50 protein-coding genes (1 of these 50 running past the window's edge) are annotated in these 56669 nt (G+C 73.3%); 26 read left to right on the forward strand and 24 right to left on the reverse strand.

Annotation, left to right across the window (positions count from 1 at the left end; all coding sequences use genetic code 11):
* The first annotated feature begins 87 nt into the window (after positions 1-87).
* Complete coding sequence (locus ACIQE0_RS25525; RefSeq protein WP_366331580.1) at positions 88-723, forward strand: transcriptional regulator; 636 nt, start codon at positions 88-90, stop codon at positions 721-723.
* 83 nt (positions 724-806) lie between these two features.
* Here the strand turns inward: ACIQE0_RS25525 and ACIQE0_RS25530 are convergent, their stop codons facing one another.
* Positions 807-2279, reverse strand: a complete 1473-nt coding sequence (locus tag ACIQE0_RS25530; RefSeq protein ID WP_366331490.1) for a nucleobase:cation symporter-2 family protein — start codon at positions 2277-2279, stop codon at positions 807-809.
* 342 nt (positions 2280-2621) lie between these two features.
* Here ACIQE0_RS25530 and ACIQE0_RS25535 point away from each other — a divergent pair, with 342 nt between their 5' ends.
* Positions 2622-3257 (forward strand): hypothetical protein, encoded by a 636-nt coding sequence (locus tag ACIQE0_RS25535; protein ID WP_402336325.1) that lies wholly within the window; start codon positions 2622-2624, stop codon positions 3255-3257.
* 129 nt (positions 3258-3386) lie between these two features.
* Positions 3387-3830 carry a cupin domain-containing protein gene (locus tag ACIQE0_RS25540; RefSeq protein WP_402336328.1) on the forward strand — a complete coding sequence of 148 codons (444 nt, stop codon included), beginning with the start codon at positions 3387-3389 and terminating at the stop codon, positions 3828-3830.
* A gap of 17 nt (positions 3831-3847) precedes the next feature.
* Here the strand turns inward: ACIQE0_RS25540 and ACIQE0_RS25545 are convergent, their stop codons facing one another.
* Positions 3848-5158, reverse strand: a complete 1311-nt coding sequence (locus ACIQE0_RS25545) for a streptophobe family protein (RefSeq protein WP_402336331.1) — start codon at positions 5156-5158, stop codon at positions 3848-3850.
* 264 nt (positions 5159-5422) lie between these two features.
* Between ACIQE0_RS25545 and ACIQE0_RS25550 the strand changes: the two genes are divergently transcribed.
* Complete coding sequence (locus tag ACIQE0_RS25550; protein ID WP_402336334.1) at positions 5423-6598, forward strand: Ig-like domain-containing protein; 1176 nt, start codon at positions 5423-5425, stop codon at positions 6596-6598.
* 34 nt (positions 6599-6632) lie between these two features.
* On the opposite strand, the gene ACIQE0_RS25555 is transcribed toward ACIQE0_RS25550, so the two are convergent.
* The 9 genes from ACIQE0_RS25555 to ACIQE0_RS25595 all read right to left on the reverse strand — a co-directional run bounded on the left by ACIQE0_RS25555 (position 6633) and on the right by ACIQE0_RS25595 (position 15449).
* Positions 6633-7064, reverse strand: coding sequence for a hypothetical protein (locus ACIQE0_RS25555; RefSeq protein ID WP_402336336.1), 432 nt, complete (start codon positions 7062-7064; stop codon positions 6633-6635).
* 73 nt (positions 7065-7137) lie between these two features.
* Entirely contained in the window at positions 7138-7512 is a 375-nt protein-coding gene (locus ACIQE0_RS25560; protein WP_402336339.1) for a cupredoxin domain-containing protein, read from the reverse strand.
* 11 nt (positions 7513-7523) lie between these two features.
* On the reverse strand, positions 7524-8066 hold the full coding sequence (locus tag ACIQE0_RS25565) for a hypothetical protein (protein ID WP_366331483.1): 543 nt from the start codon (positions 8064-8066) through the stop codon (positions 7524-7526).
* Between the two features lie 181 nt (positions 8067-8247).
* A complete protein-coding gene (locus ACIQE0_RS25570) occupies positions 8248-10305 on the reverse strand; it encodes a phosphocholine-specific phospholipase C (protein WP_402336343.1) in 2058 nt (685 codons plus the stop codon).
* Positions 10306-10572: 267 nt separating this feature from the next.
* Positions 10573-11127 (reverse strand): ATP-binding protein, encoded by a 555-nt coding sequence (locus ACIQE0_RS25575; protein WP_366331481.1) that lies wholly within the window; start codon positions 11125-11127, stop codon positions 10573-10575.
* 158 nt (positions 11128-11285) lie between these two features.
* Entirely contained in the window at positions 11286-13430 is a 2145-nt protein-coding gene (locus tag ACIQE0_RS25580) for a xanthine dehydrogenase family protein molybdopterin-binding subunit (RefSeq protein WP_402336346.1), read from the reverse strand.
* 32 nt (positions 13431-13462) lie between these two features.
* Positions 13463-14449 carry an FAD binding domain-containing protein gene (locus tag ACIQE0_RS25585; RefSeq protein ID WP_402336349.1) on the reverse strand — a complete coding sequence of 329 codons (987 nt, stop codon included), beginning with the start codon at positions 14447-14449 and terminating at the stop codon, positions 13463-13465.
* Positions 14446-15039, reverse strand: a complete 594-nt coding sequence (locus ACIQE0_RS25590) for a 2Fe-2S iron-sulfur cluster-binding protein (protein ID WP_402336352.1) — start codon at positions 15037-15039, stop codon at positions 14446-14448. Before ACIQE0_RS25590 ends, ACIQE0_RS25585 begins: the two co-directional genes overlap by 4 nt.
* Positions 15039-15449 carry a hypothetical protein gene (locus ACIQE0_RS25595; protein WP_402336355.1) on the reverse strand — a complete coding sequence of 137 codons (411 nt, stop codon included), beginning with the start codon at positions 15447-15449 and terminating at the stop codon, positions 15039-15041. The genes ACIQE0_RS25590 and ACIQE0_RS25595 overlap by 1 nt, the downstream gene beginning before the upstream one ends.
* 194 nt (positions 15450-15643) lie before the next feature.
* Here ACIQE0_RS25595 and ACIQE0_RS25600 point away from each other — a divergent pair, with 194 nt between their 5' ends.
* On the forward strand, positions 15644-16474 hold the full coding sequence (locus tag ACIQE0_RS25600; protein WP_402336358.1) for a lipase family protein: 831 nt from the start codon (positions 15644-15646) through the stop codon (positions 16472-16474).
* Between the two features lie 13 nt (positions 16475-16487).
* Here ACIQE0_RS25600 and ACIQE0_RS25605 read toward each other — a convergent pair whose 3' ends face one another.
* Positions 16488-17111 carry an isochorismatase family protein gene (locus tag ACIQE0_RS25605; RefSeq protein ID WP_402336361.1) on the reverse strand — a complete coding sequence of 208 codons (624 nt, stop codon included), beginning with the start codon at positions 17109-17111 and terminating at the stop codon, positions 16488-16490.
* A 199-nt stretch (positions 17112-17310) separates the two neighbouring features.
* On the opposite strand from ACIQE0_RS25605, the gene ACIQE0_RS25610 reads away from it, so the two are divergent.
* The 3 genes from ACIQE0_RS25610 (at position 17311) to ACIQE0_RS25620 (ending at position 20226) form a co-directional block, all read left to right on the forward strand.
* The gene (locus ACIQE0_RS25610) at positions 17311-18516 is read left to right on the forward strand and encodes a serine hydrolase domain-containing protein (RefSeq protein ID WP_402336364.1); all 1206 of its coding nucleotides are present in this window, start codon (positions 17311-17313) and stop codon (positions 18514-18516) included.
* 115 nt (positions 18517-18631) lie between these two features.
* A complete protein-coding gene (locus ACIQE0_RS25615) occupies positions 18632-18883 on the forward strand; it encodes a hypothetical protein (protein WP_366331579.1) in 252 nt (83 codons plus the stop codon).
* A 284-nt stretch (positions 18884-19167) separates the two neighbouring features.
* Complete coding sequence (locus ACIQE0_RS25620) at positions 19168-20226, forward strand: PP2C family protein-serine/threonine phosphatase (protein ID WP_366331578.1); 1059 nt, start codon at positions 19168-19170, stop codon at positions 20224-20226.
* Here the strand turns inward: ACIQE0_RS25620 and ACIQE0_RS25625 are convergent.
* The 5 genes from ACIQE0_RS25625 to ACIQE0_RS25645 form a co-directional block, all read right to left on the reverse strand.
* Positions 20202-21407 (reverse strand): 4-hydroxybenzoate 3-monooxygenase, encoded by a 1206-nt coding sequence (locus ACIQE0_RS25625; RefSeq protein ID WP_402336367.1) that lies wholly within the window; start codon positions 21405-21407, stop codon positions 20202-20204. The genes ACIQE0_RS25620 and ACIQE0_RS25625 overlap by 25 nt on opposite strands.
* Positions 21407-22225 (reverse strand): 3-oxoadipate enol-lactonase, encoded by an 819-nt coding sequence (pcaD, locus tag ACIQE0_RS25630; RefSeq protein WP_402336370.1) that lies wholly within the window; start codon positions 22223-22225, stop codon positions 21407-21409. The genes ACIQE0_RS25625 and pcaD overlap by 1 nt, the downstream gene beginning before the upstream one ends.
* A 586-nt stretch (positions 22226-22811) precedes the next feature.
* Positions 22812-23438 (reverse strand): protocatechuate 3,4-dioxygenase subunit alpha, encoded by a 627-nt coding sequence (gene pcaG, locus ACIQE0_RS25635; protein WP_402336373.1) that lies wholly within the window; start codon positions 23436-23438, stop codon positions 22812-22814.
* The gene (gene pcaH / locus ACIQE0_RS25640; RefSeq protein ID WP_402336376.1) at positions 23435-24139 is read right to left on the reverse strand and encodes a protocatechuate 3,4-dioxygenase subunit beta; all 705 of its coding nucleotides are present in this window, start codon (positions 24137-24139) and stop codon (positions 23435-23437) included. The genes pcaG and pcaH overlap by 4 nt, the downstream gene beginning before the upstream one ends.
* A 448-nt stretch (positions 24140-24587) precedes the next feature.
* Positions 24588-25631, reverse strand: coding sequence for a YihY/virulence factor BrkB family protein (locus tag ACIQE0_RS25645; protein ID WP_402336378.1), 1044 nt, complete (start codon positions 25629-25631; stop codon positions 24588-24590).
* Positions 25632-25649: 18 nt separating this feature from the next.
* Between ACIQE0_RS25645 and ACIQE0_RS25650 the strand changes: the two genes are divergently transcribed.
* On the forward strand, positions 25650-27293 hold the full coding sequence (locus ACIQE0_RS25650; RefSeq protein ID WP_402336381.1) for an acyl-CoA dehydrogenase family protein: 1644 nt from the start codon (positions 25650-25652) through the stop codon (positions 27291-27293).
* A gap of 210 nt (positions 27294-27503) precedes the next feature.
* Here ACIQE0_RS25650 and ACIQE0_RS25655 read toward each other — a convergent pair whose 3' ends face one another.
* Positions 27504-27968 (reverse strand): hypothetical protein, encoded by a 465-nt coding sequence (locus ACIQE0_RS25655; RefSeq protein ID WP_366331467.1) that lies wholly within the window; start codon positions 27966-27968, stop codon positions 27504-27506.
* 253 nt (positions 27969-28221) lie between these two features.
* Between ACIQE0_RS25655 and ACIQE0_RS25660 the strand changes: the two genes are divergently transcribed.
* The 13 genes from ACIQE0_RS25660 (at position 28222) to ACIQE0_RS25720 (ending at position 41353) form a co-directional block, all read left to right on the forward strand.
* On the forward strand, positions 28222-29577 hold the full coding sequence (locus tag ACIQE0_RS25660) for a GAF domain-containing protein (RefSeq protein ID WP_402336384.1): 1356 nt from the start codon (positions 28222-28224) through the stop codon (positions 29575-29577).
* Between the two features lie 206 nt (positions 29578-29783).
* Entirely contained in the window at positions 29784-30668 is an 885-nt protein-coding gene (locus tag ACIQE0_RS25665; protein WP_366331465.1) for an LLM class flavin-dependent oxidoreductase, read from the forward strand.
* Positions 30669-30752: 84 nt separating this feature from the next.
* Positions 30753-31343, forward strand: coding sequence for a GNAT family N-acetyltransferase (locus tag ACIQE0_RS25670; protein WP_402336387.1), 591 nt, complete (start codon positions 30753-30755; stop codon positions 31341-31343).
* A 472-nt stretch (positions 31344-31815) separates the two neighbouring features.
* Positions 31816-33510, forward strand: a complete 1695-nt coding sequence (locus ACIQE0_RS25675) for a nitrite/sulfite reductase (protein WP_402336390.1) — start codon at positions 31816-31818, stop codon at positions 33508-33510.
* 46 nt (positions 33511-33556) lie between these two features.
* Complete coding sequence (locus ACIQE0_RS25680) at positions 33557-33766, forward strand: hypothetical protein (protein ID WP_366331462.1); 210 nt, start codon at positions 33557-33559, stop codon at positions 33764-33766.
* Positions 33763-34449, forward strand: a complete 687-nt coding sequence (locus tag ACIQE0_RS25685) for a phosphoadenylyl-sulfate reductase (protein ID WP_402336394.1) — start codon at positions 33763-33765, stop codon at positions 34447-34449. Before ACIQE0_RS25680 ends, ACIQE0_RS25685 begins: the two co-directional genes overlap by 4 nt.
* Positions 34450-34472: 23 nt before the next feature.
* Positions 34473-35006 carry an adenylyl-sulfate kinase gene (gene cysC, locus ACIQE0_RS25690; protein ID WP_402336396.1) on the forward strand — a complete coding sequence of 178 codons (534 nt, stop codon included), beginning with the start codon at positions 34473-34475 and terminating at the stop codon, positions 35004-35006.
* Positions 35003-35938, forward strand: coding sequence for a sulfate adenylyltransferase subunit CysD (cysD, locus tag ACIQE0_RS25695; RefSeq protein ID WP_402336399.1), 936 nt, complete (start codon positions 35003-35005; stop codon positions 35936-35938). The genes cysC and cysD overlap by 4 nt, the downstream gene beginning before the upstream one ends.
* A gap of 2 nt (positions 35939-35940) precedes the next feature.
* Entirely contained in the window at positions 35941-37299 is a 1359-nt protein-coding gene (locus ACIQE0_RS25700) for a sulfate adenylyltransferase subunit 1 (RefSeq protein ID WP_402336402.1), read from the forward strand.
* A 214-nt stretch (positions 37300-37513) separates the two neighbouring features.
* Positions 37514-38623: an aliphatic sulfonate ABC transporter substrate-binding protein gene (locus ACIQE0_RS25705; RefSeq protein ID WP_402336405.1), complete on the forward strand. Its 1110-nt coding sequence runs from the start codon at positions 37514-37516 to the stop codon at positions 38621-38623.
* Positions 38624-38657: 34 nt separating this feature from the next.
* Positions 38658-39455, forward strand: a complete 798-nt coding sequence (locus ACIQE0_RS25710; RefSeq protein ID WP_402336407.1) for an ABC transporter ATP-binding protein — start codon at positions 38658-38660, stop codon at positions 39453-39455.
* Positions 39442-40578 (forward strand): ABC transporter permease, encoded by a 1137-nt coding sequence (locus ACIQE0_RS25715; RefSeq protein ID WP_402336409.1) that lies wholly within the window; start codon positions 39442-39444, stop codon positions 40576-40578. The genes ACIQE0_RS25710 and ACIQE0_RS25715 overlap by 14 nt, the downstream gene beginning before the upstream one ends.
* A 4-nt stretch (positions 40579-40582) precedes the next feature.
* Complete coding sequence (locus tag ACIQE0_RS25720; protein WP_402336412.1) at positions 40583-41353, forward strand: sirohydrochlorin chelatase; 771 nt, start codon at positions 40583-40585, stop codon at positions 41351-41353.
* 91 nt (positions 41354-41444) lie between these two features.
* Here the strand turns inward: ACIQE0_RS25720 and ACIQE0_RS25725 are convergent, their stop codons facing one another.
* From ACIQE0_RS25725 to ACIQE0_RS25735, 3 genes are all read right to left on the reverse strand, one after another.
* Positions 41445-42533, reverse strand: coding sequence for a glycosyltransferase family 2 protein (locus ACIQE0_RS25725; RefSeq protein WP_402336415.1), 1089 nt, complete (start codon positions 42531-42533; stop codon positions 41445-41447).
* A gap of 341 nt (positions 42534-42874) precedes the next feature.
* A complete protein-coding gene (locus ACIQE0_RS25730) occupies positions 42875-44086 on the reverse strand; it encodes a S8 family peptidase (protein ID WP_366331452.1) in 1212 nt (403 codons plus the stop codon).
* A 321-nt stretch (positions 44087-44407) separates the two neighbouring features.
* The gene (locus ACIQE0_RS25735) at positions 44408-45619 is read right to left on the reverse strand and encodes a macrolide family glycosyltransferase (RefSeq protein WP_402336418.1); all 1212 of its coding nucleotides are present in this window, start codon (positions 45617-45619) and stop codon (positions 44408-44410) included.
* Between the two features lie 180 nt (positions 45620-45799).
* Here ACIQE0_RS25735 and ACIQE0_RS25740 point away from each other — a divergent pair, with 180 nt between their 5' ends.
* Positions 45800-46687 (forward strand): aminoglycoside phosphotransferase family protein, encoded by an 888-nt coding sequence (locus tag ACIQE0_RS25740; RefSeq protein ID WP_402336421.1) that lies wholly within the window; start codon positions 45800-45802, stop codon positions 46685-46687.
* Positions 46688-46727: 40 nt separating this feature from the next.
* On the opposite strand, the gene ACIQE0_RS25745 is transcribed toward ACIQE0_RS25740, so the two are convergent.
* Both ACIQE0_RS25745 and ACIQE0_RS25750 read right to left on the reverse strand, forming a co-directional pair.
* Positions 46728-47441, reverse strand: coding sequence for an exonuclease domain-containing protein (locus ACIQE0_RS25745; protein ID WP_366331449.1), 714 nt, complete (start codon positions 47439-47441; stop codon positions 46728-46730).
* A gap of 91 nt (positions 47442-47532) precedes the next feature.
* The gene (locus ACIQE0_RS25750) at positions 47533-48783 is read right to left on the reverse strand and encodes an SAV2148 family HEPN domain-containing protein (protein ID WP_366331448.1); all 1251 of its coding nucleotides are present in this window, start codon (positions 48781-48783) and stop codon (positions 47533-47535) included.
* Between the two features lie 576 nt (positions 48784-49359).
* Here ACIQE0_RS25750 and glgX point away from each other — a divergent pair.
* Positions 49360-51570, forward strand: a complete 2211-nt coding sequence (gene glgX, locus ACIQE0_RS25755) for a glycogen debranching protein GlgX (RefSeq protein WP_366331447.1) — start codon at positions 49360-49362, stop codon at positions 51568-51570.
* A 355-nt stretch (positions 51571-51925) separates the two neighbouring features.
* Positions 51926-54427, forward strand: coding sequence for a malto-oligosyltrehalose synthase (gene treY, locus ACIQE0_RS25760; RefSeq protein ID WP_402336426.1), 2502 nt, complete (start codon positions 51926-51928; stop codon positions 54425-54427).
* A gap of 172 nt (positions 54428-54599) precedes the next feature.
* Here the strand turns inward: treY and ACIQE0_RS25765 are convergent, their stop codons facing one another.
* On the reverse strand, positions 54600-55154 hold the full coding sequence (locus ACIQE0_RS25765) for an FHA domain-containing protein (protein ID WP_384104722.1): 555 nt from the start codon (positions 55152-55154) through the stop codon (positions 54600-54602).
* A 177-nt stretch (positions 55155-55331) separates the two neighbouring features.
* Here ACIQE0_RS25765 and treZ point away from each other — a divergent pair, with 177 nt between their 5' ends.
* Positions 55332-56669: the 5' portion of a malto-oligosyltrehalose trehalohydrolase gene (gene treZ / locus ACIQE0_RS25770; protein ID WP_402336430.1), read on the forward strand. It continues 549 nt past the right edge of the window; the window shows 1338 of its 1887 coding nt (coding positions 1-1338); it begins with the start codon at positions 55332-55334; the stop codon falls past the right edge of the window.

A 56669-nucleotide genomic window follows, 5' to 3' on the forward strand; every position in this document is an offset into this window, starting at 1 on the left:
CACGTGAACAGCGTTCCGTTCTCCCCCGTTCAGGCCAGATCCGCGCGGGCCCGGGTGGGCCTGACGACAGGTCAGGTCGCCCAGTCCATGGCAGCGTGCGGCGCACCGGTGCCCCCGGAGGTGATCGAGGCCTGGGAATACGGCTCCATGGCGCCCACCGAGCCCCAACTGTTCGCCCTGGCCGATGTGTTGTGGTGCCCGCCGGCGGTGCTGATGGGGGTGCAGCCGCGGACGCTGGTCGAGCACCGGCTGGCCCGGCAGATGAGCGTGGAGCGGCTGGCGCAGTTGGTGGGGATGGCCCCGGAGGCGTACTGGGCGGCGGAGTCGGCCAACGAGTGGCACGGCGACTACCGGCAGACCAAAGCGCTGGTGGAGGCGCTGGGACTGTCGCTGCGCGGGCTGATCGGAGTGATGGGGCGCGTCGAGGAGTTGGCCGGACATCTGCGGTCGGCCATCGAGGGCCGCTGGAAGTCGCAGGTCGCGCCGATCAGCGAGATCACCACGCTGAACCGGAGCCGGGTGAGCGATGCTTTGCGCGCCATGCACGCGGAGTTCGCGGACTTCTCCGAGCGGTACATGGGGCATGTGGTGGCGCGCAGCGCCGATGCCCGGCTGAAGGAGATCGCGGCCGAGCGGTCGGCGTATCTGCGGCGGTTGGTGGACCACTTCTGGGAGCTGATCGGGGAGGCGGGCGAGGCGCCGGCGCTCAACTCGGTGCAGTGAGGCGGCCGTCCGACGGGAGGGGCCAGTGGCCCCGCCCCGCCGCACGGCCGCCGGCCCCTGCGGTTAGTACGTGCCCGGGTGGGTCAGTACCCGCCCGGGGTGTGCGGCGCCGGACCGGCCGGCGCGGAGCCGGCCGGTGCCACCGCGGCCCCGGTCTCCCCCTCGTCCTCGGCGTACTCGTCCCAGTCGATCTCCATCGACTTGCTGCGGGTGAAGACGTTGAAGACGAGGTTCAGGACGATCACGGTCAGACCGCCGAGGGTGATGCCGCTGTCGAGCACCGCCCGGACCTCCTGCGGCATCCGCTCGAAGAACGGCGCGACCGAGGTGGGCAGGAACGCGGCGCCCAAACTCACCGCCAGGATCAGGGCGTTGCGCTCCGCGCGCAGGTCCGCCTTGCCGAGGATCTGGATGCCGACGGCGGCGACCATGCCGAACAGGGCGAGCGAGGCGCCGCCGAGCACCGGATGCGGGATCGCGGCGACGACCGTGCCGGCCTTCGGCAGCAGCCCCAGCACGATCATGAAGCCGCCGGCCGCGACCACCACGAAGCGGCTCATCACCCGCGACATCCGCACCAGGCCGATGTTCTGGGCGAACGTCGTGTAGGGGAAGGAGTTGAAGACGCCGCCGAGGACGGTGGCGACGCCGTCGGCACGCAGCGCCCGGGCGACGGTGTCGTTGCTGACCGGCCGGCCGGTGATCTCGCCGATGGCGTAGACGTCGCCGGTGGTCTCCACCATCGTGATCAGCATGACGACGATCATCGCGATGATCGGGAACGCCTCGAACTTGGGCATTCCATAGTGGAACGGGGTGCTCACGCCGAACCAGTGGGCGCTCCCCACGGCGCTGAAGTCGACGTCACCGAGCAGCCAGGCGACGGCCGTCCCGACGACCAGACCGAGCAGCACCGAGACGCTGTTCAGCAGCGGCTTCCCGATCCGCACGATCGCGAGGATGAACAGCAGGGTGCCCAGCGCGTAGGCGAGGTTCTTCGGGTCGCCGAATTCCGGCTTGCCCGCCAACTGGGCGCCGCCGGCCGCGTCCTGGAGCGCCTGCGGGATGAGGGTCAGCCCGATGATGGTGAGGATCGTGCCGATGACGAGCGGTGGGAAGTACTTCACCAACTTGCTGAAGAACGGCGCGAAGAGGAAGGTGGCGATGCCTGCGGTGATCACCGCGCCGTAGACCACCAGCAGCCCGGCGGTGCCGCCGCCGGCGCCCAGTCCGATGGCGATCATCGGGGAGACCGCGGTGAAGGTGGCGCCCTGTACGAGCGGCATTCTTACGCCTATTTTCCAGATGCCGAACGCCTGGATGATGGAGGCGATTCCGCAGGTCAACAGGTCCGCGTTGATGAGGTAGACGAGTTCCTCGCGGGACAGCCCGACGGCGTTGCCGAGCATGATCGGCACGACGACCGCGGCGGCGTAGAAGGCGAGGACGTGCTGGAAGCCGTAGATGGCGAGTTTGCCGAACGGGAGGACCTCGTCGACCGGATGTACCGGCTTCCGGGGGAACTGCTGGGGGGTTTGTCGCGCGAGTCGTGCCATCTCTGCCTTGCCTTCATGAGGTAGGTGAATAAGAAGGAACCCGGGCCCAATGGTGCGTTGCCCTGCCTGGTGCGGTGCGTCCCGGTTCGCCGGGGCAACCGTCGCTCGCGGACCGAAGTCCGGGATTTCCGTGGAATGCGCAGGTGCGGGCTCGTGGGGAGCGCACACCTTAGTTGACCTTTACCCCTCCGCGCGACTGGCCGGGGACAGAGGCTGGAATCACGCCGTAAACTCGGAAATGTGGCGGAGCGGCCGGTTGCGTCCGCCGGGCCGAACTCCTCGGCGCATGCGGCGAGGTGGGGCGGCCGACCGCGGCACCGCACCCGTGCGAGGGAGCTGCCCATGACCGCACCGGACTTCCGTCCCCGCCCTGTCGTCCCGCCCGGCGGGATGGCGACGTGGGCGGACCAGGACGCCACCGACCCGCTGCCGCCGCTGGAACCGCTGCTGCCCGTCCAGATCGTCGAGCGGCACGGCGACCGGGCGCGGGCGCGGTGCGCCGACGGCTGGTCGGCATGGGTGGACGGACGGCGGCTGCTGCCGGTGCCGCCCGCCCCGCCGGCCACCGGGAGCGCGGACCCGCGACCGCTGCTGGCCGCCGCCGAAGACCAACTCGGGCGCTACCGACGGCTGGTGGCGGAGGTGTTGGCCGGGCGGCTGGACCGGGCGGCGTTCGCGGAGCGGGCGCGCGGGACGCGGATCGGGGTGGTGGTGGACGGCGATGCGGTGTGGCTGTACGACGCGCGGCACGGACGGTGGTGCTGCTGCGACGGGGCGTCGCTGGCGGCGTTCGCCGCGTCGGCGGACGTGCCCTCGGCCGACGCGCCGGAGGCGGCCGCCGGGCCGGTGGAGGCCGCTGGCGACGCGGGCATCGCCCACGGGAGCACGGGCGGCGCCGGACTCCCCGACGAGACGGAGTTCCCGCCGCCGTTCCCGCCACCGGGAGGGCCACCGGGAGGGCCACCCGGCCAACGGTGAGGGGCGCGCGGCCCGAGCCGGCGGAGATCCACCCGATTGCCAATACAGCAACGGACGTTGCCGCCAGGGGAAGGGCGGCCGCACCCTGATGCGCGACCGAGGCCGTCGAACGTTCACGGAGGCACCACGATGACCAACCACGAGCACGCCGGGACCGCACCGCGCACCGGCGACGCCGTACCGCCGAACAACCGCGTCCACCACGTCCGCTCCGGCGAACTGGACGGCTACACCGCCCTCAGCGGCACAACCGTCGGCTCGCAGCGGCTCTGGATGGGCCTGGTGGAGAACCCGCCGCTGAGCGCGACGGACAACCACCACCACGGCGCGTCGGAGGCGGGCATCTACGTCGTTGCCGGCCACCCCGTCTTCGTCTACCACGACGGCACCCAGGAGGTGCGGATCGCCGCCGGGCCCGGTGACTTCCTCCTCGTGCCGCCGTTCGTCCCGCACCGGGAGGAGAACCCCGACCCGGAGGAGCCGGTGGTCGTGGTGATCGCCCGCACCACGCAGGAGCCGATCAAGGTGTCCGTGCCCGAGCTGTACCAACTCACCGCGATCGAGAGGCAGTAGCCGTCCGGGGTGCGTCCTCAGCGGCTCCGCGGCGGGGTCCGGCGCGCGTCCCGGACCTCGCCGGGGTGCCGGACCCGACGCGCCGCCAGGCTGCCGGCGAACCCGGTGACCAGGCCCCAGGCCGCGCCCACCGCCACCAGCCGCCCCAGCTGCGGTGTGAGGGTGACCGCGCCGCCCAGGTCCCCGCCGAGGTCGCCGATGCCGATCAGGGACAGTCCGTAGCGCGCGTCGATCCGGGTCACCAGCCCGACGACGAGGAGGGTGAGCGCCAGCGCCGCCGCCATCTCCAGGGCGTGCCGCCAGGCGGGCGTGCGGGCGGGGGCGTGCACCGCCGCGGTGAAGGCGGCGCCGAGCAGCACCACCGCGGCCACCGCCACCAGCAGCCAGACCCGCCCGTCCTGGGCGCCCAGCGAGCCGAGGTCGAGGGGGTGCTCCCCGCGGCCCCGCAGCACCTGCTCCAGCGCGTGCGGCAGCGGCAGCCCGAGGGCGGTGTCGACATGCCCGGTCCAGGCGCCGCCGACGCCGACCCCCAACGCCATCCAGGCCAGGTTGGGCAGCCCGAGCAGGATCACCGCGAGAGTCCGCGCCGGATCACCGCGGACGATCAGTTCGACGACGCCGACGACCAGCCCGAGCGCGGTGTAGACCAGCAGCGTCAGCAGCATCGCGGCGGCCGGTGGGCGGACCGAGTCCTGGAAGCGGAGCAGCCGCGGGGTGAGCGGGGCCTTGCGGGAGACGAGGAAGGCCAGCGCCAGGACGGCCAGCAGCCACAGCAGCCCGTAGCCGAGGGTGGCGGGGATGTCGGCGCGGAAGCCGACGGTGGGGGTGCTGCCCAGGAGCGCGCCGAGCCGGTCGGCGAGCTCGTTGCCGACGGAGACGGTGAAGCTGTGGTGCGCGGCGAGTGCCAGCAGGAGCAGCAGGACCAGCCAGCACACCGCGGTCCGGGCGATTCGGCCGAGCAGTTCGCCGGCCGGGGCGACCGCGCGGTGCCGCAGCGGCCGCAGGAAGACGAGGGCGGTGACCAGGGCGCCGGCGAGGGTCACCGACAGCGGTACGGCGTCGACGGCGGCATGGGCCTCGGCGATGACGCCGGCGTTGCCGGTCGCGCTGAGCGAACCGCCGGCCGCGGCGACGACGGCGGCCGCGACCACCGAGGGGAAGGCGCCGTCGGGCAGCCCGGCCGCGCCCGCCGCCCACAGGCCGAGCGCGGCGGTCAGCGCCATGGTCAGCAGGCCCGCCACGGCCGTGCCGAGGGCGTCCGCCCAGCCGCCGAGGGCGGTCGGGGTGCCGTGGGGGCCGGCCGCTGCCGGGCCGCGGGTCTGGCGCACGCTGCCTCCTGCGGGGCGCGGGGCCGAAGTGCCGTCCAGGCCACGGTACGCACGGAGCGCGCGAGCGGGCACCCCGAAGGGCCGGCCGGGCCCGGGAGACACCCCCGGCACCCCGGGCACTCGACGCTTTCCCGGCTTCGATATCGAACTGTGTCCTAATAATCCGATGCGGCGCACAACCTCTGAAGCGGACAAAACATCTGTATATGCGGTGGGTGCCTCCGGCACCCCCGCTTTCCGTTGCTCAGCCTTGGAGGGACCCTCGTGCACGCCGGAACACGTCGCCACACCACCCGGTTGATACCTGCCGCGCTCGCGGCGGGACTGCTGCTGACCGCGTGCGGGACCGGTGCGGGCTCGTCCACGGCGGCGGAGCCGGCGGCCAAGGTGACCGTCACCCCGGCCGGCGGCAACTCCGCGGCGAAGCTCGGCTCGCCGATATCGGTCAAGGCCGACGGCGGCAAGCTGACCGCCGTCGAGGTCAAGGACGACAAGGGCGCCAAGGTGCCCGGCCGGCTGGCCGCGGACGGCGCGTCATGGACCTCCGAGAGCAACGTCCGGCCGAAGACCACCTACACCGTGCGCACCGAGGCGAAGTCGACCGGCGGCAAGGAGTCCAAGGCGACGGCGACCTTCACCACCGAGCAGCCGGAGAAGATCAACAAGCTCATCAACACCCCGGGCAACGGCCAGACGGTCGGCACCGGCATGCCGATCTCGATCCTCTTCGACCACCCGATAGCCACCGACCGGCGCGCCGAGATCGAGAAGGCGCTGAAGGTCACCAGCCAGCCGCACGTCGAGGGGGCCTGGGGCTGGGTGAAGGACTGGTCCGGCAAGGACCGCATCGACTGGCGGCCCAAGGACTACTGGCCGGCCGGCACCAAGGTGTCCGTGCGCGGCGGACTGGGCGGCATCAACTCCGGTGACAGCGGCTACTTCGCCCGCGACTACGACTTCGACTTCACGATAGGCGCCGACCACAAGGCCGTCATCGACGTGCCCTCGCACACCCTGACCATGTACGCCGACGGCAAGCCGGTCGGCACCATCAGGGGCTCGGCGGGCTCCCCGCAGGACCCGACCCGCGGCGGCGTGCACACCGTCCGCAGCAAGAACGCCGCCGAGACCATGGACTCCTCCACCATCGGCCACGGCAACGAGTGGATGCTGGACTCCAAGTGGGTCACCCACCTCACCGCCTCCGGCACCTTCCTGCACTCCGCCCCGTGGAACCAGTCGATCGGCGTGGTCAACAACAGCCACGGCTGCTTCGGCATGACCACCTCGGACGCCAAGCGGATCTACGACTTCCTGCCGATCGGCTCCACGGTCGAGGTGAAGAACACCACCAGCACCAAGAAGACCGACGTCGGCAACGGCCTGGAGGTCTGGCAGGAGAACTGGCAGCAGTGGCAGCAGCGGAGCGCCCTGAAGTAGCGCTCCCGCAGCGTCAGTAGCGCTCCCGCGGCGTTCACGCAGGCGGTCGCCGCAGCCTGGTCAGCAGCAGGAAGCCGGTGGCCAGGGCGGCGACGGCCTGGCCCGCGGCGGCGAGCTTCTTGTCGCCGGTCCAGACCGGGTAGTACATGTCCGGGACCGGCCCGAACTGCCCGAGGTCCACCGTGGTGTAGAGCGCCAGCAGCGCCAGTCCGCCCGCCGCCACCAGGAAGGCGAAGGCGTCGCCGAGCGGCCGGCGCCACACCAGGACGAGCAGTGCGGCCAGCGCGGCCAGTCCGGCCTCCACCCGGAACAGCATGCCCTGGCTCAGGCCCGCGTCGACCGCGTCGTAGGGGCCGGCGAGCCGGGCGTGGACCCAGGCGTCGACGACCAGGCCGGCCGCGGCCAGGACGCGGACCACGCCCCGGGCGGTCCGGCCGCGGTGGGGTGCGCTGGGAGCTGAGGGCACGGCGCCTCCCGGGCTCGGGCTGATCGGTCGGACGGGTTCGACGACGGACGGACCTGGCGGTTCCCCGGGCGGCTCAGCGGACGGTGAGCGTGCCCTTCATGTTCGGGTGGATGGTGCAGAGGTAGGGGTAGCCGCCGGGCTTGGCGGGGGCGGTGAAGGTGGCGCTGCGGCCGGGGGCGATGCTGCCGGTGTCGAAGGGCTTGCTGCCGGTGGCGGTCAGGGTGTGGGCCACGTCGTCCTGGTTGACGACGGTCACCTTGGCGCCGGGCCGCACGGTCAGCGCGGCGGGCCGGAAGGTGAAGTCCTTGATGGTGATCCGGGCGGTCGCCGCCCCGGTGGCCGTGGCGGTCGGGGAGGCGGTGGGGTTACCGCCCCCGCCGGAGTTCCCGCAGCCGGCGAGGGCGGCCACCAGGCAGAGGGCCGGGACGGTCAGGGCGAGGCGGGGCATGCGGGGCATGGTCAGGACCCTCCGTGGGTGCCGCTGGGGCTGGGTGCCGGGCCGGTGATCGGGTGTCCGTTGGGGGCGACGACGTACCACTTCGCCCCGTGGTCGTGGGAGTTCTGGCCCTTGACGTCCCCGGGCCGCCGGTCACCGGCGTAGTAGTAGAGCGGGTGGCCGTTGTAGGTGATCTGCCGGCCGCCGTCCCGGCGGAAGGTCCCCACCAGTCCCTCCTGGACGCCGGCGCCGGCCGACGGCAGGCCGTGCGGAATCGTCAGCGGCGGCCAGTCCTTGGCGCAGTCGCCGAAGCACGTCGAGTACCGGCCCCGGTCCGCCTCGAAGAGGTAGAGGGTGCGGCCCTGCGCATCGACGAGGAACGTGCCCAGCGGGTCCTTGCGGGCGTGCACCGTGGCCGCCGGGCTGGCGGTGGCCGGGCCGGTGGCGGACGGTGTCTGGGTCCGCGACGGGGCGGTCCCGCCGCCCTCGTTGGAGCAGCCGCCGACCGCCGCGGCGATCAGGACGACGGCGGCCGCGGTGACGGCCGCTGGGGCGGGGTTCCTCATCGCACGTCTCCTTCGGCACGCGGGGCGGGCGGCGTCCGGCCGCCCACCCCACTAGAGCGCAGCCGCCGCGGCCGGGCATCCGGGCGGAGGCGTTCGGCGTACCGGGGACGGGGCGCGGGGCGCGTCGTGCCGACGGGTGGCCGGGAGGCGTCGGGGTGCGGCGCCTCCCGGCCGGGCCGGGTCAGGCGGTGCGCAGCGCCGGGTCGCTGACGCCCGGGCGGCCGGTCTCGACGTGGCCGGCGAAGCGGCGCAGGAAGCCGGCGTCGGAGTCGGCGGTCACCGTCAGGTCGTACCAGCGCTTGCTCGCGGTGAGGTCGATGCGCTGGGTGACGGTCCCGCCGGGGTCCACCCGGACGGTCTGCCCGGGGCCGCCGTAGGCGTTGGCGAGGGTGAGGTGGCAGGGGGCGGAGCCCGGGTTGGTGAGGGAGAGTTCGAGGCGGCCGGAGGCGGCGTCGTGGCGGGCGGTCACCTCGGGGGTGAGCTTCTTGCCGGGGCCCTTGAAGGTGCGCAGGAAGCCGTTGGGGCCGTGCACCGTCAGGTCGTAACTGCCCTGGGAGTAGGCGGTGTTCCAGGTGTCGGCGACCGTCTCGCCGGCCTCGGTGGTGTAGGTCCAGGGGCCGTCGGTGCGGTGGGCGGAGGTGACCAGGAAGCAGGCGCCGGCGGCGCCGCCGCCGCTGAAGGTGAGGGTGTAGCGGCCGCCGGCGACGTCCGCTGTGCCGTCGACCAGCGGGACGTAGGGCAGCGGGCGGCTGGGCCGGGTGCCGGCCTCCTGCGTGGGCAGGACGGGGGTGGCGGGCGGCTTGGGGACGTAGCTGTCGTGCCGCTTGCGGTCCGGCGGCTGGTAGCCGGTGGTGTCGGGGAGCCGTGCGGGCCTGGTGTTCTCCAGGGAGAAGTCGAAGGCGGAGGTGAGGTCGCCGCAGACGGCGCGGCGCCAGGGCGTGATGTGGGGCTCGTGGACGCCGAAGCGGCGCTCCATGAACCGGATGAGGGAGGTGTGGTCGAAGACCTCGGAGCAGACGTAGCCGCCGGTGCTCCAGGGGGAGACCACCAGCATCGGGACGCGCTGGCCGAGGCCGTAGGGGCCGGCGGCGTAGGTGGCGTTGCCGGCGAAGTGCTCCAGGGCGGTGTCCGCGGTGGACCGGCCCTGGGCGGCGGAGGCCGGCGGGAAGGGCGGGACGACGTGGTCGAAGTAGCCGTCGTTCTCGTCGTAGGTGATGAACAGCGCGGTCCTGCTCCAGACGTCCGGGTCGGAGGTCAGCGCGTCCAGGACCTGGGAGATGTACCAGGCGCCGTAGTTGGCGGGCCAGTTGGGGTGTTCGGAGAAGGCCTCGGGGGCGGCGATCCAGGAGATCTGGGGCAGTGTGCCGTTCTTGACGTCGGCCCTGAGCCGGTCGAAGTAGCCGTCGCCCTGCTTGGCGTCGGTGCCGGTGCGGGCCTTGTCGTAGAGCGGGTCGCCGGGCTCGGCGTTGCGGTACTGGTCGAAGAAGAGCAGGGAGTTGTCGCCGTAGTTGCCGCGGTAGGCGTCGTCGATCCAGCCCCATCCGCCGGCGGCGTCCAGGCCGTCGCCGATGTCCTGGTAGATCTTCCAGGAGACGCCGGCCTGCTCCAGGCGCTCGGGGTAGGTGGTCCAGCCGTAGCCGGCCTCCTCGTTGCCGACGACCGGGCCGCCGCCGGTGCCGTCGTTGCCGACGTAACCGGACCACATGTAGTAGCGGTTGGGGTCGGTGGAGCCGATCAGCGAGCAGTGGTAGGCGTCGCAGACGGTGAACGCGTCGGCCAGGGCGTAGTGGAAGGGGATGTCCTGGCGGGTCAGGTGGGCCATGGTGCCGGTGCCCTTGGCGGGGACCCACTGGTCGTACTTGCCGTCGTTCCACGCCTGGTGGCCGCCGTGCCAGTCGTGGTTGAGGCCCTCGATGAACTGCATACCGAGGTCCTTGGCGTCGGGGTGGTAGGGCAGCAGGTCCTTGGTGCCGTCGGACTGGTACCAGACGGACTTGCCGCTGGGGAGGGTCACCGGGCGGGGGTCGCCGAAGCCGCGGACGCCGCGCAGCGAGCCGAAGTAGTGGTCGAAGGAGCGGTTCTCCTGCATCAGGACGACGATGTGCTCGACGTCCTTGAGGGAGCCGGTGCGGCGTCGGGCGGGGATGGCCGCGGCGCGGGCGATGCTGCCGGACAGCGCGGTGAAGCCGGCCGTGGCGCCGGCTATCTGGAGGAAGCGCCGGCGGTTGATGTCAGCCATGTGTCTGGGGACCTCGTATGGGGGGCAGGACGGGGGCGGTTCGGGATGCGTGGTGCGGTGGGGGGTGCGGGAACAGCAGTGAGCGCAGTGTTCCAAGAGGAACGGGGGTCGGGGAAGAGCGGGTGTCCCGGCGCTGACCTCACACCGTACGAGAGCCGAACTCCCAGGCCACGGGCGGCCCCGGCACGACGAGCGGCCGGCGGGGCACGGCAGTTGCGCCGTGTCCCGCCGGCCGTGGGGAGCCGGTCGGTCGCGTGGGACCGGGGGTTATGAGACCAGTGATGCCTCTGAGGGGGATGAGCCGGTGACGGCCGGGCCCCCGGCGGGGGCGGTGTCCGCGGTGGACTCCGGTGCGGGGGCGGGCGGTTCGGCGGTGGGCGCGGGCTGGACCACGTCCGGGACGCTGCGCAGCGGTACCGGCGGGGTCACCGGCGCGGTGCGGGCCGCCCCGATGCGGCGGGTGAACCAGATGACCTTGCCGTCGGGAGTGCCGCAGGTGCCCCAGCTGTCGCTGAGCGCGGCGATCCGGGCGAGCCCGCCGGCCGCCGCGCCCTCCAGCCGCGGCAGCCGGGGGCCCTCGTCGGCGACCGACGCCGTCAGATGGCGGCCGGTCCACCGGAGTTCGACCACACAGCGGGCGCCGGGGCCGAGATGGCGGTGGACGTTGGTCAGGAGCTCGGCCACCCCCTCGCACACGGGCCGGACCTGCAACTCCAGGTTCCAGTGGCGCAGATGGGCGGCGACGATCCGCCGGATCTGGGGGACGCGTTCTGCCGAGGCGTGCAGTTCGACCGTGTAGTGCCGGTCGCCTGGTGGTGTCATGTCGTGGCTCCTCACCGCGAGGCTCACGCCCTTCACCTCGTTGGACCAACGAACCCCGAACACGAAGAGTGAGCATTCGTCACGTATGGGTGGAATGCCATGCTGCCCCGGGGGTTACCGGCCCGCAACAGGGGTGCGCCGTCTGAGGCGGGTGGCTCTCAGGTGAGCAGTGCGGTCAGGACCTTGTCCGGGGTCAGCGGCAGGTCGCGCAGCCGGGCGCCGGTGGCGTGCCAGAGGGCGTTGCCGATGGCCGCCGCGGTGCCGACGATGCCGATCTCGCCGATGCCCTTGCTGCCCATGGGGTTGAGGTGGGGGTCGTCCTCGTCGAGCCAGTGCGCCTCGACGTCCAGGACGTCGGCGCAGCACGGCAGGTGGTACGCGGCCAGGTCGCAGGCGGTGAAGTCGCCGAACTCGGGGTCCACGGCGCTGCCTTCCATGAGGGCCATGCCCAGGCCCATGGTCATGCCGCCGATGAACTGGGAGCGCGCCGTACGGGAGTTGAGGATGCGTCCGGCCGCGTACTGGCCCACCAGCCGGCGGACGCGGACCTCGCCGGTGCGGGTGTCGGCCTGGACCTCGGCGAAGACGGCGCCGAAGGCGTGCTGGGCGTACGGGGAGGGCTCGGCGGTCTCCTCGCGGGTGTCCTCGGTGACGGTGAGGCCCTCGGCGGGGAGCGGTCCGTCGTGGGCGCGCAGCCGGGTCAGCAGTGCGGTGCACGCCTTGTGGACGGCCCAGCCCCAGGAGGCGGTGCCGGAGGAGCCGCCGGCGAGCACGGCGGGCGGCAGGTCGCTGCTGCCGATGTCGACATGGACGCGATCCTCGGGGGCGCCGAGCGCGGCGGCGGCGATCTGGGCGAGCACGGTGCGGGCGCCGGTGCCGATGTCGGTGGCGTTGATGCGGATGCGGTAGCCGCCGTCGGGGTCGGCGTGTGCCTGGGCCGTGCTCGCGCTCGCGAAGGCGGGGTAGGTGGCCGCGGCGACGCCGGTGCCCAGCAGCAGGTCGCCGTGGCGGCGGACGCCGGGGCGCGGGTCGCGGGGCAGCCAGCCGAAGCGCTCCGCGCCCCGGTGCAGGCACGCGATCAGATGGCGGCTGCTGAAGGGGCGGTCGCTGTCCGGCTCGGTGGCGGGGTCGTTGCGGACGCGCAGTTCGACGGGGTCCAGGCCCAGGGCGACGGCGAGTTCGTCCATGGCGGACTCCAGTGCGTACATGCCCGGGGCCTCGCCGGGGGCGCGCATCCAGGAGGGGGTGGGGACGTCGAGGGGGGCGACGCGGTGCACGGTGCGGCTGTTGGGCGAGGTGTACATCATGCGGGCCGGCATCGCGGCCTGTTCGACGAACTCGGCGATGGTGGAGGTGTGCGAGACGCTCTCGTGAGCCAGGGCGGTGAGCACGCCGTCGGGGCCGGCGCCGAGGCGCACCCGCTGGAGGGTGGGCGTGCGGTGGCCGACGACGGTGGCCAACTGGCGGCGCGGCAGGGCCAGTTTGACGGGGCGGCCGGTGTACCGGGCGGCCATCGCGGCGAGCACGACCTGGGGGCGGGGCGTGCCCTTGGAGCCGAAGCCGCCGCCGACGTGCTCGGAGAGCACGGTGATCTCGTCGGTGCCGAGCGTGAACAGCCCGGCCAGTTCCTCGCACACCTTGGTGGCGCCCTGGCTGGAGTCGTGGACGGTGAGGTGGCCGTCGGTCCACTGGGCGGTGGCGGCGTGCGGTTCCATGGGGTGGTTGTGCTGCGGCGTCATGGTGTACGTGACGTCGACGGTGGTCGGTGCGGCGGCGAACGCCGCGTCGAAGTCGCCGCGTTCGCGGGCTCCGGGGCCGCCGAAGACCTCCTTCGGTACGTACAGCCCGGGGTGGTCGGCGGTGAGCAGCACGTCGTGGCGGTCGGTGGCGTACTCGACGTGGACGGCGTCGGCGGCGGCGCGGGCGGCCTCCGGGGTGTCGGCGACGGCGAGGGCGACGTACCAGCCGCGGTGCGGGACGCGGTCGTCCTGGAGGAGGGCCAGGGTCGCGTCGTCGGTGGCGCCCAGGCGGGGCGCGTTCTCGTGGGTGAGGACGGCAAGGACGCCGGGCTGGGCCAGTGCCTCGCGGGTGTCCACGGCGGTGATCCGGCCGCGGGCGACGGTGGCTGGGACGGGCCAGGCGTAGGCGCAGCCGGGCGGGGTGTGGTCGGCGGCGTAGCGGGCGGTGCCGGCGACCTTCTCGCGGCCTTCGCGGCGGGCCAGCGGGGCGCCCAGCGGGTGCGGGGGCGGGCCCGGTGCCAGGAGGTTCGGGGCCGGTGCGTGCTCCGGGGGGTCGTGGCTCATGGCGCGGGTCCTTGCGGTCGGGGGCGGGCGGGTCAGCCGCGAGCGGCGAGGTCGGTGAGGACGCCGACGGCGAGGGCGCGGGCCAGCGGGACCTTGAAGGCGTTGTCGCGCAGCGGTGCGGCGGCGGCGAGTTCGACGTCGGCGGCGCGGGCGAAGCTCTCCTCGGTGGCGGGCGCGCCGCGCAGCGCGGCCTCGGCGGCGCGGGCCCGCCAGGGGCGGTGGGCCAGCCCGCCGAAGGCGAGGCGGATGTGGGCGACCGTGCCGTCGCGGACGGCGAGGAGGGCGGCGACGGAGGCCAGTGCGAAGGCGAACGAGGCGCGGTCGCGGGCCTTGCGGTAGCGGGCGTGCGCGCCGGGGTGGGGCGGCGGCAGTTCGACGGCGGTGACCAGTTCGCCAAGTCGGATCTCGGTGTCCCGTTCGGGGCTGTCGCCGGGAAGCCGGTGGAAGTCCGTTGCGGGAACGGTGCGTTCGCCCTCGGGGCCGTGCAGGCGCACGGTGGCGTCCAGGGCGGCCAGGGCGACCGCCATGTCGGAGGGCTGGGTGGCGACGCAGTGCGGGGAGTGGCCGAGGACGGCGAGGTCGCGGTGGGCGCCGTCGATCGCCGGGCAACCGGTCCCCGGCTCCCGTTTGTTGCACGGTTTGGTGGTGTCCTGGAAGTAGGTGCAGCGGGTGCGCTGGAGGAGGTTGCCGCCGGTGGTGGCGGTGTTGCGCAGTTGCCCGGAGGCGCCGGCCAGCAGCGCCTGGGACAGGACCGGGTAGCGGTCGCGGACGGCGGGGGCCGCGGCGAGGTCGGTGTTGCGGACCATGGCGCCGATGCGCAGCCCGCCGCCGGGGAGTTCCTCGATCCGGTCCAGCGGGAGCCGGCTGACGTCGATGAGCGTGCGCGGGGCCTCCACGCCGAGCTTCATCAGGTCGACGAGGTTGGTGCCGCCGGCGAGGAACTGGGCGCCGGGCGCTCCGGCGGCGGCCCGCACCGCCTCGTCGACGCTGCCGACCCGCAGGTAGCCGAAGGGCCTCATGTGCCGCTCACCTCCGCGGTGCGGGCCGCCGCGTCGGCGACCGCCTCGACGATCCGGGGGTAGGCGCCGCAGCGGCACAGGTTGCCGCTCATCCGCTCGCGGATCTCGTCGGCGGTGAGCGCGACCGGCGCCCCGGGGCGCGCGGTGGGCGGGGTGACGTGGGAGGGGACGCCGTCGGCCGCCTCGGCCAGGACGCCGGCGGCGGAGCAGATCTGGCCGGGGGTGCAGAAGCCGCACTGGAGGGCGTCGCGCTCCAGGAAGGCCTCCTGGAGGGGGTGCGGGCGGTCGCCGTCGGCGAGGCCCTCGATCGTGGTGATCCGGCGGCCGTCGTGCGCCACGGCCAGCAGCAGGCAGGCGTTGGCGCGCCGCCCGTCGACCAGGACGGTGCAGGCACCGCACTGGCCGTGGTCGCAGCCCTTCTTGGCGCCGGTGAGGCCGAGGTGTTCGCGGAGCGCGTCCAGGACGGTGGTGCGGTGGTCCAGGGTCAGGGTGTGCGGGGTGCCGTTGACGGTGAGGGCCAGTTCGGAGCGGCGGCCGTTGACCGGGCGGGGGCCGTCGGTGTCGTCCGGGCGCCCCTCCCCCGGTGCCATCAGGCGCCCCTCGTGACGGGCTGCCGCAGGGTCTCCAGCCGCAGTTCGACCTCCTTTTCCTGGTCGCCGGCGGCGGTGCCGAGGACGGTGACCGCGAACGCCGGCTTCAGGCCCGCGCACACCTGGTCCACGGCCCAGTAACCGCCCTGGAGGGAGATGCCGACGGGGGCGGTCAGCCGCCGCGGCTCGGGGGTGCTGCCGGGCTCACCGGCGTCGACGGTGGAGGTCCACACCGTGCCGCCCGCCCCGGCCACGTCCCTGGGGACGTCGCCCGCGGCGCGGTCGCAGCGGAAGGCGGTGCGCAGGGCGCTGAAGACGGCCTGAGCGTCCTCGGTCGTGCAGCCCTCGATCTCCACCAGGACTTCGGCCGATACGTGTTCCGCGGGTGACGCCTGATGCGCGCTGTTCACTGTGGGCCCTTCGCTCGGGTGCCGGGCTTCCAGGCTCACTCCGCGCCACGGTGTCGGCGACCCGAGGCTCGATGGAGTGGTTTAAACGGGCGCACCGGACCGCCCCACCACCCCGGAGTTACTTTGAGTAGTCAGGGCGCGCTCTGTGTGACTGCCCTGTCGTCGCTGCCGTCCGCGCACCCCAGGAGCACCCGTTGACCAGTTCCCTCGTCGACCAGCAGGCCACCGGCTACAGCCTCCGCCAGGCACGGTGCATGGTGCGCGCCGCCGCCCTCGCGTACCGGGACGAGACGGCGGTCGAGGCCGCCGCCCGGGAGTGGGGCTTCGAGCGGGTGCGCCCTCACCACGCCGTGTTCCGCCCGCCGTTCCCGCTCCCCGACGCCCGGGCCTACACCCTCGGCGGGCGGCACATGCTCCTCACCGCGTTCCGCGGCACCGAGCCCGTCGAGCTGCGGGACTGGCTCGGTGACGCCACCACCCCGCCCTGGCCCGGCCCCGCCAGCCGGGGCCATGTCCACCACGGCTTCGCCGAGACCCTGGAGTCCCTCTGGCCGCAGGTGCTCACCGCGCTCAAGGAGTTCCGGGACAACGGCCAGGCGGTCTACTTCACCGGGCACGGCCTGGGCGGTGCGCTGGCGATGCTGGCCGGCGCCCGGCTGCACTTCGACGACCCGCGGCACACCGCCGACGGCGTCTACACCTTCGGCCAGCCGCGCACCTGCGACCCGGGCCTGGCACGGGAGTTCAACACCGCCTTCACGGACCGGATGTTCCGCTTCGTGAACCACAGCGACCTGGTCCCCCAGCTCCCGCCGGAGCCGGTCTTCCGCCATGTCTCCGCGCTGCGCTACATCGACTCCCGGGGCGCGGTGCACAACACCATGCCGCTGCTCGACGGCCCGCTGGACCGCGGCCGGGGCCTGACCGCCGAACTGCTGGCCCCCACGGCGGACGGCATCCGGGACCACCGCGTCACGGCGTACGTCGGCGCGCTGGAGAACGCGGCGGCGCGGCAGGGGAGTTGAGCCGCCGCTGCCGCTAGCGCACGGTGGCGGCGGGGGCGGCGGGGGGTGCGGCGTCCGGGGCGCCGGTGGGGGCGGTGAAGGGGACGGCGGCGGCGCGCGGGACGATCTCGACCTCGTCGCCGAGGGCCCATTCGGCGGCCCGGGAGGACATCGCGGCCGGGACGGTGTCGCTGATGTCGGGCGCGGCGGGGATGTCGTAGGTGGCGTGCGCGTCGTGCGGGAGGACGACGCGGTGGTCCCGCTCCAGCGCGGCGCGCGCGGTGGCGGCGACACACATCTCGGAGAGCACCCCGCACACCGCCAGTTCCGTGACGCCGGCGCCGGTGAGCAGGGCGTCGAGCGGGGTGCCGGCGAAACCGTCGTCCCCGGTCTTGCGGACCACGTGCTCGCGGGGGCCGGGCGCGACGGGCAGGTGGAGTTCCCAGCCGGGGGTGTGGGGTTCGTCGACGGTGCCGGGCTCGCCGTCGTTCTGGAGGTGGACGACCAGGGCGCCGGCCGCGCGGGCCCGGGTGAGCAGGTCGCGGGCCCGGTCGAGGACCCGGGCGGCGTCGGGGACCGGGTCCTCGCCGGTGACGAACGCGCACTGGAGGTCGACGAGGAGGAGGGCCTGGACGGGGCGTATCGCGGCAGCGGACATACCACCATGATCCCGATGCGCGGCGCTGGGCCGGTCGGGCGGGAGCACTTCCGGCCGCCCGCGCGTGGTTGCCACAGGCATCGACCGGGCGGATCATCCGTACGTGCTCCACGGACGCAGGTCCCTCGCGTCCCCGCGGGGACGGTGCGGCCGTGGGCGCGGCGACCGATCCGCACCGCGACGACGCGAGGAGAACACCGTGGAAGCTGCCATCGTCAACGGGCACTGCGCACCGGGTTTCGAGGGGGTCAGGGCCGCCTTCGAGCGGAACTTCCGTGAGCACGACGAGGTGGGGGCGGCGGTCGCGGTGCTGCGGGACGGGGCGCCGGTGGTCGATCTGTGGGGCGGGCACGCGGACGCGGCCGGCAGCCGGGCCTGGGAGCGGGACACTCTGGTCAACGTCTACTCCACGTCCAAGGGGATGACCGCGCTGTGCGCCCATCTCCTGGTGGACCGGGGCGAGTTGGACCTGGACGCGCCGGTCGCACACTATTGGCCGGAATTCGCCCGGGAGGGCAAGGAGGCCATACCGGTGCGCTGGCTGCTCAGCCACCGCGCCGGACTGCCGGCGCCCCGGGAGCCGCTGGCCGAGGGCCGCGCCTATGACTGGGAGTACGTCTGCGAGGCGCTGGCCGCCACCCCGCCCTGGTGGGAGCCGGGGACCGCGCAGGGCTACCACGCGGTGACGTTCGGATATCTGGTGGGCGAGGTGGTCCGGCGGATCACCGGGCGGTCGCTGGGCACGTTCCTGCGCGAGGAGATCACCGGGCCGCTCGGCGCCGAGGTGTTCATCGGCACCCCGGTCGCAGAGCAGCCGCGGTGCGCCGACATGGTCGGCCAGCTGAGCGCGGCCCAGCTGCGCGAGCGCTTCCCCGACCTGCCGACACCGCCGGTGCGCGGGATCGCCGACCATCCGCGGGCCGGGGTCGCGCTGGCCCTGACGTACCTCCCCACCGGCGACGTCAACAGCGCCGCCTACCGCTCGGCGGAGATCCCGTCCGGCAACGGCCACGCCACGGCGCGCGGTCTGGCCGCGGTCTACGCGGCGCTGGCCGGCGGCGGGCTGGTCCGGCCCGCCACCCTGGAGGCGATGCGCAGCTCGCAGAGCCGGCCCGGCGAGGTGGACCTCACCCTCGGCGGGTTCGCCCCGGAGGGCAGCGCGGCGGCGTACCGCTGGGGGCTGGGCTACATGCTCAACGACCGCGGGCAGGCGGGCCCCAACCGGCGCACGCTCGGGCACGGCGGCGCGGGCGGGTCGTACGCCTTCGCCGACCCCGAGAACGGGCTGGCGTACGCGTACGTCATGAACCGCTTCGGAGGCGGCACCAGCGGTGAGGACCCGCGCAGCCGGGCGCTGGTGGCGGCGGTGTACGAGGCGCTGGCGGGGGTGCGCGGCCGGCCCTGAGGGCCGGTTCCGGCCACGCCGGACACCGCGGTGCGGCGCCATAATGGGAGGTGCGGCATGGAGTCTTCCGGCGCCGCCGCAGTGCGACGGCCCCGGGGAGAGGGGCGTGGTGGCCATGGAGAAGGACACCGAGACGGTTCACGAGGCGTACTCGTTCGTCTGCCTGCACTGCGGGCACGGGTGGGAGGAGGAGTACGAGATCCGGCACACCACCGATCTCGCGGGGCACCGCCGCGCCGATTACTTCAACCACGGCCGTCGGGTGCCCTCCCCGCTGACCCGCGCCGACTGCCCCGACTGCAACCGCGGTCCGATCCGGATCCTGCGGCCCGGCCGGGTCAACAGCACCCACCACTACCTCGCCTGACACGCGCCCGCGCCGCGGCCTCCGCGGCGCGGCGATTCGATAACGGGGGCGCATCCTCCGTCATTCAGTCCGGCAAATGTTGCATATGCTCAGGTCGGGGGCCCGGTGGACGGTTTCGGACAGTCGAACGGACCGATGACCGGTTTCCCCGCGACCGATCGCCTCTCAGGGACCGCCCACCCGGGCGGCCCCTGACCGTCACGACGCCGGAGTGGACCTTGACCGTGCAGAAGGGAGAGCGGCGCCCCCGCTCCCGTGCGCTGGCCGCGCTTCCGTATGTGGTCATGGCCGCGGTCAGCGCCGTGGACATCACCGCCGGGCCGGGCGTGGGCTTTCTGCCCCTGGTGTCACTGGGGCCGGCGTTCGCCGGTCTGGTCGGCGGCTGGCGGCGGACCGCGCTGGTCGGGCTGACCGCGGCGGTGCTCTGCGTGGGCCTCGGGATCCACAGCGGGCTGTTCGAGAGCCGGCGCGGGCTGACCGCGCTGCTGTCGGTGGCCGGCGTGACCGCGGCCGGTGTGGTGGCGGCGGTCATGCGGCAGCGCCGGGAGGCCGAGCTGGCCAATGTGCGGTCGATCGCGGAGGTCGCCCAGCGGGTGCTGCTGCGGCCGGTGCCGCGCAGCGCCGGTCCGCTGCGGATCGCGGTCTCCTACACCTCGGCGGTGGCCGAGGCCCGGATCGGCGGCGACCTCTACGAGGTGGTGACCTCGCCGGCCGGCGTGCGGATCATCGTCGGGGATGTGCAGGGCAAGGGCCTGGAGGCGGTGGAGAGCGCCGCGGTGGTGCTCGGCGCGTTCCGGGAGGCGGCGCACGACGAGGCGGATCTGCCGTCGGTCGGCGCCCGGGTCGAACGGGCCCTCAACCGCCATCTGTCCGGTGAGCGGTTCGTCACCGCGGTGCTCGCCGAGATCGGCGACGGCCCCCATGCCACGCTGCTGAACTTCGGCCACCCCTCCCCCCTGGTCGTCCGCCCGTCCGGCGCGGTCGGCTACGCGGCGCCGCGGGAGCGGGCGCTGCCACTGGGCCTGATGGAGCACCGGCCGGACGCGCCGGTCCCCTACGAGGTCCCGTTCGCCCCCGGCGACCAGCTGCTCTTCTACACCGACGGGGTCTCCGAGGCGCGGGACTCGGCCGGCTGGTTCTATCCCCTCGACGAGCGCGCCACGCTGCTGAAGGACCCCGACCCGGAGGCGGCGCTGCAGGCGGTACGGGAGGACGTCGTCGACCACGCGGAGGGGCCGCTGCACGACGACGCGGCGATGCTGCTGGTGCGCTACCGAGTGGGGCACCGGGCCCCGGAGCGGCCGGCCGCCGGCGAGGCTCAGGCCAGCGGCAGTCCCGTGTAGTTCTCGGCGAGTTCGGCGGCGGCGTGCCGGGAGCCGGCGATCCGGTCGAGCTGGGAGAGCTGGAGCCGGGTGTCGAAGGCGCTCTGGTCCGGGGCGGTGTGCAGGGTCGTGGTCATGAAGTGCGAGAAGTGCTCGGCCCGCCAGACCCGGCGCAGGCAGGTCGCGGAGTAGGCGTCGAGGAGTGCGGTCGACCCGGTGCGGTGCCGGTGCGCCAGGGCGCGGGCCAGGACGGTGACGTCGGCGACCGCGAGGTTGAGGCCCTTGGCGCCGGTGGGCGGGACGATATGGGCCGCGTCGCCGGCCAGCAGCAGCCGGCCGTAGCGCATCGGCTCGGTGACCGCGCTGCGCAGCGGGAGGACGGCCTTGGCGGTGAGCGGGCCGCGGGCCGGTTTCCAGGGGACGGTGTCGACGGCGGCGCGGGCCTCCAACTCGTCCCAGATCCGGTCGTCGGGCCAGTCGGCCGGGTCGGTGCCGCCGGGGACCTGGAGGTAGAGCCGGCTGACGGTGGGGGTGCGCATGCTGAGCAGGGCGAAGCCGCGGGGCGAGTGGGCGTAGACCAGTTCGTCGTGGGAGGGCGGGACGTCGGCGAGCACGCCGAGCCAGGAGTAGGGGTAGCTGCGGGTGTAGGTGCGGCGGGCGGACTCCGGGACGGCCTGCCGGGCCACACCGTGGAAACCGTCGCAGCCGGCGACGTAGGCGCAGGTGAGGGTGTGGGTGCGGCCGCCGTGGGTGTAGTGGATGCGGGGCCGGTCGGACGCGGCGTCGGTCACGCCGTGCGCGCGGGCCTCGAACAGCAGCGGCGGGCCGTCGGCGAGCTGGAGCGCTATCAGGTCCTTGACGACCTCGGTCTGGGCGTAGACGGTGACCCGGCGGCCGTCGGTCAGCGCGGGGAAGTCCAGGCGGTGGGCGCGCCGGTCGTAGCGCAGCTGGATGCCGTCGTGGACCAGCCCCTCGCGGTCCAGCCGCTCCCCCGCTCCGCAGGCGCGCAGGACGTCGGTGGTGCCCTGCTCGAGGATGCCGGCGCGCTGCCGCTGCTCGACGTAGGCGCGGTCGCGGCCCTCCAGGACCACGCAGTCGATGCCGGCGCGGTGCAGCAGCCGGGCGAGCAGCAGTCCGGCCGGTCCGCCGCCGATGATGCCGACGGTGGTCTCCTGCGGTGGGTCGGCGGGGGTGCCGGGCATCACAGGGCCGTTCTCGGGGCGGGGTGGGCGTGGAGCGGGGCGAAGTGGGCGAGGAGGGCGGCGAGGACCTCCGCGGGGCGTTCGACGCCGGCGAGGTGGGCGGCGCCGGAGAGTTCGACGAGGCTGGCGTCGGGGATGCCGTCGGTGAGTTCGCGGGCGTGTGCGGGCGGAGTGGCCGGGTCGGCGCGGCCGGCCACGACGAGGGTGGGGGCGGCGATCCGCGACAGGACCGGGCGCAGGTCGTAGGCGGCGAGGGCGTCGCAGCAGGCCGCGTAGCCCTCGGGTGAGACGTCCCGGCGGAGCTCCTCGACCAGGGCGGCGGCCTCCGGTGAGGCGGCGAAGGCGGGGGTGAACCAGCGGCCGGCCGCGCCGTCGGCGACCGCGTCCAGGCCCTTGGCGCGGACGAGGGCGGCCCGTTCCCGCCAGCCGGCCGGCTCGCCGAACCGCGCCGAGGAGCAGACCAGGGCGAGCGAGCTGATCCGGTGGGGGTGGTGGGCGGCGAGCCAGGCACCCACCGCACCGCCGAGCGACACCCCGGCGTGGGCGAAGGTGTGCAGCCGCAGGGCGTTGGCGAGTCGGAGGACCAGGGCGGCGAGTTCGGGGACGGTGGTGGTGCCGGGGGTGGCCAGGACGCCGGTGGGGGTGCCGCCGTGGCCCGGGAGGTCCCAGCGGACGACGTGGAACCGGCGGGACAGGGCCGGGAGTTGGGGCTCCCAGAGGGAGAGCGAGGTGCCGACGGAGGGGCCGAGGAGGAGTGTCGGGGCGCCGGGCGGGCCGGCGGTGGTGTGGTGCAGTGCGGGGGCGGCGGGGGACGTCATGCGGGCTCCGTCGGGTCGTTCGGGTCGTTCGGGTCGTTCGGGTGGTGCGGATCGTGCCGGTGGCCGGTGGGGGTGGGGGTGGGGGTGGGGGCGCCGTCCGCGGCGGGGCGCGGGCCTCGGGGGCGCCGGGTGGTCCCGGGCGGACCCGTGGGGCGGGCGGGCCGGTGCGGGCGTCGCTTGGGAGGGCCCGCGGCCTGTGCGGGGGCGGTCCGGACCGCGGGGGCTCCCGGCCGGGGCACGGGATCCGGGGCGCTCACCCGGGTCGGTGGGGGTGCCCCCGGGACCTCGCCGCGGCCAGTCAGGGCGGTGAGAGCCGCGACGAGGCGTCCCGGACTCGGTCCGGGGCCCCCGTGGAGACGACCGGACAAGCCGGCCGTACCGAGGTTGTACCGCATCCGTGACGCCGGGCCCGGCAGGCCCGCGGTCGGCCCGGCCGCGTCCGGGGCAGCACCGCCCACCGGGCGCAGCGGCCGGCGGGGCGGGCCGGCCCGGTGCGCCGGCCGGGCCGCGGGACGCCGGCGGCGCCGGGGGACGGAGCGGTCCCGGGGAACGGAGCGGTCCCGGGGAGCGCGGCGGCGCCGGGGCGTCAGCGGAAGGCAAGGAACACCGTCTCCTCGCAGCCGCCGTCCGCCGGCTGCTGGAGCTGGACGTCGAAGCGGTAGCGGCCGGGGCCGTCCGGGCGGGCCACGAGGGTGGCCGCCCGCTCCTGGGGCAGCCCGGCCAGCAGCGGATCGGCGGCGAGGGCCGCGGTGTGCTCGGGGAAGTAGACCCGGGTGAACAGGTGGTGCAGCAGACCGCGGGCGTGCACGCAGAGCGCGAGGTGGGGCGCGGCGGCCGGGCGGCCGGCGGGGGCGGCCGGGGGCAGGGTGCGCACCGCATAGCGTCCGTCGGCGTCGGTGGGGACCCGGCCGAAACCGGTGAACACCGCGCCGTCGCGGCCCAGTAGCGCGCCGGTGCTCTGGTCGCGGCGCAGCGAGCCGGGCGCACCGGGCGGGCGGCCGTCGGGGCCGGCCTGCCAGAACTCCAGCAGCGCGTCCGGGACCGGTGCGCCCGCCCCGTCGCGGACCTGCCCGTGCAGGGCGACGGCGTCGGGGTGTCCGTCGGGCGCGATCCGGGCGCCGCCGGGGAAGGGGAGCGCATGGCCGAAGAAGGGGCCGATGGTCTGCGACGGCGTGGGGGCGAGCGGCCCGCTGCGGTCGGCGGTGTCCGTCATCGGCGGCCCTCCTCGGTCCAGGTGGCGGCGGGGCCGTCCAGGACCACGTCCCAGCGGTAGCTCAACGCCCCTCTGGCGAGGGACAGTTGGTGCTCGTAGGCGGCGATCAGGCGCCGGCGGGCGGCGGGGTCGGGGACCGCGGCGAGGACCGGGTCGTAGGGGAGGAGCGGGTCGCCGGGGAAGTACATCTGGGTGACCAGCCGCTGGGTGAGGGCGGTGCCGAAGAACGAGAAGTGGATATGGGCCGGGCGCCAGGCGCCCGCGCCCGGCAGCGGGTAGGCGCCGGGCTTGACGGTGGTGAAGGCGTAGCCGCCCTCGTCGTCGGTCAGGCAGCGGCCGACGCCGGTGAAGTGGGGGTCCAGCGGTGCCGGGTTGCGGTCCCGGCGGTGGGCGTACCGGCCGGAGGCGTTGGCCTGCCAGATCTCGACGAGTTGGCCGCGGACCGGGCGGCCGGCGCGGTCCAGGACCCGGCCGGTGACGGTGAGGCGTTCGCCGAGCGGCTCACCGGAGTGCTGCCGGGTGAGGTCCGCGTCCAGCGCGTCGACGTCCGCGGGGCCGAAGGCGGGGGCGGTCAGCTCCACCGCCTCGGGGTCGGCGGCGGTGTCGAGGGGATGGCGGGGCCGCCGGGGGTGGCGCTCGGGTGCGCCCTGGTACGGGGTGGGGTCCGGGAGCGGCGGGGCGGAGGAGGCCGGTGCGGTCATACTGCCCTTTCCCTGCGGTGGACGGGTACGGACCGGGCGGTGGACACCGCTGCCGCCGGAACGCGGTCCAGCGTGCCGACGTTTTCCCCGGCGGTCACCGGGGCGCGCCGGGCGGCGGGCGCGGCGTCCTGCTGCCCACCCGTCGGCTCCGGGCCGGCGACGGATGGCTCTCCGGCCGCGCCGACGGGTCAACTCCCTTCCGGGATACGGTCGTTCGCCCGGCGAACCGCAGTTCACGGGCGCGACTGGCCCGAGTCTGGTCCCGGCCCCGGAACGTGTCAACGGTGCACCCGGTACGGTTCCGGCCCCTTCCGGACCGCGTCGCCGCGCCGTGGAGGGCCCTTGCTGCCGGCGGTGCGCGCGGTCGAGGTCGAGGCGGCGCTGCGGGCGGCCGGGCGCTTGCCGCCCCTCCGGCGGTGCCGTCCGCTCCCTTCCTGCGACCCCTGGATCAGTCGGCGGTGCGGCGCGGTTGGCGCTCGGCGCGGGCGGCGGCGGTGGCGACCGAGGGCCACACCCGGTCCACGGCGGCGTTCATCGCGGCGCCGACCAGCACCGCGAAGGCGGAGACGCCGATCCACAGCAGCACCGCGATCGGGGCGGCCAGGGAGCCGTAGATGGTGGGACCCTCGACGGTCGCGGTCAGGTACAGCCGGAGCAGGAAGCTGCACAGGAGCCACATCGCCAGGGCGACGACGGCGCCGGGGATGTCCTCGCGCCAGGGCGAACGGACCGGCACCGAGACGTGGTAGAGGGTGGTGAGGAACGAGATGGAGAGGATCACCACGACCGGCCAGTACAGGATGCGGATGACGTCCCCGCTGGCAGGAAGCCAGCTGACGACGACGTCGGGGCCGGCGATCATCAGCGGCAGGGCGATGGCACCGGCCGCGACGGCCGCGACGTAGAGCACGAAGGACAGCAGCCGGGTCTTGACGATGCCGCGGCGGCCGTCGAGCCCGTACATGATCGTGATGGTGTCGACGAAGACGTTCAGGGCGCGGGAGCCGGACCACAGGGCGAGGGCGAAGCCCAGCGAGATGACGTCGGGGCGGCGTCCGGTGAAGACGTCCTGGAGCAGCGGGCGGGCGATCTCGTCGACGCCCCGCGGGGAGAGCACGGTGGCGGCGCCGCGCAGCAGATGGGTGCGGAAGCGGTCCAGGGTCGCGTGGCCGATCCACGGTTCGGTGTAGCCGAGGACGCCGAGGAGTCCCAGGACCAGCGGGGGCAGCGAGAGCAGGCACCAGAACGCGGCCTCGGCGGCGAGGCCGGTGACGCGGTAGCGCATGCAGCTGTCGATGATGTCCTTGAGCAGCAGCCAGGCGAGCCGGCGGGTGGAGACGTTGCGGTACAGGGCCCGGGCGCGGGTCAGGCGCCCCCCGGGCGCGCTCTGCGGTCCGGTCGGCTCGCCCGGTCCCCTGGGGTCGTGCGGTCCGGTCGGCTCGTCCGGTTCGGACGGTTCCTGCGGTTCGGTCGGTTCGTTCGGCGGCGGCACCTCCTTACCGTATCGGGCATGGCAGCTACCACTCATAGCGTGACGAACCAGCCCCCGCCGCTGACCGGCTACGACGTCTTCACCGCCGATCCGGCGCTCACCGAAGGGGTCGCCCGGTACGTCGCCGACGACCACCTCGACACCGCGCGGGAGGAACTCGTCCGGCTGGGACAGGCGGCCGGTTCGGCCCAGGCACAGCACTGGGGGGAACAGGCCAACGCGCATCCGCCGGTGCTGCGCACCCACGACCGCTACGGCCACCGCATCGACGAGGTGGAGTTCCACCCTGCCTGGCACCGGCTGCTCGGCCACGCGGTGTCGGCCGGGCTGACCGATGCCTGGTCGCGCCCGCACGGGCACGTCCGGCGCGCCGCGGGCTTCCTGGTGTGGACGCAGGCGGAGGCGGGGCACGGCTGTCCGCTGTCGATGACGCATGCGGCGGTGCCGGCGCTGCGGGCCGAGCCGGACCTCGCCGCGGTGTGGGAGCCGCTGCTGACCTCGCGGGTGTACGAGGCGGGGCTGCGGCCGGTGGCGCGGAAGGCGGGCGCGCTGGCGGGGATGGCGATGACGGAGAAGCAGGGCGGCAGCGATGTGCGGGCGAACACCACCGAAGCGCGGCCGCTGGCGGCGGCCGGGGAGTACGTCCTGACGGGCCACAAGTGGTTCTGCTCGGCGCCGATGTCGGACGCGTTCCTGGTGCTGGCGCAGGCACCCGGAGGGCTGACGTGCTTCCTGCTGCCGCGGGTGCTGCCGGACGGCACCCGGAACGCGTTCCGCCTCCAGCGGCTCAAGGACAAGCTCGGCAACCGCTCCAACGCCTCGGCGGAAGTGGAGTTCGACGGGCACACCTGGGCGCGCCGGGTCGGCGAGGAGGGGCGCGGAGTGGCGACGATCATCGAGATGGTCGCGGCGACCCGGCTGGACTGCGTCACCGCCTCGGCGGCCGTGATGCGGCAGGCGGTGGCGCAGGCGCTGCACCACACCGCGTACCGGGAGGCGTTCGGGCGCCGACTGGCCGAACAGCCGCTGATGCGCAATGTGTTGGCCGATCTGGCGCTGGAGTCGGAGGCGGCGACCACGCTGGCGCTGCGGCTGGCGGCGGCCTACGACGGCGGCACCGCGCAGGACCGGGCGTTCTTGCGGCTGGCCCTGCCGGCGGCCAAGTACTGGGTGACCAAGCGGTGCACGCCGATGGTGGCGGAGGCGCTGGAGTGCCTGGGCGGCAACGGCTATGTGGAGGAGTCGGGGCTGCCGCGGCTGCTGCGCGAGGCCCCGCTGAACTCGATCTGGGAGGGCGCGGGCAATGTGCAGGCGCTGGACGTGCTGCGGGCGCTGCGCCGCGAACCGGAGGCGCTGAACGCGTACTTGACCGAGATCGGCGCCGCGCGGGGCGCGGACCACCGGCTGGACCGGGCGATCCGCGGGCTGCTGACCGAACTCGCCGATCTGGAGGGCATCGAGGCACGGGCCCGGCGGCTGGCCGAGCGGCTGGCGCTGGTGCTCCAGGGCTCGCTGCTGGTGCGGTACGCGCCGCCGGAGGTGGCCGATGCGTTCTGCGCGGCGCGACTGGGCGGCGATGCGGGGGCGGCGTTCGGGACGCTGCCGCACACGCTGGATCTGGCGGCGGTGGTGGAGCGGGCGCGGCCGGTGGTGGGCGCGTAGGGCCTGGCCGGCGGGGCGGCGCGGGCCCATGCCGCCCCGGCGGACCGGCCCAGGCGCGCCCACCCCTCGTACGCCGGGGGCGCGGCGGCGGCTCCGTGTCCCCGCGGTGCCGTCAGGAAACCGGCTCCGGGCCGGGGACCGGACAGGGGATAACCGCCGCCGCGCCGGGCGGGGAGCGGTGCCGCGCCGACTCGGCACCGTTCCCGGTCTTCAGGGCCACCGCGGCGGCTGCGGCGCGGTGCGCCCGCGCAGCGCCGCGTCGATGACCACGATGATCTCGTCGTCCGGTACGTCCGGCCGGAAGCCGACCAGGACGCCGCGCGCCTCGTAGTACCGGATCACGCGCAGGGCGTCGTCCGTGCCGTCCTGCCCCGCCTCGCGCAGATGCACCACGAGGTCGGCGAAGGCCGGTGCGGGCAGCGGACCGCCGAAGCGCGCGACCCGGTCGAGGAGTTGCGGCGCACCGTCGATCACATAGCCCGCGACAGGCAACGGCTGACGTCTGATCAGGACGTCGACCGCGGACAGTCGGGGCACGCCGTAGTGTCGGGCCAGCCGGGCGGCCCGGGTGAGCCGGCCTCCCTCGCAGGTGCCGATCACCACGACACGCGGGGCGGCGGCGACCATGCGAGCCCCCTCCCACACCGTGCCGACGACGCGGGCGGCCGATCGCATCCGGCGCGCACCGGCGGGTTCTCCGTCGGGTGGCCGGCAAAACCTCCGAGGGGAGTCCCCCCTCGCCCTCACGGTGTGGGGAAGGAACGCCATCGGCCGCTGACACCAGATTTCCCTGGAGCCGTCATAGGCCACAACGGTTGCATTCCGTTGCGGCGGATCTGGTCAATGGCCCTTCCCCGAACGGTCGCTGGCGGCACGATGGGCACGAACCGGGCAGCGCGCCGGACGCATGGGCACAACGGGGAGCAGCGTGAGCGACAGACCGATCGAGAGGGCCGGCGGGCGGACCGGCGACCGGCCCGCCGAGGGGCCGTTCGAGAGCGCCGTCCTCGCGGCCCAGGACAGCCGGGAGACCGCGCGGCGACTGGTCATGGTCCACGAGGCGGCGCTGACCGGGGACCTGCCGCCGGACGCGCCCCGGGACGCGCCCCGCACGGTGATCGGTGAGTCCTGGCGGCGGGTGCTGGACCGCGGGGTGGACCCGGAGCGGGGATTGCCCCAACACCACCTGACCGTGGCCGAGTTGGAATGCCGGCGGCGGAAGTCCCAGCTGGCGTCGGTGCTGCCGGCGCTCGCCGGGCAGCTGCTGCCGACCGCCGACGCGGCGCAGCAGATCATGGTGGTCACCGATGCCGAGGGCCGGGTGCTGTGGCGGGAGGGCAGTGCACCGATCCGGCGGATGGCCGACCGGCTGGGCTTCGACAAGGGGGCCGACTGGACGGAGGGGGCGGTCGGCACCAATGCGATCGGCACCGCGCTGGTGGCCCGCGCCCCGGTGCTGGTGCACTCCGCCGAGCACTTCCTGCGCAGCCACCACCAGTGGACGTGCGCCGCGGCGCCGCTCCACGATCCGCGCGACGGGCGGCTGTTGGGCGTCGTCGACCTCAGCGGCCCGGCACACTCCTTCCATCCGACGACACTGGCGCTGGTCTCCGCGGTGACCCGGCTCGCCGAGGGCGAGTTGCGGGCCCGGCACCAGGCGTCGTTGGAGCGTCTGCGGTCCAGCGCGGCACCGGTGCTGGCCCGGATCGGCGGGCGGGCGCTGGCCGTCGATCCGCACGGCTGGACGGCGGCGGTGACGGGGATGACCCCGCCGGACCGGGTGGCGCTGCCCAAGGGCCCGGAGGCCGGGCCGCTGTGGCTGCCCCGGTACGGGATGTGCACGCTGGAGCCGCTGCCGGGCGGCTGGCTGATCCGGATCGGCCGTCCGGAGCCGGCGCCGGGCCCGCACCGGGTGGTGGTGGACCTCGGCGCGCCGGGCGGACCGACGGTGACCGTGGCCGGCCCCGCGGGCAGTTGGTCGCACGCGCTGACCCCGCGCCACGCCGAGCTGCTGTTCCTGCTGGCCGCGCACCCCGGCGGGCGCAGCGCCGCGGAACTGGCCCGGGACGTGTTCGGCGACGGCGGACGGACGGTGACGGTCCGGGCCGAACTGTCCCGGCTGCGGCGCCATCTCGCGGGGGTGCTGGCCCACCGCCCGTACCGCTTCGCGGACGGCGTGGAGGTCGAACTCCGGCTGCCGGAGCGGCCGGTGGAGCTGCTGCCGCACTCCACGGCGCCGGCGGTGCTGGCGGCCCGCCGGACGGCACCCGAGGGGAACGGCTGAGAGCAGACCGACCCCCTACCGCCGGAAAATCCCGAGCGCGGGGGCACGACGCCCCTCTAGGGTGGCCGCACTCTGAACACAGCTCTCCAGATGGACGTCGCAAAACGGGAGCGGACGGCGCGCGGACAGACGCCGGACCAGACGAGTGGGCGACACGACCATTCGCGTTCCCGCATGCCCTCGGCATGCCGTTCTGGAGGATCCTCGTGTCCGTAGGTCTCGGCCTTCCCATCGGCGACCCCGCACACCTGCTGACCTGGGCGCGGCGCGCCGACGCCGCCCCCTTCTCCACCGTCGCGCTGCTCGACCGGCTCGTCTACGCCAACCCCGAACCACTGGTCGCCCTGGCCGCGTTGGCGGGCGTGACCTCCCGGGTGCGGTTGCAGACCGAGGTGCTGCTGGCCCCGCTGCACCGCACCGCGCTGCTCGCCAAGCAGGCCGCCACGCTCGACCTGCTGTCGGGCGGCCGGTTCACCCTCGGCATCGGCATCGGCGGGCGCGCCGACGACTACCTGGCCGCGGGGGTGGACCTGCGCACCCGGGGCCGTCGGCTCGACGGGCAGCTGGCCACGCTGCGGCGGCTGTGGGCCGGGGAGCCGCTGTCCGCGGACGTCGGGCCGGTCGGGCCCGCCCCGGCGCGGCCCGGCGGGCCGGAGGTGCTGTTCGGCGGGTTCGTACCGGCCGTGGCGGAACGGGTGGCCCGGTGGGGCGACGGCTTCCTCGGGGCGGCCCTGCCGTATCAGCAGATGGACGGGATGTTCCGAGGGGTGGAGGCCGCCTGGGAGCGCGCCGGGCGGCCCGGCCGGCCCCGGCTGCTGGCCCAGGTGAACGTCGCCCTCGGCCCCGACGCCGTGGTGGACCGGGCCCGCCGCGAACTGCGCGCGTACTACGGCGCCTCCCCCTACACCGACCACATCGTGAACGGCCTGCTCACCACCCCGGCGGCGATCCGCGAGGCGATCGCCGGCCATCTGGCCGTCGGGGCGGACGAGGTGATGCTCTACTGCTGGTCGCCGGACCCGGACCAGGTCGGACGGCTGACGGACGCGGTCTTCGTACCGGAGGGGGACTGGCCGGGCGTCTCCTGGTAGCGGCCCGGCCCGGCCCGGCCCGGACGGCGTCCCACCCGCCGGACCGGCGCCCGACCCCTTCCCCCGGTGTGGTGTGCTGACGGCATGAGCCACTCCGTCACCACCTGGTACCTGGAACAGACCTCGCCGGCCGACCTCACGCCCACCGCGGCTCCGCCCGCGGAGCAGGGGGTGCGGATCGTCCGCGCCGAGACGCCCTCGCCCGAATTCAGCCGCTTCCTCTACACGGCGGTCGGCGGCGACGTGCTGTGGACCGACCGGCTGGGGTGGCCGTACGCGCAGTGGGCCGAGCACCTCGGGCAGCCGGGGACCGAGACCTGGGTGGCGTACGAGCGCGGTACGCCCGCGGGGTTCATCGAGTTCCAGGCCCAGTCCGAAGGGGCGGTGGAGATCGTCTACTTCGGGCTGCTGCCGGCCTTCCGGGGCCGGCGGATCGGCGGGCATCTGCTCGGCCACGGGGCGGCGCGGGCCTGGGACCTGGCCGAGCGGTGGCCGGGGCTGCCGGAGACCAAGCGGGTGTGGCTGCACACCTGTAGCGACGACGGGCCGCACGCGCGGGCCAACTACGAGCGGCGCGGCTTCCGGCTGTTCGACACCACGGTGACCGAGGAGCCCCTCGCCGAGGTCCCCGGACCGTGGCCCGGCGCGGGCCCGGCGCCGGCCACCGCGGGCTGAGCCGCGCCCCGCAAGACCCCGCAAGACCCCGGAGGGGTTCCGGCTCGACCACCGGGCCGAAACCCCTCCACCACGTGACGGAGGCCACAACGTCTCGCCATTCAGGACGCATGCGTCCGCATCCTGGATGACGGTGGACTGTCCCGAGAGCCGCGTGCCACGCTTCCGTCATGTCTCGAGCTGGAATTGCCTTGGTGGGTCGGCGGCACGTCGACTTCGGCCGCATGTCCAGCGCCATTTGTCGGGCAGGCTGACGCACCGCACGCGCAGGAGCCCCGCCCCGCGCTCCCGGACAGCCCTCAGCATCTTCACCTCGCACGCCGTCCCCCTCGTCGCGGACGCGCCCAGCCCCCGACCCCAGTTCACCGACGACGCGCTGCCGCGTGCCGCGATTCGGTGTGTCCGCGCAGGTCATCAGGGGTACGTCGCGCCCGTCCGCAGCCCCTTTGAGCCGCCCAGAAGGACGTAACCCATGGCCGCCAACCCGGACCTCCCCACCGCCACGCCCCGCCGCAAGGCCGGCCGCCACCGCGGCGAGGGCCAGTGGGCCGCTGGACACTTCACGCCCCTCAACGGCAACGAGCAGTTCAAGAAGGATGACGACGGTCTCAATGTGCGGACACGCATTGAGACGATCTACGCCAAGGCCGGTTTCGACTCCATCGACCCCAACGACCTGCGGGGCCGGATGCGCTGGTGGGGCCTCTACACCCAGCGCAAGCCCGGGATCGACGGCGGCAAGACCGCGATCCTGGAGCCGGAGGAGCTGGACGACGAGTTCTTCATGATGCGGGTCCGGATCGACGGCGGCCGGCTCACCACCGAGCAGCTGCGGGTGATCGGCGAGATCTCGCAGGAGTTCGCCCGCGGCACCGCGGACCTGACCGACCGGCAGAACATCCAGTACCACTGGATCCGCATCGAGGACGTGCCGGAGATCTGGCGGCGGCTGGAGGCCGTCGGCCTGTCCACCACCGAGGCGTGCGGTGACACCCCGCGGGCCGTGCTCGGCTCGCCGGTCGCCGGTATCGCCGAGGACGAGATCGTCGACGGCACCCCGGTCATCGAGGAGGTCCAGCGCCGGATCGTCGGCAACCCCCAATTCTCCAACCTGCCGCGCAAGTTCAAGACCGCGATCTCCGGCTCCCCGCTGCTGGACGTCGCGCACGAGATCAACGACGTGGCCCTGGTCGGCGTCGAACACCCCGAGCACGGCCCGGGCTTCGACGTATGGGTCGGCGGCGGACTGTCCACCAACCCCAAGCTCGGTGTGCGGCTGGGCGCCTGGGTCTCCCAGGAAGAGGCGGCGGAGGTCGTCGAGGGCGTCATCAGCGTCTTCCGCGACTACGGCTACCGGCGGCTGCGCAACCGCGCCCGGCTGAAGTTCCTGGTCGCCGACTGGGGCGCGGAGAAGTTCCGCCAGGTGCTGGAGGACGAGTACCTCAAGCGGAAGCTGGCCGACGGCCCGGCCCCCGCGCAGCCCGCCCAGCAGTGGCGCGACCACATCGGCGTGCACCGGCAGAAGGACGGCCTTCACTACGTGGGCTTCGCCCCCCGCGTCGGCCGGGTCGACGGCGCCACCCTCACCAAGATCGCAGGGCTGGCCGAGGAGCACGGCTCGGGCCGGGTGCGCACCACCGCCGAGCAGAAGCTGCTCATCCTGGACGTCGAGGCGTCCCGGCTCGACTCGCTGATCGCCGGCCTGGAGGCGCTCGACCTGCGGGTCACACCGTCCCCGTTCCGGCGCGGCACCATGGCCTGCACCGGGATCGAGTTCTGCAAGCTCGCCATCGTCGAGACCAAGGGGCGGGGCGCCCGGCTCATCGACGAACTGGAGCGCCGGATGCCGGACTTCCAGGAGCCGATCACCATCAACATCAACGGCTGCCCCAACGCCTGCGCCCGCATCCAGGTCGCGGACATCGGTCTCAAGGGCCAGCTGATGCTGGACGAGGACGGCAACCAGGTCGAGGGCTACCAGGTGCACCTCGGTGGCGCACTGGGTCTGGAGTCCGGCTTCGGCCGCAAGGTCCGCGGACTGAAGGTGACCTCCGAGGAGCTGCCCGACTACGTCGAGCGGGTGCTGCGCAACTTCCAGGAGCAGCGCGAGGCGGGCGAGCGGTTCGCCACCTGGGCGGCGCGCGCCGAAGAAGGTGCGTTGAAGTGAACCGCACCACGACCGTGAACCGCACCGCGCCGACCGGGGAGGCCTCGTGAGCGAACGCGCCGCACCGTTCTACTGCCCGTACTGCGGGGACGAGGACCTCTTTCCCTCCGAGGAGGGCCACGGTGCCTGGGAGTGCCGGGCGTGCAGCCGCGCCTTCCGGCTGAAGTTCCTGGGCCTGCTGGCCCCGGGCACCGCGGCGTCCGGGCCCTCCTCCGCCACGCCTTCCGCTGCCGCTTTCGACGGGGGTGCACCGTGACCGCCACCGACCTCGCGCAACTCGCCGAGCAGGCGGGCCGCGACCTGGAGGACGCGCCCGCGCCGGAGATCCTCCGGTGGGCCGCGGAGACCTTCGGGAGCCGCTTCTGCGTGACGTCCTCGATGGAGGACGCGGTGGTGGCGCACCTGGCGTCCCGGGTGTTCCCCGGCGTGGACGTGGTGTTCCTGGACACCGGGTACCACTTCCCGGAGACCCTGGGCACGCGGGACGCGGTGGCGGAAGTGCTGGATGTCAATGTCCTGACGTTGACGCCCCTTCAGACGGTGGCCGAGCAGGACGCCGCCTACGGGCCAAGGCTGCACGACCGCGATCCGGACCTGTGCTGCGCGCTGCGCAAGGTCAAACCGCTCGAAGCGGGGCTGGCCGGCTACGACGCCTGGGCCACCGGGCTGCGCCGGGACGAGTCGCCGACCCGCGCGGCCACTCCGGTGGTGGGGTGGGATGCTCGTCGGCGGAAGGTCAAGATCTCGCCGATCGCCCGCTGGACCCAGGCCGATGTGGACGCCTATGTCGCCGAGCACGGCGTGCTCACCAACCCGCTGCTGACGGACGGCTACGCCTCCGTCGGCTGCGCCCCCTGCACCCGCCGGGTACTGGCGGGCGAGGACGCGCGGGCCGGCCGCTGGGCCGGCACCAACAAGACCGAGTGCGGACTGCACTGATGGCGGATATTCAGGAGATACAGATGACGGGCGCCACGATCTGGCTGACCGGTCTGCCGAGCGCGGGCAAGACGACCCTCGCGCACGAGCTGGCCGGCCGGCTGCGCGGCGAGGGCCACCGCGTCGAGGTGCTCGACGGCGACGAGATCCGCGAGTTCCTCTCCGCGGGCCTCGGCTTCAGCCGCGAGGACCGGCACACCAACGTCCAGCGGATCGGCTTCGTCGCCGAACTGCTGGCCGGCAACGGCGTGAAGGCCCTGGTCCCGGTGATCGCCCCGTACGCGGACAGCCGAGAGGCGGTGCGCAGGCGCCACCAGAGCGAGGGCACCGCATACCTGGAGGTGCACGTCGCCACTCCGGTCGAGGTCTGCTCGGAGCGGGATGTGAAGGGCCTGTACGCCAAGCAGGCGGCCGGCGAGATCTCCGGGCTGACCGGCGTGGACGACCCGTACGAGGAGCCCGCGACGCCGGATCTGCGGATCGAGTCGCACACCCAGACCGTCCAGGAGTCCGCGGCGGCGCTGCACGCGCTGCTCGTCGAGAGGGGGCTGGCGTGACCACCGTGGCTTCCGTTCCCGGGGAACTGGACAACCCCTACGCGCTGTCGCACCTGGACGCGTTGGAGTCCGAGGCGGTGCACATCTTCCGCGAGGTGGCGGGCGAGTTCGAGCGGCCGGTGATCCTTTTCTCTGGCGGCAAGGACTCCATCGTCATGCTGCACCTGGCGCTGAAGGCGTTCGCGCCGGCGCCGGTGCCGTTCGCGCTGCTGCACGTCGACACCGGGCACAACTTCCCCGAGGTGATCGACTACCGCGACCGCACCGTGGCCCGGCACGGCCTGCGGCTGCACGTCGCCTCCGTACAGGACTTCATCGACCGCGGTGAGCTGCGCGAGCGCCCGGACGGCACCCGCAACCCGCTGCAGACCGTGCCGCTGCTGGACGCCATCGAGAAGAACCGCTGTGACGCGGTCTTCGGCGGCGGCCGCCGGGACGAGGAGAAGGCGCGCGCCAAGGAGCGGGTGTTCTCGCTGCGCGACGAGTTCGGCGGCTGGGACCCGCGCCGGCAGCGGCCCGAGCTGTGGCAGCTCTACAACGGCCGGCACTCGCCGGGCGAGCATGTCCGGGTCTTCCCGCTGTCCAACTGGACCGAGCTGGACGTCTGGCAGTACATCGCCCGCGAGAAGATCGAACTGCCCGCGATCTACTACGCCCATGAGCGGGAGGTCTTCGCCCGTAGCGGTATGTGGCTGGCGCCCGGTGAGTGGGGCGGCCCGAAGGACGGCGAGCGGGTCGAGCTCCGGCAGGTGCGCTACCGCACCGTCGGCGACATGTCCTGCACCGGTGCCGTCGAGTCGGACGCGGACACCATCGAGGCCGTCATCGCGGAGATCGCCGTGTCCCGGCTCACCGAGCGGGGCGCGACCCGGGCCGACGACAAGCTGTCGGAAGCCGCCATGGAGGACCGCAAGCGCGAGGGGTACTTCTAACCATGAGCACGACCAACACCGCCCCCGTGGACGGGGCCTTGGACTCGGGCGCCACCTCGCTGCTGCGCTTCGCCACCGCCGGTTCCGTGGACGACGGCAAGTCGACCCTGGTCGGCCGGCTGCTGCACGACTCCAAGTCGGTCCTCGCCGACCAGTTGGAGGCCGTCGAACACGCCTCCCGCAGCCGCGGGAAGGACGCGCCGGACCTGGCGCTGCTGACGGACGGGCTGCGCGCCGAGCGCGAGCAGGGCATCACCATCGACGTCGCCTACCGCTACTTCGCCACCCCGCGGCGCCGCTTCATCCTCGCCGACACCCCCGGGCATGTGCAGTACACCCGGAACATGGTGACCGGCGCGTCCACCGCGGAGCTGGCCGTCGTCCTGGTCGACGCGCGCAACGGCGTGGTCGAGCAGACCCGCCGGCACGCCGCGGTCGCCGCCCTGCTGCGGGTTCCGCATGTCGTCCTGGCCGTCAACAAGATGGACCTGGTCGACTACCAGGAGTCCGTCTTCGCCGCCATCGCCGAGGAGTTCACCGCCTACGCCGGCTCGCTCGGGGTGCCGGAGATCACCGCCATTCCGATCTCGGCGCTGGCCGGGGACAACGTCGTGACGCCGTCGGCCGCCATGGACTGGTACGGCGGCCCGACGGTGCTGGAGCACCTGGAGACCGTGCCGGTGGTCGCCGATCCGTCACAGGACCCGGCCCGTTTCCCGGTCCAGTACGTCATCCGCCCGCAGACCGCCGAACACCCCGACTACCGCGGCTACGCGGGCCAGATCGTCTCCGGTGTGCTGCGCGTCGGCGACGCCGTCACCGTGCTGCCGTCCGGCCGGCGGAGCACCGTCGAGGGGATCGACGCGCTCGGCCAGAGCGTGGACGTCGCCTGGGCACCGCAGTCGGTGACCCTGCGGCTCGCCGACGACGTCGACGTCTCCCGCGGCGACCTGATCGTCCCGGCCGCCGCGGCGCCGTCGACCACCCAGGACGTCGAGGCCACCGTCTGCCATGTCGCCGACCGGCCGCTGACCGTCGGACAGCGGGTGCTGCTCAAGCACACCACCCGTACCGTCAAGGCGATCGTCAAGGAGATCCCGTCCCGACTGGCCCTGGACGACCTCTCCCAGCACCCGGTCCCGGACGGGCTGGCCGCCAACGACATCGGCCGCATCCGCGTCCGCACCGCCGAACCGCTGGCGCTGGACGCCTACGCGGACTCCCGGCGCACCGGCTCCTTCCTGCTGATCGACCCGGCGGACGGCACCACGCTGACCGCGGGCATGGCCGGCACCGCGTTCGCGGAGGGGGCGGCCCCCGTGGCGGAGGCTGCGACGGACGACGAGGGATGGGACTTCTGATCATGCTCAGGGACGTCTTCTCGACCTTCGCCAAGGAGGGCGGCCGCGTCGGCAGCGGCGCACTGGGCAGCGGCCAGGGCGGAGTCGGCCGATGTGCGTGCTGACCATGCCCGCCTCCGTGCCCCCCATGTCCTCCTTCCGACGATCCACCATCGCGCCGGGCGCGCCGTAGACAGGCGCGCGCTCCCCCGGCCTTCCGAGAGGAACACCTGCCGTGTCTGCCGTTCGTCATCGCCTCCTGGCGGCCGCCGCCACCGTCCCGTTGCTGACCGTCGCGCTGGGGGCCTGCGGCTACGGCTCCCAGGCCAAGAAGGACACCGCGGCCACCGTCACCCCGAAGGGGCCGAAGGTCGACGGGCTCGACGAGGTCAGGATCGGGTTCTTCGGCAACACCACCCACGCGACACCGCTGATCGGGCTCCAGACGGGCCGGTTCCAGAAGGAACTGGGCGGCACGGCGGTGAAGTCCTCGGTCTTCAACGCCGGCCCCGCCGAGATCGAGGCGCTCAACTCCGGTGCCATCGACATCGGTTGGATCGGCCCCTCCCCCGCGATCAACGGCTATGTGAAGTCGCACGGCAAGAGCCTGAAGATCATTGCCGGTTCGGCCTCCGGCGGGGTCTCGCTGATCGTCAACCCCAAGAAGATCACGGGCCTGGACGACCTCAAGGGCAAGACGATCGCCACCCCGCAGCTGGGCAACACCCAGGACGTCGCCCTGCTGAACTTCCTCTCCCAGAAGGGCTACACGGTCGACGCCACCTCCGGCAAGGGTGACGTCACCGTCCAGCGCACCGACAACAAGGTGACCCCCACCGCCTTCCAACAGGGCACCATCGACGGCGCCTGGGTCCCCGAACCCACCGCGTCCAAGCTGGTCGCCGCGGGCGGCAAGGCGCTGCTGGACGAGAAGAAGCTGTGGAAGGACGGCAAGTTCGTCATCACCAACATGATCGTCTCGCAGCGCTTCCTCAAGGAGCACCCCAAGGCCGTGGAGGCGGTGCTGCGTGCCTCGGTGGCGACCAACGCCTGGATCCGTACGCATCCCGCCGAGGCGGTCAAGGCGCTCAACGACAAGCTGGCCGACCCGGCGATCACCGGTAAGGCCCTCCCGGACGACGTCATCGACCCGGCGTTCAAGAACGTCGACGTCACCGACGACCCGCTGGCCGCCACGCTCCAGGAGGAGGCGGACCACGCCGTCCAGGCGGGGCTGCTGAAGAAGCCCGACCTCAAGGGCATCTACGACCTCACCCTGCTGAACAAGGTGCTCAAGTCCGAGGGCAAGCCACCGGTCGACGACGCCGGCCTCGGCGGCAACTGACCCCGGTCCCCCGATCTCCCAGGAGGTGACACCGATGACGACCAGCACGCTCACCAAGCCCGCCCCGGTGGACGCCGGCACCGCCGGTCCGTACGCCGCTCGTATCCACCATGTCTCGAAGTCGTTCGGCCGCGCCGGCGCACCGCAGGTGCTGGACGACATCAGCATCGACGTCGCCCCCGGCGAGTTCGTCTGCCTTCTGGGGGCCTCCGGGTGCGGCAAGTCCACCCTCCTTGGCCTCGTGGCCGGTCTGGACGAGCCGTCCGCCGGCACCATCGAGACGCCCGGCGGCCGGCCGGCGCTGATGTTCCAGGAGCACGCGCTGTTCCCGTGGCTGACCGCGGGCCGCAACATCGAACTGGCGCTGCGGCTGCGCGGGGCGCCGCGCGCGGAGCGCCGCGACGAGGCCGAACGGCTGCTGGAACTCGTCCGCCTCAAGGGCGCGTACGGCAAGCGGGTGCACGAGCTGTCCGGCGGCATGCGCCAGCGGGTGGCGATGGCCCGTGCGCTCGCCCAGGACAGCCAACTGCTGCTGATGGACGAGCCGTTCGCCGCGCTCGACGCGATCACGCGCGATGTGCTGCACGACGAGCTGACCCGGATCTGGCACGAGACGAACGTGTCGGTCCTCTTCGTCACCCACAACGTCCGCGAGGCGGTGCGGCTCGGGGAGCGGGTCGTGCTGCTCTCCTCCCGCCCCGGCCGGGTCGCCAGGGAGTGGCGGGTGGACATCCCCCAGCCGCGCCGCATCGAGGACTCCGCGGTCGCCGACCTGTCCATCGAGATCACCGAACAGCTCCGTGGGGAGATCCGCCGCCATGGCCAGCACTGAGACCAGCACCTCGTCCACCACGGAACAGTCCGGCCACGCTTCCACCGGACCGTCCGCCGACTCGACCGCCGCCCCGGCCACCGATACGACGGGCGACTCGGCGGACGGCGCCGGCAGCACGGGCGGCTCCTCGGGCGACTCCGCTGGAGGCTCAACGGGCGGTGCCACGGGTGCGGCGGACGCCGAGCGCACCACCGGGGCCACCGCCGGAACGGCGACCGACGTTCCAACTCCCGCATCGTCCCCCGCGCAATCCCCCACCACCGCCGGCGACCTCGCCGGTCTGGAGGCCGGGCTCGACGCCCTGGACTCCACCGTGGTCTCCCGGCAGCCGTGGCTGCGTACCGTGCTGTCAAAGGCGGTCCCTCCCCTCATCGCGATCGTGCTGGTGCTGGGGCTGTGGCAGCTCGCCTACCACTTCCAGCTCAAGCCGCACTACCTGCTGCCGAGCCCGCTCGACGTCTTCCGCTCGCTCCAGCAGAAGTGGCTCGAAGGCACCCTGCTGAGCTTCGTGTGGACCAGCGTCTCCCGTGGCGCCCTCGGCTTCCTGGCATCCGTCGTCCTCGGCACTGTGCTCGGGCTGATCGTGGCCCGTATCAAGCCCATCCGGTCCGCGATCGGGCCGATCCTGAGCGGACTTCAGTCCCTCCCGTCGGTGGCGTGGGTCCCGGCGGCGATCATCTGGTTCGGGCTGAGCGACGCCACCATCTACGCGGTGGTGCTGCTCGGCGCCGTCCCCTCCATCGCCAACGGGCTGGTGTCCGGTGTCGACCAGATATCCCCCCTCTATCTCCGTGCCGGCCGCACCATCGGCGCGACCGGCCTGGCCGGCGTCCGCCATGTGCTGCTCCCCGCCGCGCTGCCCGGCTATCTCGCCGGGCTCAAGCAGGGCTGGGCGTTCTCCTGGCGGTCCCTGATGGCCGCCGAACTCATCGTCAGCGCCCCCGATCTCGGCACCGGCCTGGGCCAACTCCTGGAACAGGGCCGCGAACTCCAGGACATGTCCTGGGTGTTGTCCGCGATCCTGCTGATCCTGATCGTCGGTATCGGCATCGAGCTGCTGATCTTCGCCCCGATCGAACGCCGGGTGCTGCGCAGCCGCGGCCTCCTCGTCAAGAGCTGACCCCATGGACACACGCCCCACGCTCCTCGTCATCGCCCACGGCAGCCGCGACCCTCGGCACGCCGCGACCGTCTCCGCGCTGTGTGCGCGGGTCCGGCTGCTGCGTCCGGGGCTGCGGGTGGAGGTCGGCTATCTCGACTTCAACGCGCCCCAGGTGCCCCGGGTGTTGGAACGCCTGGCGGCGGACGGCATACGGAACGTGGTGGCGCTTCCGCTCCTCCTCACTCGCGCCTTCCACGCGAAGTCCGACATTCCTGCGGTGCTGCGGGGGGCCGCCGCACGGCTGCCCCTGTTGACCGTCCATCAGGCCGAGGTGCTCGGCCCCTCGTTCCTCCTGACCGGTGCGTTGGAGCGCCGGCTGGAGGAGGCCGGGCTGCGGCCCGCCGATCACCGCTCGACCGGGGTCGTCCTGGCCTCGGCGGGCTCCTCAGACCCGGAGGCGATCGCAGTGATCGCTGAAATCGCGCGGGAGTGGCGGCGCACCGCTCAATGGTGTGCCGTGCGACCTGCGTTCGCCTCCGCTTCTCTTCCCCGCACGGCCGACGCCGTACGGGCCCTGCGGGCCGACGGCGTCAAGCGGGTGGCCGTCGCCCCGTATGTCATCGCGCCGGGCTTCCTGCCGGACCGGATCGCCGCCGGCGCCCGCGAGGCGCGCGCCGACATCCTCGCCCCGGTGCTCGGCGACGCCCCCGAACTGGCCCGCCTGCTCCTACGGCGCTACGACCAGGCGGCGAGGGCCTGCACCCGAGGCGACATGGCGGCCCTCACGGCCTGAGCACGGGCGGCCCGAACAGGCATCCCGAAGGAGCATCCCGACGGGGTAGCGCCCCCGCGGTCGGCAAATCGCCCCTCCGCAGCGGGCCCGACTACGTCGCCACGGGCACCTTCCTCCCCACGGGCGCGTCCGCGCGCCCCTTCTCGTAGACCGTGAGGCCCCGCGACAAGTGCAGGGGAACCAGCAGGAGTTCGACGAACAGGGCCCGCCAGGCATAGACGACGTTGACGGCCTTGGTGACGTAGGCGAAGGGGATGTCGACCAGCACGCCCGCCAGCGGGAGTCTGCGGCGACGGGCGGCGTACGCCAGTACCGGCACCGTCAGGGCGATGTCGACTCCGGCCCACCAGGCGAGGGCGGTCGGTGGTGAGGCGCCGGTCGCCATGGTCGCCACGAAGGGGGTGGCCCACCACAGGGGTGCGGTGAGGATCTCCACGAGGGCGAGCACCACCCATACCGCGAGCAGGGGTTTGCGGAGGATCAGCGGGCCGGCGTGCAGCCGGACGTTCTGGCAGAAGCCGGCCATCCAGCGTTTGACCTGTTTGCGGAAGTAGGTGAGGTTCTCCGGGTCGGCGGCGAGGGCTACCGCGTCGGAGACGTAGACCGCGCGGCGGCCGGCGATCTGCTGGGACCAGGTGTAGTCCATGTCCTCGACGATGGTCCGCTCGGGGAATCCGCCGAAGGCCATCAGTGCGTCGCGCCGGAAGACCGAGCAGCAACCCGAGCACACCATGGGGCTGTTGGCGAGCGCCTGGATGGGCCGGTGGAAGTGGAACCCGAAGAGATACTCCGTGGAGCGGCCGCGCTCCCAGACCGTGCGGGTGTGGCGGGTGCGGACCATGCCCGCGGCGATCGCGACACCGGGGTCGTCGAAGACCGGGAGGATGCGCTCGATGTAGTCGGGGGCGAGGACGGTGTCGGCGTCGACGGCCAGGACGAGGTCGGTGGTGCACCGCGGGAGCGCGTAGTTCTGTGCCTTGGCCTTGCTGCCGAGGTTGCTCGGCGGGCGGAGCACCGTGACGCCGTGTGCGGCGGCTACCTCGCCCGTGCGGTCGGTCGAGGCGTCGTCGACGACCAGGATGCGGTTTGGTGGGACCGTTTGCCGGGCCAGGGATTCCAACGTGGCCGGCAGGCCGTCCTCTTCGTTGTGGGCCGGGACGATGACGGTGACGGTGTGCATGGCAGGCTCCCCCGTGTCGTGCGGACCGCGCCGACGATGGCGCAGCACACTCCGATGACTGCGTAGACGATGGTGCTGATGCCGAGGAACGGCGTGACTCCGTGCATGTCGTTGACGGTAGCCACGCTCGGCGGTCCACGGTTTCGGAGGAAGCCTCCTGTGGATAACTCGACCCGAGGGAAGGCGTGTTGACGCGAAGGCATGGCCGTTGGCGTGGCGGAAGGCCCGTTGGCGCGAGGGGCCAGGGCACACCGACACCCCGGAAACACGGCGACGCCGGCCGCCGCGCCCCATGGGGGTGAGCGCGACGACCGGCGTGCGAGACCGAGTGTTCCGGTCGGTTACTTCACGATCTTCAGCAGCTTGTTGGGCGTGCCCTGGCCCGGGTTGCTGATCTTGTCGGGCGTGGCACCGTCGACCAGAGCCTTCTCCACGTCGGCCGGCTTGGCGTCCTTGTGGTCGGCCAGGTAGACCGCGGCGGCACCCACGACGTGGGGGGTCGCCATCGACGTACCGGAGATGGTCTTGGTGGCGTCGTCGCTGGTGTTCCAGTCCGAGGTGATGTCGGAGCCGGGAGCGTAGAGGTCGACGACGCTGCCGTAGTTGGAGAAGTCGGACTGCTGGTCGTCCTTGGTGCTGGAGGCCACGGTGATGGCCTCCTTCACGCGCGCCGGGGAGCTCTGGCCCGCGTCCACGGACTCGTTGCCCGCCGCGACACCGAAGGTGACACCGGAGTCGATGGCCTTCTTCACGGCCGCGTCGAGCGCCTCGTCGGCGCCGCCGCCGAGCGACATATTGGCGACCGAGGGACCCTTGTGGTTCTTGGTGACCCAGTCGATGCCCGCGACGACCTGCTCGGTCGAGCCGGAGCCCTGACCGTCGAGGACCTTGACGGCGACCAGCTTGACCTTCTTGGCCACGCCGTGGGCGGTGCCGCCGATGGTGCCGGCGACGTGGGTGCCGTGGCCGTTGTCGTCCTCAGCCTTGTCGCTGTTGTCGATGGCGTTGAAGCCGTACGACGCGCGACCGCCGAAGTCCTTGTGGCTGATGTGGATACCGGTGTCGATGACGTAGGCGGTGACGCCCTCGCCCGCGCTGTCCGGGTAGGTGTACTTGCCGTCACCCTTGGTGTCGGCCTGGTCGATGCGGTCCAGGCCCCACGACGGCGGGTTGGCCTGGGTGGCGTTGGCACGGAACGTGTGGTTCTGGACGACCTTGTCGACGGCCGGGTCGGCGGCGAGGCGCTTGGCGTCCTCGTCGGACATCCCGGTGGTCGAGAAGCCGTCGATGGCGGAGGTGAAGGTCCGCTTGACCTTGCCGCCGTACTTGGAGGCGAGGTTGCCGCTCTCGGCGGCGTGGATCGAGGCGGACTTCTTCAGCAGCACGATGTAGCTGCCCTTGACGGCGCCCTTGGCTTCGGCACCGTAGACCTTGCCCTCGGCGGCGGGCGACGCGCCCGCGGTGACCGCGGTGACGGCGGCGATCCCAGTGGCAGCCACTGCGGCGGATATCGCCGTGATGAGCCGCTTCTTGCTGGAACGCTTATGTGCCATGCGAGGGTTCTCCTCGTTCGTGGTGTGGGGGGAAGCGTTACGAACAGCCCGGGGGGAGCGAAAGAGCTCCGCCGGGCTGGTTCGAAACCCTGTCGGATTGACGGGGGCAATTCAAGCGGAGCCGGGTCTTGTGAGATACACAACAACCTTGCAGAAATGTAAAAAGGGTTGAGAACCGGTCAAAGTAATCAGCCAAGTTGACAAAGCGCCGCTCGACCTGCGTTTACATTCCCGCAATGCCGGGGAATAGTTGACGCCTCATTTTCATATTCAACTGCCCTACTGCCCCAGTCCCACGCCACACAGAGGACATATTGGCGGTTACCGCACCGGAAGTTGAGCCTCGATGAGGTCCGCGGCCAGCCGGCTGCCACCCTCGCCCTCCATCTCCGCGCGGATCCGGCGGAGCGTCTCGGCCACCTCCGGATCGTCCAGCAATCCGCGCACCGCCTCCCCCAGCGCCTCGCCGGTCACCTCCCCCTTCGGCAACTGCCGGGCGACCCCCAGGGATTCCAGCGTGCCCGCGTTCATGAACTGGTCGGCGGCCTGCGGTACGCACACCATGGGCACCCCGTGCGCCAGGCCCTCCTGACTGCCGCCCATCCCGGCATGGGTGACGAACGCGTCCGCCTGCCGGAGGACCGCCTGCTGCGGGACCCAGGTGTGCACCTCGACGTTGTCCGGCACCTCGCCGAGCACCGCCGGGTCGGTGAACTTCCCGATCTGCAGCACCACATGCCAGTCCGGCCGCCCGCCGAACGCCTCGACGGCGGCGCGGTAGACGTCCGGCGCGTCGGTGAACACCGACCCCAGGGAGACCAGGAGCACCTTGACGTCCGGCGCGAGCGCGGCCGGGCGCCGCCAGTCGCCCTGTGCGGAGCGGTCGCCCTGGCAGGTGCCGACGAAGGTGAAGACCGAGGGGTCGACCCGGTCGGCGTTCGGCTGCATGGCCCGCGGGATCAGGACCAGGGCGCGAGCGGGCCGGGCGGCCAGGAAGTCGGGTTCGGCGACGCTCGTCATGTCGTGCTCGTCCAGCCAGGCCCGGAAGCGCGCGTAGTACGCGCGGCCGCGCTCGGAGCGGAGCAGCTCCTCCCGCATCGCCTTGCCGCCCCCCTCCTCGTAGTCACCCCAGGCGACGATGTGCGGGGTCAGCTGGATGGCGGGGACCTGCCACCGGTGGGCGAGCAGCGGGGCCGGGAACGAGGCGCTGTCGTGGAGGACGAGGTCGGGGGTGTCGCCCTCGTAGGCCGCGGCGAGCTGCGGCAGTGCCTGGACGGCGTCGTCGAGGAACGGTTCGAGGTGGTCGAGGGGTTCGGTGCCGAAGACCTCCGGGTTCTCGTCGGTGGGCAGGACGGAGGTCCACAGGCGGGGTTCCGCCCCGGTGGTGGCGACCAGGTCGGCGAAGGCGGCCGGTACGGCGTAGGTGACGCGGTAGCCGCGGTCGACCAGTTCGCGGATGACGTCGAGGTTCGGCTGGATGTGCCCGTGTGCCGGGGTGCCGAACATGGCGATGCGCAGGGGGTGCTGAGGCATGCCCAGGACATTAAGCGAGACGATACGTATCGTGCAACAACGAAAAGTCGCCACCCCGGGCCGCGACGGGGGTCAACTGCGCCGGCCGGCAGCGCAGTTCCGGTGAAGGGTGGAGGCGCCCCTCGGCGGATCCGGGCACCTGGGAGACTGGGCGGGAGAACGCATCGCAGGAGGCACTCGATGACCAACACCAGCCCCGCCTTCACCGAGGCGCGCGCTCGCGACGTGCTGGCCGCGGCCGGGCACGCCGAGGCGGCGGCCGACGCCCGGCTCCTCGCGCTCGGCGAGAACGCCGTCTTCGCCCTCGGCGGACACGGCCCGGTCGTACGGGTGGGGCGCAGCCCGGAGTTGCTGGAGCGCGCCGAGCGCGAACTGGCCGTGGCGCAGTGGCTGGCGGCCGAGGGGGTGCCGGCGGTGCGGGCCGCGGAGCCGGTCGCCCGGCTCGTCGACGGGCACCCCGTGACGTACTGGCAGCAGCTCCCGGAGGCCGCCCGGCCGGCCGGGCCACAGGACCTCGCGGCGCTGCTGAAGCTCGTCCACGCGCTGCCCGAGCCGCCGTTCGCGCTCCCCCGGCGCGAGCTGCTGGACGGTGTGGAGCGCTGGCTGCGGCTGGCCGGCGATGCCGTGTCGCCGGCGGACGCGGAGTATCTGCGCGGGCGCCGGGACGCGTTCGCACTGGCCGCCACGGCGCTGGAGCCGCATCTGCCGCGCGGGCCGATCCACGGCGACGCGCTGACCCGCAACGTCCATGTCGGGCCCGAGGGGCCGGTGCTGGTCGACCTGGAGACCTTCTCCTCGGACCTGCGCGAGCACGACCTGGTGGTGATGGCGCTGAGCCGGGACCGCTACGGGCTGGGCGCGGACGCCTACGACACCTTCGTGTCGGTCTACGGCTGGGACGTCCGGGACTGGGAGGGATGCTCCGTCCTGCGCGGCTCCCGGGAGACGGCGAGCTGCGCCTGGGTCTCCCAGCACGCGCCCGGGAACCCGGCGGCGCTCAAGGAATTCCGGCGCCGGATCGCCTCACTGCGCGAGAAGGACACCGCGGTGCGGTGGTACCCGTTCTGACCGCGCGCCGCAGCCGGCCGGCCTGGAGGGGCCGCGCCCCTCAGCGCTGATACGGGATCAGCGGCCAGGCCGGCTCGACTATCGCCTCGGGGTTGCCGGAGCGGCGCAGATACGCCTGGAACGAGGCGGCCTGCTCCGCCGCGGCCTGCTCCTGGAGGGTGTGCAGATCGCGCGGGGACGGCAGGGCGACGGCCGGATACTTCTCGCCTATGCGGCGGGCGACCCCGGCCGCGGCCGCCGCGTCGGCGCCCGCCTCGTGCGCACCGTCCAGGGGCACGCCGTAGTGCCCGCAGAGCGCCTGGAGTGCGCGGCGGCCCTTGCGGTAGCGGTCCACGTGCTTGTCCAGCACGAGCGGGTCGATGACCGGGGCGGGCGGGTGGCCCAGGCGCTCGGTCAGCGTCGGCAGGCCGTGGCGGCGGCACTCGCGGTCGAGGAGCGAGAGGTCGTAGCGGGCGTTCATCACCACCAGCGGGATGTCCGCGCGGAAGGCCTCGGCCAGCGCCTCGGTGATCTCCTCTATGGCACTGGCCGGCGGGCGGCCGTGCGCTTGGACGTGGGCGGTCGATATGCCGTGGATTTCCGCGGCTTCGTCCGGAATCGGCACGCCGGGATCGAGCAGCCAGGACTGCCGTCCGGCGACCGTGCCGTCCCCCTCCAGGCGGAGCAGCGCGGCCGTGACGATGCGGTCGTGCTCGATGTCGGTGCCCGTGGTCTCCAGGTCGAAGCTGACCAGCAGCTCCTGATGCCAGCTCATGCGGCCTCCGTTCGGTGGTACCTCCCCCGTGCTGCGACCACTCTCGCACGCACCACTGACAACGCCCCGGGCCGCCGGTGCCCGGGCCGGCTCAGGAGACCGGGCGGGAGTCGGCCCAGACGCTCTCGAACTCCTCGCGGTAGATCTCGAAGAGTCCGTGGTCGCCGTCCCCGCCGTCGCGGTCCGCCTGGCGGACCACCTCGCGGCTGCCCCCGCGCAGCACGAACACCGGCGATTCCATGCCGCGGCTCTTGCGGAGGTAGGGCTGGACGACGGCTATCCCGTCGGGTCCGTCGCCGTCGACGAGGTAGGCGGTGAAGCGCGGGGTCTCGTCGAAGACCTGGATCTCGAAGGCGCCGGGGTCCCGCAGGCGGGCCCGGACCCGTCGCATGTGCAGGATGTTCATCTCGATCGAGCGGCTCATCTCGCCCTTTTTGAGGCCGATTTCGCGCTCCCGGCGGCGGGTCGCACTGCTGGCCGGGTTGAGGAAGAGCAGCCGCACCCGGCAGCCGGACTCGGCGAGCCGGACCAGCCGGCGGCCGGAGTAGTTCTGCACGAGGAGGTTGAGTCCTATGCCCACCGCGTCGAGGCGGCGGGCGCCGCCGAAGAGGTCCTCGGCGGGCAGCTGGCGCTGGAGCCGGACCCGGTCGGGGTGCACCCCGACGACGTCGGCGTAGCGGTCGCCGACGAGGTCCTCGACGGCGTCGATGGGCAGCCGTCCGGAAATACGGGTGCCGGCCCCCGAGCCGAGGATGTCCAGGAGACGGGCGGAGGCCCGCTCGGCCTGGGCCAGGACGGTCTCGGACAGTGCGCGGTTGCGGGAGACGATGTTGCGGGCGACCTCCAGCTCGTCGAGGACCAGCTCGACCTCGCGGCGGTCGTCCACGTAGGGCTCGAAGCAGGGCCAGTGCTGGACCATGAGCTCGCGCAGCTGCGGCAGCGTCAGGAAGCTGACGATGTTGTCGTCGGCGGGGTCGAGGAGGTAGCCCTTGCGGCGGCTGACCTCGCGGACCGCGACGGCGCGCTGGACCCACTCCTGGCCCGCCGGTCCGGCGGCCGCGATGACCCATTCGTCGCCGTGCACCGGCTCGTAGATGGGGCGCAGGACGGCGGCGACGACGGCGCGCAGGCGCTGCTCGACGAGATTCAGCCAGATATAGGCGCGTCCGGCCCGGCGGGCCCGGGTGCGTACCTCGCTCCAGGCGTCGGCTCCCCAGTCCAGTTCCGCACCGATCTCCAGCGGTCGGGCCAGGGATACCGTGCCGGGCGGTGCGTCCACGGAGCCGCCCTCCTGGCCCTCATGACTCTCGTCACCAGGGGGCAACTCCAGCCCGCCGCTCACCTGCCACCGCCTTCCGAACCCCCGTGCCAACGATCAAGGCAGACTACTGCGGCGCGGGGGGCGGTGCAGCAGGACGGGTCGAGTCGGTTGCCAACTCCCCTTACCCATACTGCCGGTTGCGGCCGGAAAGCGCGGCCGGAGTGAGCGGTTTCATAGCCGCACGGGGGCCGGGGATCGATTCCGGCCCACGCGATGGGGTGTTCCGGCGACGCACCGTTGACATCACCCCAGGCGTCCGGTTCGGCACGAGCGCACCGATTGGCCTGGTTGTCCCTGGCGAACTGCGCACATTTGCTGTAGTCCGTGGAAGAGAAGACGCTTTTGGGGTACCTGCACCGGCCCGTCGCTCGCACCCGTCCTTCCCGCGCCGCCCACCGGCCGCAATCGCCGCCCCATTCACCCCCCGATACGACAATCCGATATCGCCGAAGGCGAACCACCATCGAGCGGAGTTCACGCGAAAATCTCCCGCTATCAGGCAAGTTGGGACACGTTGGGGAAAGGATTCCGATTCGGTCCGCGGATGTGTGTCGTGGAGTCGCCGCCGCCCCGTAGAGAAAGTGGAAGAGACAACGCATGCAGGTCTGGCCGGGACAGATGTATCCGCTGGGTGCCACCTACGACGGTGCGGGCACCAACTTCGCGGTGTTCTCCGAAGCCGCCTCGCGCATCGAATTGTGTCTGCTGCACGACGACGGGTCGGAGACCGCCGTCGAGCTGCGCGAGTCCGACGCCTTCGTACGGCACGCGTATCTGCCGGGGGTGATGCCGGGGCAGCGCTACGGCTTCCGGGCGCACGGCCCCTACGAGCCCGAGCACGGGCACCGCTGCAACTCCGCCAAGCTCCTCCTCGACCCGTACGCGCGGGCGATGAGCGGCGTGATCGACTGGGACGAGGCGGTCTACGGCTACCACTTCGGCCGCCCGGAGGTCCGCAACGACCTCGACTCGGCGCCGCACACCATGGCGTCGGTGGTGGTCAACCCCTACTTCGACTGGGGCGACGACCGCCCCCCGCGGACCGCCTACCACGAGACGGTGCTCTACGAAGCCCACGTCAAGGGCCTGACGATGCGCCACCCGGAGCTCCCCGAGGAACTGCGCGGCACCTACGCGGCGCTGGCGCACCCGGCGATCATCGACCATCTGACGAAGCTCGGGGTCACGGCCCTGGAACTGATGCCGGTGCACCAGTTCGTCCAGGACCACCGGCTGGTGGACGCCCGACTGACCAACTACTGGGGCTACAACACCATCGGGTTCTTCGCCCCGCACAATGCCTACGCGTCCTGGGGGGACCGCGGGCAGCAGGTGCTGGAGTTCAAGACCGCGGTCCGGGCCCTGCACCGGGCCGGTATCGAAGTCATCCTCGACGTCGTCTACAACCACACCGCCGAGGGCAGCCACCTGGGGCCGACGCTCTCCTTCCGGGGGCTGGACAACGCCTCCTACTACCGGCTGTCGGACGACCGCCGCTACTACACCGACACCACGGGCACCGGGAACTCCCTCCTGATGCGCAGTCCGCACGTGCTCCAACTGGTGATGGACTCGCTGCGCTACTGGGTGCAGGAGATGCGGATCGACGGGTTCCGGTTCGACCTGGCGGCGACGCTGGCGCGGCAGTTCCACGAGGTGGACCGGCTGTCGTCGTTCTTCGACCTGGTGCACCAGGACCCGGTGGTCAGCCAGGTGAAGCTGATCGCCGAGCCGTGGGACGTCGGGGAGGGCGGCTACCAGGTGGGGAACTTCCCGCCGCTGTGGACGGAGTGGAACGGGAAGTACCGGGACACCGTGCGGGACCTGTGGCGCGGGGAGCCGCGCACCCTGGCGGACTTCGGGTCCCGGTTGAGCGGCTCCTCGGACCTCTACCAGGAGGACGGGCGGCGGCCGCTCGCCTCGGTCAACTTCGTCACCTGCCACGACGGCTTCACCCTGCGCGATCTGGTCTCGTACAACGACAAGCACAACGAGGCCAACGGCGAGGACAACCGGGACGGCGAACGCTTCAACCGCTCGTGGAACTGCGGGGCCGAGGGGCCGACCGACGACCCCGCGGTGCGCCGGCTGCGGATGCGGCAGATGCGGAACTTCCTCGCCACGCTGATGCTGTCGCAGGGCGTGCCGATGCTCAGCCACGGCGACGAGTTCGGGCGCAGCCAGGGCGGCAACAACAACGCGTACTGCCAGGACAGCGAGCTGACCTGGGTGCGGTGGCCGCAGCAGGGGGCGCAGGGCACCGGCGGGACGTGCGATACCGGCCGGGAGGAGGTGGCGGACGAGGCCGGTGGGAGTGAAGGAAGGCAGGTGGCGACCGGGCGGGAGGAGGAGCTGGCGCTGCTGGCGTTCGCCCGGCAGATGGTGTGGCTGCGGCGGGACCACCCGGTCTTCCGGCGGCGGCGGTTCTTCCAGGGGCACCCGATGGAGGGCACCCACGACGAGCTCTCCGACATCGCCTGGTTCACCGCGGCCGGCGCGGAGATGGGGACGCGCGACTGGCAGTCGGTGCACGCCAAGTCGCTGACGGTCTTCCTCAACGGGAGCTCGATCTCGGAACCGGGGCCGCGCGGCGAGCCGGTCACCGACGACTCGTTCCTGCTGATGTTCAACGCCCATGACCAGGAGCAGGAGTTCACGGTTCCGGAGCACCTGGGCCGGCAGTGGCAGGTCGTCGTGGACACCGACCGGCCGGCGGCGCCGGCGGACGGCCGAGGCGCCAAGGTCAAGGGCGGCGACCGGCTGACGCTGGTCGGACGGAGCCTGCTGGTACTCCAGCGGCCGGCCTGAGCGGTTCCCGGCCGGGTCCTCCTGGCGTCCACCAGGACCGCCGCGGTGCACCACCCGCTCGTCTCGGCCACCGCCGGCACGCCACCGAGCCGGCACAGGACGGTCCGCAGCCGCCCCCGGGAGGGGACCACGGGCGGCGACGGGCTGCTCGGGGCACGTGCGCGGCGGCAGGGGGAGGCGTCAGCGGTCCTCACCAGCAGCCATCCGCCTCATCGGCACGCCCCGTACCGACGGTCCGTACGAAGCGCTGCCGCGGGCCGGTCGCCCCATTCGGACGAAGGCACGAGGGGAGGGGCACCCCGGGATGACGCAACCCGATGACAGAACGGGCCGTGGGCGGGGTACGGGTGTTCCCATGAGGCAGCCTTCGAGTCCGTCGCCGACCGCCACCTACCGGCTGCAACTCCAGCCGGACTTCCCGTTCGCCGCCGCCGAGCGGGCCGTCCCCTACCTCGCCGCGCTCGGCGTGTCCCATCTGCACCTCTCGCCCGTACTGGAGGCGGTGCCGGGGTCCGGCCACGGATACGACGTGACCGACCACAGCGCCGTACGGGCCGAACTGGGCGGCGAGGACGGGCTGCGGGCGCTGGCGGCGACGGCCCGGGCACACGGCCTCGGTCTGGTCGTCGACCTGGTCCCCAACCACATGGCGGTGCCGGCGCCGCTGTCGCTGAACGGGCCGCTGTGGGAGGTGCTGCGCGACGGACCCGCATCGCGGTACGCGCGCTGGTTCGACATCGACTGGGACGGCGGGCACGGCGGGCGGCTGCTGCTGCCCCTCCTGGAGGGGCGGATCGGCGACGAGCTGCCCCGCCTCCGGGTGGAGGGCGGACTGCTGCGCTACGGGGAGCAGAGGTTCCCTTTGCGTCCCGGTACGGAGCGGCTGCCTCTGGAGCACCTGTTGGAGGCGCAGTGGTACCGGCTCGCCTGGTGGCGGCTGGCCCGCACCGAGCTCAACTACCGGCGCTTCTTCACCATCTCGGAGCTGATCGGGGTCCGCGTCGAGGATCCGGAGGTGTTCGACGCGACGCACCGGACGGTGCTGCGGCTGATCCGGGAGGGGGTCGTCGACGGGCTGCGGATCGACCACCCGGACGGGCTGGTGGATCCCGGCGGCTATCTGGCGCGGCTGCGGGCCGGCACCAAGGGGTGCTGGACGGTGGTGGAGAAGATCCTCACCGGTGCCGAGCGGCTGCCGGAGGGCTGGGCGTGCGCGGGCACCACCGGCTATGACGCGCTCCGCCACATCGACGGGCTGTTCGTCTGCCCGCAGGGCGCCGGCCGGCTGTTCTCGCACTACCGCGACTTCGTCACCCCGCTGGCCGACGAGGGCGGCGACTGGGAGGAGACGGTGCGCCGGGCCGCGTACGAGGTCGTCGAGCACGAGCTGGCGGCGGAGGTCGCGCGGCTGGTGCGGACCGCGGCCCGGATCAGCGGACGGGTGCCCCGGCCGGGCGACCACGCACCATGGGCGCTGCGGCAGGCCGTGCGCGAACTCCTGGTGCGGCTGCCGGTCTACCGGCCGTACGCCGGGGACGCCACGGACGCCGCGCGGGCGGCGGCGGACACGGTGATGCTGGGCAGGGCGGCGGAGCGGGCCCGGGCCACCTTCCGGGTGCCGGAGGAGGCCGCGGCGGTGGATCTGGTCCACGATCTGGCGCTGGGGCGGTTCCCGTACGGCGAGGACGGCAGGGGCGGTGGGGACGGGTCGCCGGACCCCGATGTCGCGGGCTTCGCGGCGCGGTTCGCGCAGACCGCTTCCGCGCTGCACGCCAAGTCCGTTGAGGACACCGCCTTCTACCGCTATCCGGTGCTGCTGTCGGCGTGCGAAGTCGGGGGCGATCCGGGGGAACCGGCGCTGGGGCCCGAGACGTTCCACGAGTACTGCGCGCGGATGCAGCGGGACTGGCCGGAGAGCGGCACGGTCCTCTCCACGCACGACACCAAGCGCAGCGCCGATGTGCGGGCGCGGATCGCGGTGCTGTCGGAGTGCCCGGACCGGTGGCGGGACGTGCTGGGCGCGGTGACGGACGGGAGGGAGGTCGCGGACGATGTGGTTCCGGTCGATCCGATGGTGGCGTGGACGGCCTGGCAGACCGCCTTCGGCCTGGGCACGTCCGCCGCCGACAACCCCTCCGCGACGGGGACACCATCCGACGACGGCCGGGAGAGGCTCGCGCCCGCGGTCCTCAAGGCCGTGCGGGAGGCCGGGTTGCGCACGTCCTGGACGGAGCCGGACGCGGTGTACGAGGAGCGGGTGGCGGAGTTCGTCCGCAGCGGTCCGTGCGGTCCGGCGACCGGTCAACTGGCCGCGCTGGACGCGGAGATGGCACCGCACATCCGGGCCAACGTACTGGGCGCGACGCTGCTGCACCTGACCATGCCGGGGGTGCCCGACCTCTACCAGGGCACCGAGCGGGAGTACGCGGCGCTGGTCGATCCGGACAACCGCCGGCCCCCGCACTTCGATCCGGCGCTGCGCGCCGAGCTCGACGCCCATGCCGCACCGGCCGACCCGTCCGCGGAGAAGCTGCTGCTGACGGCGACCGCGCTGCGGCTGCGGCGGGCCCGCCCGGAGTGGTTCGGCGCCGCCGCGTCGTACGCACCGCTGGTCGCGGAGGGCCCCGCGGCCGAGCACTGCGTGGCCTTCGTCCGCACCGGGCGAGTGGTGACGGCGGTGACCCGGCTGTCGCTGCGGCTGCGGGAGACCGGCGGCTGGTGGGACACCATGCTGCGACTGCCCGCGGGCGGCACCTGGCGCGAGGCGCTGACCGGCCGCACGCTGCCGGGCGGGAGGGCGGTCGCCGTGGACACCCTGCTGACGCAGTGGCCGGTGGCGCTGCTCGTACGGGAGTAGGGGCCCCACTGCGGCCCCAAGGGGCGGCGGGTCAGATCTCGGCTGCGGCGCCCCACTCCCGTGGGAGAGCGGTGAACTCCGCCGCCGCGCCGGTCAGTTCGACGCGCGAGAAGACCGTGATGTCCCGACGCCACGGCGGATCCCTCGGCGCGCCCTCAGGTCCGCCGGCCCCTCAGCGCTCCGTCGGCTCCTGCCGTTCCGTCAGGACGTAGTCCACCTGCCCGAACCGTATGTGGTCGCCGGGCCCGACCGCTATCTCGCCCACCAGCCGGCGGCCGTTGACACAGGTGCCGTTGGTGGAACCGAGGTCGCGCAGCATCCAGCCCTTGCCCTCGCTGCGCAGCTCGGCGTGGTTGCGGGAGACCGTCTCGTGGTTGAGCCGCAGGCCGACGCCCGGGGACCGCCCGATCAGCAGCGGGAACGGCCCGGGCTCGGGCAGCAGCAGCTTCGGCAGCCGCTCCGTGCGCCAGGCCCTGCGCACCCGGAGGTTGAACGCCGACGCCCGGCCGACCATCCGCAGCACCAGTCCCTGGACCTTGCCGCGGCACTCCAAGTCGGCCGTGACCAGTTCCAGTTCGGACTGGTGCTGGGCGCTCAGGACCAGTTCCAGCCGGCGCAGGAAGGTGTCCTGGGACAGTCGTCCCTGCGCCGCGCCTTCGCGCAGCAGCTCAAGGGCGCGTTCCCGGTCGGCGTCCGAAGGCCGCGCGGGGAACTGGAGCGAAGTCATGGCGCAATTGTCTGGCCTGCAACGAGTCGGTGTCCAGGCGATGTCGAAGCCCCGCCGCACCACGTCCTTTCGTCCCGGTCCGCGGCGTGCTTTCGTCGTCAGGGAGCGGCCGCCGGACCGGGAGACCGCCGGGCCGGAACGTCGAAGAACGACCAAGAGCGACGAGGGAGGACAGCCGTGCTGTTCGAGGTATGGGCGCCGGACGCCGGGCGGGTCGCCCTCCAGTGGGCCGGCGACCGGTCCGGCGAGCCGCCGGTCCCCCTGGAGCGCGACCCCGACCGGCCCACCTGGTGGCGCGCGGAGGCGACCGCCCGCGACGGCGACCGCTACGCCTTCCGGCTCGACGGCGGCCCACCCCGGCCCGACCCGCGCGCCGCCCGGCTGCCGGACGGCCCCGGCGGCCCCGGTGCGGTCGTCGAGCACGCCCGGTTCCCCTGGCGGCACCCCTGGCCCGGCCGCCCCCTCCCCGGCGCCGTCCTCTACGAACTGCACATCGGCACCTTCACCCCCGAGGGCACCTTCGACGCCGCCGCGGCCCGCCTCGGCCACCTCGCCGACCTGGGCATCACCCATGTCTCCCTGATGCCGGTGTGCCCGTTCCCCGGCCGGCACGGCTGGGGCTACGACGGGATCGCCCCCTGGGCGGTGCACGAACCGTACGGCGGTCCCGACGGGCTGAAGCGGTTCGTGGACGCCGCGCACGGCCACGGGCTCGGCGTCGTCCTCGACGTCGTCCACAACCACCTCGGCCCGTCCGGCAACCATCTGCCGGAGTTCGGCCCGTACTTCACCGACACCCATCACACGCCCTGGGGAGCGGCCGTCAACCTCGACGCCCCCGGTTCCGACGAGGTCCGCGACTACCTCATCGGGAGCGCCCTCGGGTGGCTGCGGCACTACCGGATCGACGGACTCCGCCTGGACGCCGTGCACGCCCTCCACGACGACCGCGCCCAGCACTTCCTGGCCGAACTCTCCGCCACCGTGGACGCCCTCGCCGCCCAACTGCGCCGCCCGCTCTTCCTCATCGCCGAATCCGACCGCAACGACCCGCGCACCACCACCCCCCGGGCGAGCGGCGGCCTGGGCCTGCACGGCCAGTGGAACGACGACTTCCACCACGCCCTGCACACCGCGCTGACCGGCGAATCCCACGGCTACTACGCCGACTTCGCCCGCGCCCCGCTCACCGCCCTCGCCAAGACCCTCACCGCCGGCTTCTTCCACGACGGCACCCATTCCAGCTTCCGCGGCCGCCGCCACGGCGCCCCCCTCGACCTGCGGACGACCCCACCGCACCGCCTCCTCGCCTACGCCCAGACCCACGACCAGATCGGCAACCGCGCCCACGGCGACCGCCTCACCGCCACCCTCTCCCCCGGCCTGCTGGCCTGCGCCGCCGCGCTGGTGCTCTGCTCCCCCTTCACCCCGATGCTCTTCATGGGCGAGGAGTGGGGCGCCCGCACCCCCTGGCAGTACTTCACCGACCACCCGGACCCGGAGCTGGCGGAGGCG

Origin of the sequence: Streptomyces sp. NPDC093097 (assembly GCF_044754325.1) — a bacterium.
Lineage (GTDB): Bacteria > Actinomycetota > Actinomycetes > Streptomycetales > Streptomycetaceae > Streptomyces.

Coding starts and splice junctions, on each gene's coding strand:
- ACIQE0_RS25525 (WP_366331580.1), top strand. CDS start 88: ATGGCAGCGTGCGGCGCACCGGTGCCCCCGGAGGTGATCGAGGCCTGG.
- ACIQE0_RS25530 (WP_366331490.1), bottom strand. CDS start 2,279: ATGGCACGACTCGCGCGACAAACCCCCCAGCAGTTCCCCCGGAAGCCG.
- ACIQE0_RS25535 (WP_402336325.1), top strand. CDS start 2,622: ATGACCGCACCGGACTTCCGTCCCCGCCCTGTCGTCCCGCCCGGCGGG.
- ACIQE0_RS25540 (WP_402336328.1), top strand. CDS start 3,387: ATGACCAACCACGAGCACGCCGGGACCGCACCGCGCACCGGCGACGCC.
- ACIQE0_RS25560 (WP_402336339.1), bottom strand. CDS start 7,512: ATGCCCCGCCTCGCCCTGACCGTCCCGGCCCTCTGCCTGGTGGCCGCC.
- ACIQE0_RS25565 (WP_366331483.1), bottom strand. CDS start 8,066: ATGAGGAACCCCGCCCCAGCGGCCGTCACCGCGGCCGCCGTCGTCCTG.
- ACIQE0_RS25570 (WP_402336343.1), bottom strand. CDS start 10,305: ATGGCTGACATCAACCGCCGGCGCTTCCTCCAGATAGCCGGCGCCACG.
- ACIQE0_RS25575 (WP_366331481.1), bottom strand. CDS start 11,127: ATGACACCACCAGGCGACCGGCACTACACGGTCGAACTGCACGCCTCG.
- ACIQE0_RS25580 (WP_402336346.1), bottom strand. CDS start 13,430: ATGAGCCACGACCCCCCGGAGCACGCACCGGCCCCGAACCTCCTGGCA.
- ACIQE0_RS25585 (WP_402336349.1), bottom strand. CDS start 14,449: ATGAGGCCCTTCGGCTACCTGCGGGTCGGCAGCGTCGACGAGGCGGTG.
- ACIQE0_RS25590 (WP_402336352.1), bottom strand. CDS start 15,039: ATGGCACCGGGGGAGGGGCGCCCGGACGACACCGACGGCCCCCGCCCG.
- ACIQE0_RS25605 (WP_402336361.1), bottom strand. CDS start 17,111: ATGTCCGCTGCCGCGATACGCCCCGTCCAGGCCCTCCTCCTCGTCGAC.
- ACIQE0_RS25615 (WP_366331579.1), top strand. CDS start 18,632: ATGGAGAAGGACACCGAGACGGTTCACGAGGCGTACTCGTTCGTCTGC.
- ACIQE0_RS25620 (WP_366331578.1), top strand. CDS start 19,168: ATGGCCGCGGTCAGCGCCGTGGACATCACCGCCGGGCCGGGCGTGGGC.
- ACIQE0_RS25625 (WP_402336367.1), bottom strand. CDS start 21,407: ATGCCCGGCACCCCCGCCGACCCACCGCAGGAGACCACCGTCGGCATC.
- pcaD (WP_402336370.1), bottom strand. CDS start 22,225: ATGACGTCCCCCGCCGCCCCCGCACTGCACCACACCACCGCCGGCCCG.
- pcaG (WP_402336373.1), bottom strand. CDS start 23,438: ATGACGGACACCGCCGACCGCAGCGGGCCGCTCGCCCCCACGCCGTCG.
- pcaH (WP_402336376.1), bottom strand. CDS start 24,139: ATGACCGCACCGGCCTCCTCCGCCCCGCCGCTCCCGGACCCCACCCCG.
- ACIQE0_RS25650 (WP_402336381.1), top strand. CDS start 25,650: ATGGCAGCTACCACTCATAGCGTGACGAACCAGCCCCCGCCGCTGACC.
- ACIQE0_RS25655 (WP_366331467.1), bottom strand. CDS start 27,968: ATGCGATCGGCCGCCCGCGTCGTCGGCACGGTGTGGGAGGGGGCTCGC.
- ACIQE0_RS25670 (WP_402336387.1), top strand. CDS start 30,753: ATGAGCCACTCCGTCACCACCTGGTACCTGGAACAGACCTCGCCGGCC.
- ACIQE0_RS25675 (WP_402336390.1), top strand. CDS start 31,816: ATGGCCGCCAACCCGGACCTCCCCACCGCCACGCCCCGCCGCAAGGCC.
- cysC (WP_402336396.1), top strand. CDS start 34,473: ATGACGGGCGCCACGATCTGGCTGACCGGTCTGCCGAGCGCGGGCAAG.
- ACIQE0_RS25700 (WP_402336402.1), top strand. CDS start 35,941: ATGAGCACGACCAACACCGCCCCCGTGGACGGGGCCTTGGACTCGGGC.
- ACIQE0_RS25710 (WP_402336407.1), top strand. CDS start 38,658: ATGACGACCAGCACGCTCACCAAGCCCGCCCCGGTGGACGCCGGCACC.
- ACIQE0_RS25715 (WP_402336409.1), top strand. CDS start 39,442: ATGGCCAGCACTGAGACCAGCACCTCGTCCACCACGGAACAGTCCGGC.
- ACIQE0_RS25720 (WP_402336412.1), top strand. CDS start 40,583: ATGGACACACGCCCCACGCTCCTCGTCATCGCCCACGGCAGCCGCGAC.
- ACIQE0_RS25725 (WP_402336415.1), bottom strand. CDS start 42,533: ATGCACACCGTCACCGTCATCGTCCCGGCCCACAACGAAGAGGACGGC.
- ACIQE0_RS25730 (WP_366331452.1), bottom strand. CDS start 44,086: ATGGCACATAAGCGTTCCAGCAAGAAGCGGCTCATCACGGCGATATCC.
- ACIQE0_RS25735 (WP_402336418.1), bottom strand. CDS start 45,619: ATGCCTCAGCACCCCCTGCGCATCGCCATGTTCGGCACCCCGGCACAC.
- ACIQE0_RS25740 (WP_402336421.1), top strand. CDS start 45,800: ATGACCAACACCAGCCCCGCCTTCACCGAGGCGCGCGCTCGCGACGTG.
- ACIQE0_RS25745 (WP_366331449.1), bottom strand. CDS start 47,441: ATGAGCTGGCATCAGGAGCTGCTGGTCAGCTTCGACCTGGAGACCACG.
- glgX (WP_366331447.1), top strand. CDS start 49,360: ATGCAGGTCTGGCCGGGACAGATGTATCCGCTGGGTGCCACCTACGAC.
- treY (WP_402336426.1), top strand. CDS start 51,926: ATGAGGCAGCCTTCGAGTCCGTCGCCGACCGCCACCTACCGGCTGCAA.
- ACIQE0_RS25765 (WP_384104722.1), bottom strand. CDS start 55,154: ATGACTTCGCTCCAGTTCCCCGCGCGGCCTTCGGACGCCGACCGGGAA.